This window comes from Arthrobacter sp. Hb9-2, assembly GCF_059091165.1.
Genome location: NZ_JBNHGJ010000029.1, coordinates 1 through 57,671 on the forward strand (window position 1 = coordinate 1; position 57,671 = coordinate 57,671).

At 59.1% G+C, this 57,671-nt stretch carries 49 protein-coding genes, 2 tRNA genes and 4 pseudogenes (1 of these 55 running past the window's edge); 26 read left to right on the top strand and 29 right to left on the bottom strand.

The features are described 5' to 3' along the window. Nucleotides 1-926 precede the first annotated feature (926 nt). Nucleotides 927-1,331 (top strand): hypothetical protein, encoded by a 405-nt coding sequence (locus AC5RV1_RS15595; protein WP_493995174.1) that lies wholly within the window; start codon nt 927-929, stop codon nt 1,329-1,331. Nucleotides 1,332-3,093: 1,762 nt separating this feature from the next. Further along, nucleotides 3,094-4,098 (top strand): hypothetical protein, encoded by a 1,005-nt coding sequence (locus AC5RV1_RS15600; protein WP_493995175.1) that lies wholly within the window; start codon nt 3,094-3,096, stop codon nt 4,096-4,098. A 199-nt stretch (nt 4,099-4,297) separates the two neighbouring features. Here the strand turns inward: AC5RV1_RS15600 and AC5RV1_RS15605 are convergent, their stop codons facing one another. The 3 genes from AC5RV1_RS15605 to AC5RV1_RS15615 all read right to left on the bottom strand — a co-directional run bounded on the left by AC5RV1_RS15605 (nt 4,298) and on the right by AC5RV1_RS15615 (nt 6,379). Next, nucleotides 4,298-4,522, bottom strand: coding sequence for an Lsr2 family DNA-binding protein (locus tag AC5RV1_RS15605; RefSeq protein ID WP_493995176.1), 225 nt, complete (start codon nt 4,520-4,522; stop codon nt 4,298-4,300). A gap of 282 nt (nt 4,523-4,804) precedes the next feature. Next, on the bottom strand, nt 4,805-4,966 hold the full coding sequence (locus AC5RV1_RS15610) for a hypothetical protein (RefSeq protein WP_493995177.1): 162 nt from the start codon (nt 4,964-4,966) through the stop codon (nt 4,805-4,807). Between the two features lie 225 nt (nt 4,967-5,191). Continuing rightward, nucleotides 5,192-6,379 (bottom strand): HNH endonuclease signature motif containing protein, encoded by a 1,188-nt coding sequence (locus AC5RV1_RS15615; RefSeq protein WP_493995178.1) that lies wholly within the window; start codon nt 6,377-6,379, stop codon nt 5,192-5,194. A gap of 98 nt (nt 6,380-6,477) precedes the next feature. Between AC5RV1_RS15615 and AC5RV1_RS15620 the strand changes: the two genes are divergently transcribed. Further along, on the top strand, nt 6,478-6,789 hold the full coding sequence (locus AC5RV1_RS15620) for a helix-turn-helix domain-containing protein (protein WP_493995179.1): 312 nt from the start codon (nt 6,478-6,480) through the stop codon (nt 6,787-6,789). A 320-nt stretch (nt 6,790-7,109) separates the two neighbouring features. On the opposite strand, the gene AC5RV1_RS15625 is transcribed toward AC5RV1_RS15620, so the two are convergent. From AC5RV1_RS15625 to AC5RV1_RS15700, 16 genes and pseudogenes are all read right to left on the bottom strand, one after another. Next, on the bottom strand, nt 7,110-7,853 hold the full coding sequence (locus AC5RV1_RS15625; protein ID WP_493995180.1) for an SDR family oxidoreductase: 744 nt from the start codon (nt 7,851-7,853) through the stop codon (nt 7,110-7,112). A 714-nt stretch (nt 7,854-8,567) separates the two neighbouring features. Beyond that, entirely contained in the window at nt 8,568-9,194 is a 627-nt protein-coding gene (locus tag AC5RV1_RS15630) for a flavoprotein (RefSeq protein ID WP_493995181.1), read from the bottom strand. A gap of 36 nt (nt 9,195-9,230) precedes the next feature. Further along, on the bottom strand, nt 9,231-10,499 hold the full coding sequence (locus AC5RV1_RS15635) for an ABC transporter permease (RefSeq protein ID WP_493995182.1): 1,269 nt from the start codon (nt 10,497-10,499) through the stop codon (nt 9,231-9,233). Next, nucleotides 10,496-11,200, bottom strand: a complete 705-nt coding sequence (locus tag AC5RV1_RS15640; RefSeq protein WP_493995183.1) for an ABC transporter ATP-binding protein — start codon at nt 11,198-11,200, stop codon at nt 10,496-10,498. The genes AC5RV1_RS15635 and AC5RV1_RS15640 overlap by 4 nt, the downstream gene beginning before the upstream one ends. A gap of 92 nt (nt 11,201-11,292) precedes the next feature. Beyond that, a complete protein-coding gene (locus tag AC5RV1_RS15645) occupies nt 11,293-13,167 on the bottom strand; it encodes a S41 family peptidase (protein ID WP_493995227.1) in 1,875 nt (624 codons plus the stop codon). Between the two features lie 249 nt (nt 13,168-13,416). Continuing rightward, a pseudogene (locus tag AC5RV1_RS15650) lies at nt 13,417-14,250 on the bottom strand (hypothetical protein); the annotation flags it as partial. Nucleotides 14,251-14,804: 554 nt separating this feature from the next. Beyond that, on the bottom strand, nt 14,805-15,467 hold the full coding sequence (locus tag AC5RV1_RS15655) for a GNAT family N-acetyltransferase (protein WP_493995184.1): 663 nt from the start codon (nt 15,465-15,467) through the stop codon (nt 14,805-14,807). Nucleotides 15,468-15,504: 37 nt separating this feature from the next. Next, nucleotides 15,505-18,042, bottom strand: a complete 2,538-nt coding sequence (gene lanKC / locus AC5RV1_RS15660) for a class III lanthionine synthetase LanKC (RefSeq protein WP_493995185.1) — start codon at nt 18,040-18,042, stop codon at nt 15,505-15,507. Further along, complete coding sequence (locus AC5RV1_RS15665) at nt 18,043-18,894, bottom strand: ABC transporter permease (protein WP_493995186.1); 852 nt, start codon at nt 18,892-18,894, stop codon at nt 18,043-18,045. Then, complete coding sequence (locus AC5RV1_RS15670; protein WP_493995187.1) at nt 18,866-19,750, bottom strand: ABC transporter ATP-binding protein; 885 nt, start codon at nt 19,748-19,750, stop codon at nt 18,866-18,868. The genes AC5RV1_RS15665 and AC5RV1_RS15670 overlap by 29 nt, the downstream gene beginning before the upstream one ends. Before the next feature lie 110 nt (nt 19,751-19,860). Continuing rightward, on the bottom strand, nt 19,861-20,931 hold the full coding sequence (locus AC5RV1_RS15675; RefSeq protein WP_493995228.1) for a thiamine pyrophosphate-dependent enzyme: 1,071 nt from the start codon (nt 20,929-20,931) through the stop codon (nt 19,861-19,863). A gap of 216 nt (nt 20,932-21,147) precedes the next feature. After that, nucleotides 21,148-21,522: pseudogene (locus AC5RV1_RS15680) on the bottom strand (thiamine pyrophosphate-binding protein); the annotation flags it as partial. Beyond that, a complete protein-coding gene (locus AC5RV1_RS15685) occupies nt 21,519-22,763 on the bottom strand; it encodes a beta-ketoacyl-[acyl-carrier-protein] synthase family protein (RefSeq protein WP_493995188.1) in 1,245 nt (414 codons plus the stop codon). The pseudogene AC5RV1_RS15680 and the gene AC5RV1_RS15685, both read right to left, overlap by 4 nt. Continuing rightward, nucleotides 22,753-25,422: an aldehyde dehydrogenase family protein gene (locus tag AC5RV1_RS15690; RefSeq protein ID WP_493995189.1), complete on the bottom strand. Its 2,670-nt coding sequence runs from the start codon at nt 25,420-25,422 to the stop codon at nt 22,753-22,755. The genes AC5RV1_RS15685 and AC5RV1_RS15690 overlap by 11 nt, the downstream gene beginning before the upstream one ends. Continuing rightward, nucleotides 25,419-26,093, bottom strand: coding sequence for a GNAT family N-acetyltransferase (locus AC5RV1_RS15695; protein ID WP_493995190.1), 675 nt, complete (start codon nt 26,091-26,093; stop codon nt 25,419-25,421). Before AC5RV1_RS15695 ends, AC5RV1_RS15690 begins: the two co-directional genes overlap by 4 nt. A 599-nt stretch (nt 26,094-26,692) precedes the next feature. Next, on the bottom strand, nt 26,693-26,920 hold the full coding sequence (locus tag AC5RV1_RS15700) for a helix-turn-helix domain-containing protein (protein ID WP_493995191.1): 228 nt from the start codon (nt 26,918-26,920) through the stop codon (nt 26,693-26,695). A 207-nt stretch (nt 26,921-27,127) separates the two neighbouring features. Here AC5RV1_RS15700 and AC5RV1_RS15705 point away from each other — a divergent pair, with 207 nt between their 5' ends. The 10 genes and pseudogenes from AC5RV1_RS15705 to AC5RV1_RS15750 all read left to right on the top strand — a co-directional run bounded on the left by AC5RV1_RS15705 (nt 27,128) and on the right by AC5RV1_RS15750 (nt 38,422). Further along, entirely contained in the window at nt 27,128-27,805 is a 678-nt protein-coding gene (locus AC5RV1_RS15705) for a Helicase associated domain protein (protein WP_493995192.1), read from the top strand. 226 nt (nt 27,806-28,031) lie between these two features. Further along, nucleotides 28,032-28,175 carry a hypothetical protein gene (locus AC5RV1_RS15710; protein ID WP_493995193.1) on the top strand — a complete coding sequence of 48 codons (144 nt, stop codon included), beginning with the start codon at nt 28,032-28,034 and terminating at the stop codon, nt 28,173-28,175. Nucleotides 28,176-28,476: 301 nt separating this feature from the next. Next, nucleotides 28,477-28,865, top strand: a pseudogene (locus AC5RV1_RS15715) (LexA family protein). 10 nt (nt 28,866-28,875) lie between these two features. After that, nucleotides 28,876-30,156 (top strand): Y-family DNA polymerase, encoded by a 1,281-nt coding sequence (locus AC5RV1_RS15720; RefSeq protein WP_493995194.1) that lies wholly within the window; start codon nt 28,876-28,878, stop codon nt 30,154-30,156. A gap of 33 nt (nt 30,157-30,189) precedes the next feature. Next, nucleotides 30,190-30,501: a hypothetical protein gene (locus AC5RV1_RS15725; RefSeq protein WP_493995195.1), complete on the top strand. Its 312-nt coding sequence runs from the start codon at nt 30,190-30,192 to the stop codon at nt 30,499-30,501. A 280-nt stretch (nt 30,502-30,781) separates the two neighbouring features. Beyond that, the gene (locus tag AC5RV1_RS15730) at nt 30,782-31,729 is read left to right on the top strand and encodes an ATP-dependent DNA ligase (RefSeq protein WP_493995196.1); all 948 of its coding nucleotides are present in this window, start codon (nt 30,782-30,784) and stop codon (nt 31,727-31,729) included. Nucleotides 31,730-32,041: 312 nt separating this feature from the next. Then, nucleotides 32,042-33,991 (top strand): type I restriction-modification system subunit M, encoded by a 1,950-nt coding sequence (locus tag AC5RV1_RS15735; RefSeq protein WP_493995197.1) that lies wholly within the window; start codon nt 32,042-32,044, stop codon nt 33,989-33,991. After that, nucleotides 33,988-35,106: a restriction endonuclease subunit S gene (locus AC5RV1_RS15740; protein WP_493995198.1), complete on the top strand. Its 1,119-nt coding sequence runs from the start codon at nt 33,988-33,990 to the stop codon at nt 35,104-35,106. Before AC5RV1_RS15735 ends, AC5RV1_RS15740 begins: the two co-directional genes overlap by 4 nt. Then, nucleotides 35,103-38,204, top strand: coding sequence for a type I restriction endonuclease subunit R (locus tag AC5RV1_RS15745; protein ID WP_493995199.1), 3,102 nt, complete (start codon nt 35,103-35,105; stop codon nt 38,202-38,204). The genes AC5RV1_RS15740 and AC5RV1_RS15745 overlap by 4 nt, the downstream gene beginning before the upstream one ends. A gap of 5 nt (nt 38,205-38,209) precedes the next feature. Continuing rightward, nucleotides 38,210-38,422 carry a helix-turn-helix domain-containing protein gene (locus tag AC5RV1_RS15750; RefSeq protein WP_493995229.1) on the top strand — a complete coding sequence of 71 codons (213 nt, stop codon included), beginning with the start codon at nt 38,210-38,212 and terminating at the stop codon, nt 38,420-38,422. 96 nt (nt 38,423-38,518) lie between these two features. On the opposite strand, the gene AC5RV1_RS15755 is transcribed toward AC5RV1_RS15750, so the two are convergent. Beyond that, entirely contained in the window at nt 38,519-39,082 is a 564-nt protein-coding gene (locus AC5RV1_RS15755; RefSeq protein ID WP_493995200.1) for a GNAT family N-acetyltransferase, read from the bottom strand. Between the two features lie 391 nt (nt 39,083-39,473). On the opposite strand from AC5RV1_RS15755, the gene AC5RV1_RS15760 reads away from it, so the two are divergent. Further along, a complete protein-coding gene (locus tag AC5RV1_RS15760; protein WP_493995201.1) occupies nt 39,474-39,584 on the top strand; it encodes a hypothetical protein in 111 nt (36 codons plus the stop codon). 80 nt (nt 39,585-39,664) lie between these two features. On the opposite strand, the gene AC5RV1_RS15765 is transcribed toward AC5RV1_RS15760, so the two are convergent. Both AC5RV1_RS15765 and AC5RV1_RS15770 read right to left on the bottom strand, forming a co-directional pair. Then, a complete protein-coding gene (locus AC5RV1_RS15765) occupies nt 39,665-41,050 on the bottom strand; it encodes a hypothetical protein (RefSeq protein ID WP_493995202.1) in 1,386 nt (461 codons plus the stop codon). A gap of 277 nt (nt 41,051-41,327) precedes the next feature. Next, a pseudogene (locus tag AC5RV1_RS15770) lies at nt 41,328-41,563 on the bottom strand (DUF2382 domain-containing protein); the annotation flags it as partial. Between the two features lie 368 nt (nt 41,564-41,931). Between AC5RV1_RS15770 and AC5RV1_RS15775 the strand changes: the two are divergent. Then, complete coding sequence (locus tag AC5RV1_RS15775; protein WP_493995203.1) at nt 41,932-42,816, top strand: hypothetical protein; 885 nt, start codon at nt 41,932-41,934, stop codon at nt 42,814-42,816. Here the strand turns inward: AC5RV1_RS15775 and AC5RV1_RS15780 are convergent. Beyond that, a complete protein-coding gene (locus tag AC5RV1_RS15780) occupies nt 42,813-43,409 on the bottom strand; it encodes a recombinase family protein (RefSeq protein WP_493995204.1) in 597 nt (198 codons plus the stop codon). The genes AC5RV1_RS15775 and AC5RV1_RS15780 overlap by 4 nt on opposite strands. Nucleotides 43,410-43,879: 470 nt before the next feature. On the opposite strand from AC5RV1_RS15780, the gene AC5RV1_RS15785 reads away from it, so the two are divergent. After that, on the top strand, nt 43,880-44,173 hold the full coding sequence (locus AC5RV1_RS15785) for a hypothetical protein (RefSeq protein WP_493995205.1): 294 nt from the start codon (nt 43,880-43,882) through the stop codon (nt 44,171-44,173). Beyond that, on the top strand, nt 44,174-44,662 hold the full coding sequence (locus tag AC5RV1_RS15790) for a hypothetical protein (RefSeq protein ID WP_493995206.1): 489 nt from the start codon (nt 44,174-44,176) through the stop codon (nt 44,660-44,662). It begins immediately after the preceding gene. 520 nt (nt 44,663-45,182) lie between these two features. Here the strand turns inward: AC5RV1_RS15790 and AC5RV1_RS15795 are convergent. Together AC5RV1_RS15795 and AC5RV1_RS15800 are read right to left on the bottom strand one after the other, a co-directional pair. Then, complete coding sequence (locus AC5RV1_RS15795) at nt 45,183-46,001, bottom strand: hypothetical protein (protein ID WP_493995207.1); 819 nt, start codon at nt 45,999-46,001, stop codon at nt 45,183-45,185. Nucleotides 46,002-46,058: 57 nt separating this feature from the next. Next, nucleotides 46,059-46,943, bottom strand: coding sequence for a hypothetical protein (locus tag AC5RV1_RS15800; protein WP_493995208.1), 885 nt, complete (start codon nt 46,941-46,943; stop codon nt 46,059-46,061). A gap of 338 nt (nt 46,944-47,281) precedes the next feature. Here AC5RV1_RS15800 and AC5RV1_RS15805 point away from each other — a divergent pair, with 338 nt between their 5' ends. After that, the gene (locus tag AC5RV1_RS15805; RefSeq protein WP_493995209.1) at nt 47,282-47,656 is read left to right on the top strand and encodes a transposase; all 375 of its coding nucleotides are present in this window, start codon (nt 47,282-47,284) and stop codon (nt 47,654-47,656) included. 144 nt (nt 47,657-47,800) lie between these two features. On the opposite strand, the gene AC5RV1_RS15810 is transcribed toward AC5RV1_RS15805, so the two are convergent. Beyond that, the gene (locus tag AC5RV1_RS15810) at nt 47,801-48,751 is read right to left on the bottom strand and encodes a uracil-DNA glycosylase (RefSeq protein WP_493995210.1); all 951 of its coding nucleotides are present in this window, start codon (nt 48,749-48,751) and stop codon (nt 47,801-47,803) included. 735 nt (nt 48,752-49,486) lie between these two features. Here AC5RV1_RS15810 and AC5RV1_RS15815 point away from each other — a divergent pair. The 8 genes from AC5RV1_RS15815 (at nt 49,487) to AC5RV1_RS15850 (ending at nt 54,534) form a co-directional block, all read left to right on the top strand. Continuing rightward, nucleotides 49,487-49,774: a hypothetical protein gene (locus tag AC5RV1_RS15815; RefSeq protein WP_493995211.1), complete on the top strand. Its 288-nt coding sequence runs from the start codon at nt 49,487-49,489 to the stop codon at nt 49,772-49,774. Nucleotides 49,775-49,777: 3 nt separating this feature from the next. Then, nucleotides 49,778-50,059, top strand: coding sequence for a hypothetical protein (locus AC5RV1_RS15820; protein ID WP_493995212.1), 282 nt, complete (start codon nt 49,778-49,780; stop codon nt 50,057-50,059). Between the two features lie 14 nt (nt 50,060-50,073). Beyond that, a complete protein-coding gene (locus tag AC5RV1_RS15825; protein WP_493995213.1) occupies nt 50,074-50,658 on the top strand; it encodes a hypothetical protein in 585 nt (194 codons plus the stop codon). Nucleotides 50,659-50,860: 202 nt separating this feature from the next. Beyond that, entirely contained in the window at nt 50,861-51,199 is a 339-nt protein-coding gene (locus AC5RV1_RS15830; protein ID WP_493995214.1) for a hypothetical protein, read from the top strand. Between the two features lie 143 nt (nt 51,200-51,342). Continuing rightward, complete coding sequence (locus AC5RV1_RS15835) at nt 51,343-51,777, top strand: hypothetical protein (protein ID WP_493995215.1); 435 nt, start codon at nt 51,343-51,345, stop codon at nt 51,775-51,777. A 159-nt stretch (nt 51,778-51,936) separates the two neighbouring features. Beyond that, nucleotides 51,937-52,239: a hypothetical protein gene (locus AC5RV1_RS15840; protein ID WP_493995216.1), complete on the top strand. Its 303-nt coding sequence runs from the start codon at nt 51,937-51,939 to the stop codon at nt 52,237-52,239. A 571-nt stretch (nt 52,240-52,810) separates the two neighbouring features. After that, nucleotides 52,811-53,719 (top strand): toll/interleukin-1 receptor domain-containing protein, encoded by a 909-nt coding sequence (locus tag AC5RV1_RS15845; RefSeq protein ID WP_493995217.1) that lies wholly within the window; start codon nt 52,811-52,813, stop codon nt 53,717-53,719. 308 nt (nt 53,720-54,027) lie between these two features. Then, nucleotides 54,028-54,534: a hypothetical protein gene (locus tag AC5RV1_RS15850; RefSeq protein ID WP_493995218.1), complete on the top strand. Its 507-nt coding sequence runs from the start codon at nt 54,028-54,030 to the stop codon at nt 54,532-54,534. A 988-nt stretch (nt 54,535-55,522) separates the two neighbouring features. Here AC5RV1_RS15850 and AC5RV1_RS15855 read toward each other — a convergent pair. The 3 genes from AC5RV1_RS15855 to AC5RV1_RS15865 all read right to left on the bottom strand — a co-directional run. Further along, nucleotides 55,523-55,596 (bottom strand) — tRNA-Met (locus AC5RV1_RS15855). A gap of 61 nt (nt 55,597-55,657) precedes the next feature. Then, a tRNA-Thr gene (locus tag AC5RV1_RS15860) sits at nt 55,658-55,729 on the bottom strand. Nucleotides 55,730-56,141: 412 nt separating this feature from the next. Continuing rightward, a protein-coding gene (locus AC5RV1_RS15865; RefSeq protein ID WP_493995219.1) for a DEAD/DEAH box helicase crosses the window boundary here: on the bottom strand, nt 56,142-57,671 show its 3' portion. The gene runs 663 nt beyond the window's last position; the window shows 1,530 of its 2,193 coding nt (coding positions 664-2,193); its start codon lies off the right edge, out of view; it ends in the stop codon at nt 56,142-56,144.

Sequence of the window (57,671 nt, forward strand, 5' to 3'; positions counted from 1 at the left end):
GCAGGGCCATCCCGGTAACGGAGGTTATGGTCCCTGCCTTCAGGGCAGGGCCATCCCGGTAACGGAGGTTATGGTCCCTGCCTTCAGGGCAGGGCCATCCCGGTAACGGAGGTTATGGTCCCTGCCTTCAGGGCAGGGCCAGTACCCGCCAGCTCCCCCATGAATCATCGATTCGCCTGTCAAGGCAAGCGGAGCGCCGCGCAGCCCGGAGGGCGGAGCAAGCTCCGCGTAACTCAGCAACTTTTCTTGCGGTGTGCACCCGTAATTGATGCCCGCGATCCAACACCCGAAAGGGAAACCATGACCGCCTACGTACCCCGGCCTGCCAAAGGAAAGAGGGTCGAGACCCTCCGGCAGGCTCGGACCTTTGATTGCAACAAGAAGCACTACGTGAAGCTGGGTCTTTGCGGCCCCTGTGCCGCCCAGGCAGCATGGGGCCACCAGTTGGGCTTTTCGAAGTCCAAGCCGCCCTGCCAGGAGTGCCGGCCTCTTGTCGCCCGATTCCCCGTCGGGGAAGCGAATCACTGGCGTTCACTGAGTCCCCGGCATGGGGCCAAGCTGTCCAGGCAGCTCCGCCCGGGAACAGGCCACTAGCGGCGACAGGCGCCGAAATTCTGACAACGGTAGGTTGCTTGGCGCCAGCAGGAGCGCCGACGACTGAGGACGTCAATGAAATTGCCCTGACTGCCGTTCGTGCAAAAGCCGGGAACCCTGATCCTATACGCCCCTTGGGACACCGTTTCTTGTTGGGCCGGACACCGCACGTGAGCCCAAACTCTTCAACAGCCAGCAGGCACAGTTTATGTGCACGGCCAAGGGACACTTTTCCAAATTGGAGTCTTCATGTCAGTTCCGCAAAGGCGCGATCAAGGTATCCGAGCCCTCTATTTGGATCGCCGCCGGGCCGCTGAGGCAAGCGTAATTCAGTGGACGGTTCAGACTTATCACGAAGCGATCAAGCAGTCAGCGCTCAAGGGTCCCGTGAAAACACCTTGCGTGCCATGGTCGACTACGCAGGCAGCCGCCAAACCGCCGTCGACCGGTTAATCATTTGCTTACTTACCGGGCTGAAGGCGGAGGCGACTGTTACGGCCCATTGGCAGAAGGCTCGTGCCGCCGGTCTTCTGAAGAAGAAGGCCAGATGGAATACAACTTCGATCCACACGTTCCGCATTCCGGGGATCCAATATCCGGAGGATGAGATATGGGGCGAACCTCTTGGCGGGTGGCATGTCTGGACTGCTGAAGAGATTGCCTGGTGGGAAGGTCTTGACTCCCAATTCGGGGTTGTCCCGCCGTGGCGGGACGGAAGGCCTTTGCCGCCATTTTGAAAACCTCATTCTAAATAAGGCGAGCCATAGCCGATAGCGGGTAGGCTGGCGAGCCTTATTATAGGGCCAGAGGAAGAGGATCAGGGCGCTGCACCGGGGTGCGCCCTGATAACAATCGTTCCCTTGACCAACGGCACGAAATCATTGGTCGGCCGTGTGGTCGCTTTGTGCGACCACTTTCCAGCAGCAGAGCATGGCCCCGGTTGCCCTCCCTGGGCAACCAAATTGTCCGATGCCTTGATCGGGGCCTCGACAAGTTAGGCGTCGAGGACCTGTACGGCTGAGGTTATTTATGAGTGGGCCTTAGGGCCCGTGGTCGCGAGCCTGTGAGAGGTGCAGGAGCCCTGTAGGCCCTGCACTCCATGATGTATAAATCATATTTATTCCTCCCAAACCCGTACGGTACCGGAGGCGCTATGACGGCCGGGCGGCAACTCGATGCCGAAGGGGGTCTACCCCCACCCCTTTCAGTGAAGTCGCCGTCTCGGCTCCCGGTTGATTTCAAAAAACCGGTGCGACCCGGGAAATCGCTCCGGGTACTTCCCTCTGTTCTCCCTGCTCCACCGGCGCACCAGCGCCGCACACAGGACGACCAGCGCCATGCCGACCACTGCCAGCACGATACCTGCTGTTACGGGGTCCATGATTCTCTTCCTCTCAACAGTTGTACCGGCTGACTCAATCGACAGGGCGGCTAATGACCTGCCCATCTATTTCGACGTGCTGGCTATTCGCATCCTGGTATGGATCATCCCTAACGATCCCGTTCGTCCCTGCAAAAAGGCTACGCCCGTCTGCAGCCTTATGGTTCGTGATTGAAGTACCGGTTGTCTTAGTTGCAAAGCGGGCCACGTTCATTCCCGGGAAGCTGGGTTGCGCGGTTGCCGGGCAAAGACCGCCGTCGCTTGGCGACGGGGCTGTAATAAATGGCGACACGGACATCGCGAGGATCCTGTACGTAAGCACACCTCAGGGGACAATGTGCGCCCTACGCAAGGGTTGGCGGGTCCATCATGAGTTCGCATCAAGCCCGCTCAAAATTGCCGCACACCCAATGGAAGAACGGCCCGGTGCCTGCTGGGAGGCCCTGTGCACCATTTTTTTGACGACGCCGCGTCACCTGAGGCGCGGAAGCCGTGTCAGATCCCGGGCAACATTTTTCCTGCCCGGAGCGCGTGAACTCAGGCCGGGAGGCGCGCCGGGCGCCGGAGGTGCAAGTGGTCTAAAACGCGGGAGTACATGGGAGAGCAGCGACATGGCTTTGCAAGAGGCGGCGGAGAAACCACCATGAGCCTTCCGCTTGCGCAAGAGGCAGGGGTGAAACCACCATGTGCCTTCCGCTTGCGCAAGAGGCAGGGGTGAAACCACCATGTGCCTTCCGCTTGCGCAAGAGGCAGGGGTGAATCCACAACGACCGGGAACCACGAAAAGATGTGCTGCAACCATCACCGAAGAGGTGACAAGAGACGCAGGTGATAAACCTGTGCGCAGGGACTCCGAATCGAGTACCTGCAGGGTGACAGGTTCGCATACAACACTGCGTCAATTTGCCTCTTCACATTGAGCGGCCCAAGCAGGATGATCGACGTTATCAAGTCGCTTTGCGCGGTGAGCACCGGACTCAACTGCCATCGTCATTATGAGGGAAATATGAACGCACTACCGGAAGGAAAAGAAGGCGAGAGGAAAGAAATTGATGGCTTTCCGATGGTCTTTAGGGGTGGCGTGTGGAAATTGGAGGAGGGTATAGAGCCGCCGACGGGTGACAAGCACCCTCGGGACGGAAATGATCCTGACCGCCGTGCCTGAAGAAACAAAGCCAATAAAGCCGACGCGTGACTGGGCGACGGCGACTGCAGAACTTCGTGCCGCCGCAAAATGGACCATCGCTTCGCTGGGGCTCATCGGAGCGACAATCTTCGGTGCTGGCCCCATCATCAAGGGCCTGCCGTTCTCGTGGCAGGACCCAGAAGATCAGATGCAGATGATCATCGCGATCGGATTGGCAGTGCTCGGCCTTAGTGGAATCATCGGGCTCATCTTTGTTGTAGGAATAACATTCATGCCTGTGATGGTGAGCCTCTCAACACTGGACAAAAAGACACTCCACCAACTGCGCGAAGAACGCCTCCTTCCTCCCAAGTACACAACACTGAAGGATTTCAGGGAGGCGCTCCGGAACATTGATGCGCTCATTGTTACTCTCCGCGAGCAACTCAATCTAGCCAGCCCCAGTCAAAAAGCGGCTGCTCAACAGGCGTACGATGACGCCATCAAATACCGAACAGCGCTCGGAGAATGGCAGAGCAGCATCCTGGATCGGGATGCTTACAACAGGGTGAGAAATAACTTTTTTCGGCCGTTTGGCTGGCGCGGGGGTCTTGTGGTGCTTATTGCGCTAGCAGTTGTGAGCTCAGTCGGTTTCTTGTTTGCACTTAGTCGCCCGGCCGACCCAGTAGGCGCAGCTTCCGAGGATCCGGCACCTCGGGGACAGGTTGCCTACCTCACACCGGGAAGGGATACAACAGCATGGGCGCGCATAACGGAGACAGCGGACATCGCAGGATGCCTCGACACCACCGCAAACAATTACCTGGTCCTCGTACTTGAGAAGAGTGACACAAGGCAGACCGTACAGACTTTACCGCGAGATAAGGACTGTGAAGTATGGAAATTTGAGGTCCTCGTCCCCGAGGTTGCATCCATACAGCCTGTTGCAGAACCCAAAGAGATCAGGATTACGTACTCGCCGGCACCGAAGCAGTAGCAGCCCTCGTGGCTTAGCCTTCAGTTTCGGTGCGTTTCATGAGTACCCCTCCGGTGCACTTAGGCGCGGACCTGATGGAAGGGATGTCCCCGTCTAAAGGTTGCATAAATTTTGGCGGCGTTCCGGTACTCATTGGAGTTTTCGACCCCCAAACCTTCTACGGGAATTATCACCTTCCGCTCTCAGCAACGAACAATTTTCAAGGGAGCGCTGCAGGGGGTCTCCTTGGCTCGTGTGCTGCTGCGTACTGGGCCAGCATCTCAACACCGATTCGGCCACGGTCACTGATCATGATGCCGTGTTCCGGTGCCCAGCCACGGACCTTCGCAAGTGCTGGAAGCACTGCCGCGGGAAGTAGGGCGGCGTCTGGCTGTGGTGCCGGTGCGCTGCTTACGGCCGACCTCGATGTACGGGCGGAGCACACACTGCAGCTCCTCCTTCTCGCCCCGTCGTTTCCCCTCGGACCCTCTTCGATACTGCGTCATCCTCATCGCCGACGGCCAGCACCGCTCGCGTCTTTGGGTACCTTGGAGAACCATGGCGATGCGCCACATAGCCCTGGCGCCAACTTCCAGCCAGCGCAGTTCCCGACTCTTTAGCAACGCCCGAACCAGCGGTATGCCGCCGTTCAGTTCTTCGGAACTTGGTCAATAGTGAGGAAGCGCAGTGTGGACTCGCTTTGCCGTGAGGCTCAGCCGGTTCACGCTCAGGAGTGGCGAGACGAGCTTTCTTCTTCTGGGAGGATTTCTTTTTGCCGTGCGACTTGTTCGCCCCCAGACTTTTTGCCGAGGGGTTCGTGCTGGCTTGGGATAACCGTTCCTGCGATCCCTGCCGCTGCGCCGATGAGCAGGGTCATCGAGATGCCCATCGAGGAATTGTGCACGCCGGGTAGGCAGACTCCGGGGAACCACGCAGAGCCACAGCCATTGGAATCGTTGAATGTTACCGGCGTTAGTCCAACTATGCATCCGACTACGAAAACGTTTGGACCACTGCAGATGAGGACGTTGGCAGCAGGGATCTCTTCACGCTTTTCCTGACTTGTAGCAGTAGTTACGCGCCTAACCTGCAAACCTACGGATGGAACTAGCTTCTACGTGTCGCGCCAGGTGACGTTATCCCGAATCTGCATGATCACCGTTTTGGTGACGCCATGTTCCCGGGCCAGACGTGCGATCGTTCCGCGTGGACCGGGAAGCTGCTCACGGATAGCTCTGGCTATTTCCCGCGTTAGCTTTGCGTTCGCATGGTTTTCGCCCCTCGGCACGGTACCGTGACGGAGCCTGTCCTGCCCAATGTTCTCCAAGGGGGTGGCCCAGCGAAGATTGTCGGGCCTGTTGTCTAGCGGGTTCCCGTTGTGGTGGGCAGCGTGCATCCCATCACCGCGTGGTGGACCGTTCCAGGCCTCGCAGACGAGGACGTGCACACCTCTCGGGTTTCCCTTTCCGCAGTGCACCACGGCGTACCCTGCGACTGTGACGTAAGGCTTCAGGATAGTTTTGTTCCGACCTCGGACCCGGCCCATCGAACTGACCCAGTACCCGTCGAACCGGGTTGGTCGCCACTCTTCCCCGTCAATTGCATCCTCCGGGTGGACAATCGCAGTGATCTCAGCGGCCCTAGCCCGGCGGGCCTGTGCCATGGCATCCTGCTCCAACTTGGCCAGCACGAACGGTGAGGGTGCGGTTGTTGCTGTGGCTCTCAACTTTCCCTCGGCGATCAAGCGCACGTACTGCCGGGTGCAGTCATACACTTCGGCGATCTGTTTATAGCTGACTCCCCGCTCGATCAAGAGACGCATGTCGGCTACTTCCGCATCGTTGAACCGCGCAAATGGGTTGTTAAACCCACGCGATGTGTTGTAGCGGCCGCGGGCCTTTCTGTCTGCCATGTTCTCTTCGTGCGTGCCTACTCTCAGATGCGCGATTTCGACGCACAGGCGGGTGTCACAGGAGTGCAGCAACAATTGATCCGGGGACAGCACCTCGCCATACTCTAAAACCCATGCCGCCCGGTGGGCTCCCATCGTCTTCCCGCCCAGCACAAACTTTCCATACCCCTTGTTCGATACGCCGGCAGTCCAAAGCAGGCACCCGCTGGCAGCCCGTGACGTCTTGGCATAGAACCGCGCTCGGTCGGACGCGCTCGTCTGAACTGTCGAGGGAAGTCCGACCGCGGGGGTCGCAGTCTCGTCGCCGTACGATTCTTTGCCCGACCTCGAGGAGGAAAGTGAAGCGGAACTAGTGTCGGCGGCCGCTGGCTCTTCCTTACCGGCTTCCATCGTTTGCACCACCCTGAATCAGTGCGCGAAGACACGATTGCCTTGCTTGTATCACTAGTAGAGCAGACAAGGGGGACAATATTGGTTGGCATTGAATTATGCCCACTCGCCCGCATCAGTCCTCTGAGGAGCAGACCCTCCGGTGGGCGGAACGCAGGGCACTGGTTGGGGCGCGGATAAGGGAGCTGCGACTTGAGCAGGCTCTCTCCCAGGAAGCGCTGGCCCTGGAGTCAGGGTTGAGCCGCAACATGATCATCGGGATCGAGTGGGGCAAGAAGAGCGTGGCTTACGAGCGGCTGTGGGATATCGCCGACGTGCTTGAAGTACCAGTGAACGCCCTACTCCGCCCGCCGGATTCGTCTGCGGAGAAGGTGCCATACCGGGGCGGCCGGCGACCTATGGGCCGGTAGCAGTGGAAACCGTTTGCAATGCCCGCACATGGCAACCCAGCTGACGCTTCCACCAGCGTGTCGCATCACAGTGGACGCCGAAATGGTGGATTTCCACAATGAGTTCATTGAAGTAAACGCCGAACGGCTTCGACGGCTTGCTCGCCGAGGGCTTCTGGGAAAAAGGCTTTCCCGATGCCGGAGGATCCGTTTCATGCTTGGTTGAGAAGAAACCCTAATATGTTCGGCTTATGAAACGCCTGAAACAACACCACTTTCAGTTGGTGTTGCGACGATCGTTGGAACGCCGGAGCATGCAATTTCCCAGGATCGACGACAAGTCATCGACAAAAATGTCGGGCTCCTCCAACAAACTCGATATGGCCAGACTCGATTTCAGCCGTCGCCATGTCAGCAACCGCAGCAGCGAACTCTTCGACGGAGTACAGCTTGCCAGCCAATTCCCGACGAGCTTGGATTGCGCCGGGAGTTGCACGCTCGAGCAGGGTCGTCATCATTGTTCCTTCGATTACATCCCCGGAAACGATGGCTAAGGTGATGCCGAGTTCCGCCAGGGCCGGTATACGCTCCCGCAGTGCGTCCTCACCCGCGCGCTTGCTACGTGCCACGAGCTCGTAATCCGCTGTTGTGGGAACTGAATTAATGAAGTGGGCCTGATGGCTTGTCACGAAGATAACTCTGGAACCGGCGGGCATCAGGGGCGCAGCTGCATCGAGCATGTCGATTTGCGCATCACGGTTGAGTTTTAGAGCGTAGTCATGGGGCTTGCCGGTTTCCATGCCGCCGGAAGCGTTCAGGACCAGAATATCCAGCGACCCGAAGTGATGGATGGCCGCAGCGGCCAGGACTCGGATGTCCTCTGGCGAAGTCAGGTCCCCACCCACCGCGACAGCTTGGCCCCCGGCTTCCTCGATGCTTTGGACGACACTGACGGCCCGGCGTACTTTCTGGCGGTAGTTCACGACCACCGCCGCGCCTTTTTTGGCCAGTTTCAAGGCAATTTCGGCGCCAATACCGCGGGAGGATCCGGTGACGATAGCAGTCCTGTTTTGCATACACTCCATCAATGCTTCCCATCAGTGATTAGGGGTGATGCTGGCGTGTTCACCCAGGCCCATCGCGCTCCGACGGGTTGTTCCTATCGAGAAGGTTTAGGTTAGGCGCCAACTCATGAATTCGAACTACTCAGCCCCGACTGGATCCGGTCGGGGCCTCCTTAGGTGGCTTTGCGGGCCAGAGGATGTAGGCGATGGGGACTAGCGGGGCGGCTGCAGCCACCACGGCCAGACGCCATATCCAATCAACGAGGGGCCCGGCCGATGAAGGTCCGCCGACCAGCGCGATGCATGCGGCAAGAACGCCGGTCGAGAGCCCGCAGGCGAACCACCAGAGCCCTGTTTCGCGCCACTCGTGGCGTACTCGTTCAGTGCCATAAAGCCGGGGTTTCCGCGGTTGGGGTTCCCCGTACCTGGCCGCAAACCGTCGGTCCGCCCAGCGCACCAGACGTTTGCCGTAAACAACGGAAAAGCCTAGATAGATCGCACCGAGACCGTGAGTCCAGTTTGGTTCTGCTCCTGCTCGGAGGTCCACCACTATGAAAATGAGAAGAGCAAGATCAACGAACGGCGAGGCCCCAAGAAGTATCGCACCGAGAGTACGTCGCCGCAGTACGTATCGTGCTGCGAGACCCAGGACAATGACTAGCCAAAAGGCGACTTCAGCGGAGATTATCGCAAATAGCATGGTCGTTTAGGGTCCTATCGATGTAAGGCAGAGGGCTAGTTTTGCTCGGCAACTGTATGTGGGGGCGGGAAAGCGGGTCTAGTCACGTTGACCCGGGCCACTTCCGATAGGACGGTTGGCAGTGATGCCATTGCCCCTGGGGAGTCAATGCCGGTGCTCGCCGCCGGGCGAGTGACCGTCCCAAGGACAAAGAACCCGCTGTCCCTCAGCCTCGCAATGTTAGCTAAAACTATCGGGTTTCGGGTGGCTTGCCCCGGCAGTGACGGTGCCACTACTACTGGGCACTCGGCGCTCTGCAAAATTGAGAGCATCAGGCTGTCGGCGATACCGGCCGCGAGCTTCGAAACACAATTGAGGGTCGCGGGCATGACCACAATGGTGTCGGCCCATTGGGCTGCGTCCTGGTGGGTAACGGTCGTGGCCAATTCCGGCCACTCAGGCCCAATAACAGGGTTTGAACTGACAAGTGTCAGGAAGTCTGGCGATACGAACTTTTTGGCGCTGTGGGTTATGACTACCCGGACATTGACATTCGGATACCAAGTCTTTATGGCGGAGATCCATTGTGGCGTGTGGGCCGCGCCGATGGATCCCGTGACCGCTACCAGAAGCTGATTTCTGGGCAGGCACAATTCTGAAGGACGTCTTTCAACTTCGTTCACAGCACTCCTTCCGGCTGTAGTTATCGCGGCCCGGCACTAGTGCTCTTCTCTCAAAGCATCCATAGGTTCCAGCCGTGAGGCTCTTGCTGCGGGAATCGCCGCGGCGAGAACCGTGGCCAAGACGACACCGATGACGATGGATGCCAGGCTTCCGAATTTGAACTCGAAAAGTACCAAACCAGGCAGGTTTAGTGCCGCAATGTCCATGAGGGCAGGACTCGCTGCGGAACCCACCAGCACTCCTGCTCCAACGGCCAAGACGCTACCAAGAATTCCCAGAATGGATGCCTCGAGGGCCACGGAGGTGAATACCTGCCCCTTGGACAGTCCCAGTGCACGGAATAGGCCAATACTTCTGGTGCGCTCCTGCACTGACATGAGCAGTGTGTTTACGATGCCGAACATTGCAGCACCGATAGCGACGGAAGCCAAGAGATTCAGCAGTAAAAGGACTCCGTTCACCACGGAGCGGTAATCGCCCACGGTCTGCGCCGCCGTTGCGGCAGAGAAGCCTTGCTCTTGCAGCGACTCCACCACGGCGGTTACGTCGTCGCTAACTACGAGGGCATACGGGTACCAGCGGGCGGTTCCCGGTTCGGCTCCGGTTGTCGAATAGTTCTGCAAGAGCGTGTCGAACGCCTGGTTGCCGAACGGCAGGTTGCCGCCGATCAGTGAGCGTTCCTGAATACCGTTCACTTGTGCCCGGATCTCGCGAACAGTCCCGGTAAGATCCAGCACCCCCACCACAACATCCTGACCTATTGCAGCCTCTGGATTTGAAAAACCGAGGGGCTCGACCGAGTACGAAGGGAGGATAAGTTGAGGTTCGCTTCCTGGGCCGTCGTCCAGTTGCTCGCCGGCAACCAAACTGACCTTCTTCCCGGGCCAGTACCCGTTATATACGAACCGATAGCGATCCCCATCGGTCTTCTGAATGTACTGCGGGTTGGTTTGCGTGCTCGTGATGACTCTGTCGTCACCGACAGCGGACTTGATGGTGGCTATATTTTCCTCGCTGAGAATCCCCGCACTCGTGCCGGCTACCGCTGACGTGAGGTTAGGGTCGTACTTGTCGAGGCGTTCGCTGAGAAGAGCGGTTGATGCTGTAGCTGTAACGTGGATGGTGTTTTCTGCCCCAAGAGAGGACGTTTGAGCCTCAAGGTAGCTGTTAACTCCCGAGCCGAGACCGCTCGTCACCGTGAAAGTGAAGGCACCTATAAACACGGCAATGACTGTCAGCAGCGCCCTGCCCTTACGACGGAAGGCGTTCTTCAACGAATACCGGACGAGGTCAAGGGTGTTCACTGCGCCGCCTCGTGCCCAGCCAAGGCAGCAGGTTGCATAATGGCCCCGTCTGCGATGGCAACCTCACGTCCGCATCTTGCTGCGAGGTCCGGGCTGTGTGTGACTATCACGAGGGCTACTTTGTCCTTGTCATTAAGTTCGAAGAGAAGGTCAGAAACCAGTGCACCGTTGGTGCTGTCCAGGCTGCCCGTAGGTTCGTCAGCGAAGATGACAGCCGGCCCATTTATGATGGCCCGGGCAATGGCCACCCTTTGCTTCTGGCCGCCTGATAAGCCGGACACACGGTCATCAATGCGGTCGGCGACGCCAAGGCGATCCAGCACTTCCGCGACTCGTTTCCTTCTATTCCTGGCTTTCGCTATCAGCAGCGGCATCTCCACGTTTTCCAGGACCGTGGAACCTGCTTCCAGGAAGAAGCTCTGGAACACAAATCCAAAGTCGCGGTTCCGTACTTTGTTGCGTTTTGATTCAGTGAGTTTGTTGAAGTCATCGCCGCGGTATAGGACTTTGCCGCTATCGGGCGTATCCAATCCGCCCAGCATGTGCAGAAGGGTTGACTTGCCTGATCCGCTGGCACCGACAATAGCCAGTGTTTCATGTTCGGCAATGCTAAGACTTACGCCTTTCAACGCTTGAAATGCAGCGCTTCCCGTGCCAAACGTCTTGCGGAGATCATGCACGGACAGAATGTCTGACTGCATTTCGTGAACCGAACCCTTTCATTTGCTGCATTTGATAGACAGGCTGCGGAGGTCAAACCCGAGCCGTCGGGCTTGACATGTCTCAGCGTACTTCACGGGATTGGGCCATGGTAATCATCCTCGGCTACCAGTCGGGCCGCGGATAAAAGATCTGCATTCGCCAGTGGTCGCTGGCATTCCGGGCTCCTGCTGATGGCAATATCAGGTTCGACGCCGCGGTTTTCGATTCCCGCATCTTTGGCAAAGTTTCTCAGCTCAAATTCAGGAACGGTCATTACCAGTCCTGCGCTGAGTTTATGGGTACGCGTGAAGCCCGTTCCAGCTCCGAAAGTTCGTGCACCGGCGAGGGTAAAATAGGGTGAGCGCGAAAGCGCAGCAGCGAGATTTTCGCCTCCAGAACCTGTCCGTTCATTGATGAGCACAATACCTTTGCGGGGACCGCCCAGCAGAATATTTCGTGCGTTGCCCCGAATCATGACTGAACTTCGACAGACCAAATTTTGAAGCAAGCCGGACAAGTAGTCGGCGTAAGGCCCTCCCTCGTTAGAACGGAGATCCACAATAATCGAGATGCCTTCATCCCAACCCCGACTCAGGCGTTCCACAGCCTTCACACCGGCAGTCGAAACATCGGGCAGGTGGACGTATTGTGCCGATCCGCGGGTCGCCTCGGATACGATCTCGCAGCAGTCCCGAATTTCGTCGGCATACCAACCGCTCAGTGTCACCGGAAAGGCGAGATCAACCCTTTGTTCCCCCGCTTCAGCCACTCTCAGGGTCACGTACGAGTGTCTGGACTCTGGCAACGGCACCGCATACGGATCCACCCCGGCCGGGATTGCAGAACCGTTAATGCCAGTGATGGGGCTTAGAGAATAGCCCGCACCGGAGAAGGAAGGTTCCTGTGTGACCCATCGTCGGGAACCATCAAAATACGACGTTTCTGCACCGAGCGCCCGATCATCGGCGAGGCTACACGTAGGAGCGCCGATCCCGGCCACGCTGGAGTGCGACACACCGAGTTCGCCGAGTAACTGGCGCAGGACCCTTGCAGTGTCGGCCAGCGTCTCAACTCTCTCAAGGCTTGTCCTGTACTTATCCAGGGATGCGCCGCGCCAGCGTTTGTCGCCTCCGTGCAACGCATAACTGCACACGATGTGGATGACTTCCCAGAAAAGTGCCGCCCGGTCCTTTTGCGTTCCCCAGGGCGCTCCGCCCGAATGCCTTTCAAACACCAACGCGTCGACCTGCAAGCGACCGTCGTCGAGTTCGAATGCAATTGTTGTAGCATCCCCCACAAACCTGCGTCCGGCACTAACAGAGAGCCCGGGCGTAGGCCATATCATGCGTGCAGTTGATCGGTTCACCGATGCGATCCCGCCAGCTGTGAGTGCCAACGCCGATGTGTTCTCTACCCCTCGCGCAAGAATCCTCACGTCCTTGGAAATGGGGCACTCACCGTCAACGGAGTCGAGTCGCACCGCACACAATACGGACTGCGACTGAAAGGGAGCCGCAGTTCCAACGAGTGGATTTGTGGGGCGCGACAGAAAGAACAGGTCGTTGCCGTCCCGACTTATGACCGGACTCTGAAGCTCTTGCCCATAGGGGTTGAGCTGTTCTCGCTCTCCGGTCTTGGTGTTCACCACGATAATACGCTTGGCGGAAAAGTCGTCCTGGTGAACCCACGTCACGAAAGGGCAGCCGGGATCGGCGTAAAGGTCGGAGACCTGCAGGGCCGCCTTCCGGTCCAGACGCCGGAAGGCGCCTCCGACTTCGCCCTCAGTGATCTCGAGGCTGAGTACTTCTGCTGCTGACGTTGCGAGGACGATCCCGTTTGAGTGAGAGGCCAATCCCTCGACCCGAAAGTCCAAAGGTTCTGTGGGAACAATTGGAACGCCGGTCCTCGTGTCGGGGTTCCATAGTTGCAGCCTGCTGGTGGCGTAGCGGCTGGAGGCGACATACACTTGGCCGTCCCCGTTCCAGCAGTAGGCTTGGACAGGTCCCGCAGTGGAAGGAAAGCTGTGGAGGAATGACCCGCGAGAGTCGTAAAAGTCCAGGCGGCCGGACGCTAGGACGCCCATGGCGCCTGTCGCGGAGCACCTGCTGAGCGCGTCCACCGGAGCGGGGGGTGCAGGCCTTTCGGATGAAAAGGACGTGCCTGTCCCCGGTGGAAGTCGGACTTCAAGAGGTTGCGGTACGCCCTTGGCTGAGTCGTAAGACCACAGGTCTCCATCAAGCTCAAAGACAAGACCATTCTGTCCGGCCCTGAGATCACGGAGTCCCCGAATCCCGAAATTCGTGTGTTTTGTGACGTCTCGAACGTGCGGTGATCGTGATCGGGAATAGATGTTGGTACACCCGTCTGGGTCATCCAAATACCATATCCGGCCGGCATATGCGACGGCGGAGCTTGGGTTGCCGTTGGGTGTGCTGACGCGGTTGAGGCCGGCGGTTCTCGTTCCCCCCCAGATGATCCCCGCTGCGCCTCCTCGGTAACCCGCAAATTCGGCAGAAGGAACGGTGGCAGCGGAACCGATGAGGTATCCGTCGGCCCAGCTTAGGGCCGTGAACGGCGCCCAACGCCACTCGTCTCGTAGTCCTGTCTGAATGTCCAGTTCGAAGGCGCTGTCTGCTGTCCATCCGGGAACGGTCGGATAGGTGACCAAGATGGACGTGCTTGAGGCCCAGCCGGAAATGTGCATCGGCGTGTTTTGCGAATGGAGGACCTTGGCTGTTCCCTCCCAACTGTCTTTCATGAGTAGTTGGTGCACTCCCCCGGAGTGCGCGCTGGCAACGATCATGTGGGTATCTTGACTTGCCGAGAGGCTCAGAATTTCGCCGGAACCGAAATCTATCGGTTCCGCCTCCCCGCCATCGAAAGGAACGCCCCAAGCCTTTCCTGAGATAATGACAGCAATCCGCGACGGGCCCGGCGAAGGGTGCGTGCAGTATGGCCGCTGTTGTGAATTTGTGGAAACTGCGCCGGCGTGTGTCTCCACAAGCTCCCTTCCGACGACTGTCCTGTCCTTGATGATTGATGTGCACATGCTGGTTTTCTGGAGTTGAGCCCGGCCCTTGGGGGGGCCGGGCTCAACCCTGCTATGTGTTGCTTAGCAGTTGAAGCTAGTGAAGCTCGCCATTACAAGATCGGAAGCCACCTCAACCGTTTCAACTTCGTGAATTTCGTTGATGTCCATGTTTGCACCCCCCTCCGCGTTTTTGGATATCGCTTTGTTGTGTACCGCTAGGACGAGAACAATTGGAACACTCCCCGCCCTGTGAGGTGACAACAAAACGAGCATAGTGGACCATTCCCTTAAATGCGAGAAACGGCGGGAAAATTAAGAATGACGCAAGGGCTGACAGAAATTGGGCGCGGCAGATTACATTCAACTTTTTGCCAGCCGCGCCCGCGATGTTCCATTACCGGCGACCGAAAGGGACAGTGCGGACAGAAGAGGAAAATGATTGCAGGAGACTATAGGGGCTCGACATCGCACAATTCGACGTGGTGGCCACGGTTATAAGACGTGAAGCCAGATTGTTCCTGCCTACTCGGCCCTCTTGCGCCCCACCGCATGAAGGCCCGGGCATATTAGTTTCACCAGGACTTGGGGACTCGCTCAGATTTGAGAATTCTTTGTAACGCGTTTGTGCTCCTCCGACGGTCATCCTCCGAAAAATGGGAGACTGGCAGAACCTTTCCAGCGGCGATTTGTGCCCGATACTCGGTTTCGAGGATGCTCCCGATCACCATCACTTCAAATTTCCCGTCAACGTAGAGGTGATCGCGAAGAATTCCTTCGATGGTTATGAACCCTGTCGTCATCATTCCCAAAACGTGGTGGTTATACCCGGCAGTCCTGAACTCAAGCCGGTGAGCCCTCATTTGGTCAAAGAGGAAGGCGAGAACCTGCTCCAGAGACAAGGCGCCGTATCCTGTTCCCACATGTTCAGGCGCGAGAGCAATTCCGACGAGGAAATTTCCGTCGTAGCTCAACTTTGACCAGCTCACGACCCCGATGAGTTCCTTGCTCTCGGTTTCAACAATTCGGGCATCACGGCCGGCGGCTGGGGATGGCGCCAGTTCTTCGGGAGTCGGATTATGTGTGACACCGCTGGCGAAGGTGCCGACCCTTCCGTCAAACCACTGCGAGATCTCTGGAAGGTCCGCGTCCCTAAACGGTCTCAACCTGACGTGGGTTTCAGTCATAATGTTGTTCTCCTTCATCAGCTGCAGGTCTTTCTGGATGGCGGTTGTCATGCTGGCAGCCATGCGTGCCGGGCGGATACGTGGCCTTTCAAAGTAAGTTTCCCCGTGCCAACGGCGGTTCCATGCCGAGGAAAGGCAGCGGGCCGTGACCGTGACCCGCAGCGTCCAGCGCGTAGACGGCCCCTGCGAGCCCCTCTTCAAGATCGCAGGAAAACCGGAGTTGGAGCTTGCCGGGGAAGGAGACACTCCCATCGACGAGCATGAAGTGTTGGCGGAGCGCCGTTGTATTGCGCCGCAGCAATTCGCCTGCAACAGCAGATAATTGCAGGCCGTCCCGTAAGTAGGCAACAGCGCCGCTTCGTCCGTGGAACAATCCTTGGGTCGCCCAGAGACCGTCAAGGCACGTGGCCTCCGTTCGCCTCAAGACTGCATCAGCATCCGCATTCGGACGATGGTGCTGCAGGGCACGCAATGCAAAACCAACGCCCAAGGAACCCGTCGCTAGGCTAGGCAGGAGCTTGCCGTTGCCGCCGTCAAGGAGGACGACTCCGCCTTCTACGTCCCGCAAGGACTTTAAGTCCTCGCGGGCAGAGTTCAGAGCCAGATCCAACCAAACCTCATTTCCGGTCCTCTCAAAAAGACGCACGAAGAACAGTGCGACACCACTGCATCCGAACATCAGTCCCTTGCCTTTGATCGCCTGAGACATATCAGCGTGGGCTACCCGGTGTCCGATTTCTGTCGCGGCATCGGTGCTTCCAAGAATCAGGCAGGCCAGGCCTATACCGGACAGGCCTGCGTACAGGTCCGGGTTGGTGATGCTCTTCGCTTGGGAGAGGGCTTGTTCAAGCACCTTATGAGCCGCCGAGGTTCTACCCAGGGCCTTAAGAACGAGCGCAGAACCTGCCGTACCTGAAAACAGTCCTGGCACATACCGGTCAGACGTTGAGGAAGCAGATTCGAGCCAGTCGACTAGGGGTCTAAGTTCCGGCTCCGGGACGTGACCGTTCAGTACCAGCAGTGCTCCTGCGGCTCCCTTGCCCAGGCTCCACGGCACCCCGCCGGGAGTAACAGGAAGCAACCACTCCGGGTTCTCTGGGGCGGCTAGTTTAAGAAGGGTGTTTCTGGCTTCGTTCAACAAGCTCTCAAGGGGTAGTTCGTCCGCCACTGGGACAATTTCTTCCCTGAAGTTGCTTCCTAGGGAAGCCACTGGTGAAGGGACAGCTACCGCAAGTGAAAGTTCTCGAAATGTATCAGAATCAAGGTTGAAGCGGCCTGTTGCTTCGGCTATGTCCCGCTGCAGCCTGTGCGTTGAAAACTCCCAGACCGCGTTGTTCGCGGTAAGGAACCACAAGTGCACGAGTGCGAGCCGGATCCGGTCAGCTTCGGCACCCGTCCTTCCATAAGTCCCGAATCCCTGAACGTAGGGGAAAGCGTCCGCGCCTTCGTCTCGCGCTGAGAATACGCTTTCAAAATCAACCAGCTTGACCGAGTCGTCGTTTTGAATGAGCAGATTTGCCGGATGCAGATCGCCGTACACCAGGTCCTGAGCATGAAAAGCGTCAAGGATACGGCCGATCTGAGCCACGATGCGCTTCACACGGCCGGCGTACCGTTCGAAGTCTTCCGGCAGCGCATTTGGCGTGGAGCCGGGGTGTATCGCCGCTAACCACTCAAGGGCGCGGCTACCGGGACAGTACTCCTCGACAAGGAAGACTCTGTCGGGAAACTCGTGCCACCCCAGTAAGTCAGGGATGCCGGGAACCCCGCGTAGGCGCTCAAGTGCCCACCGTTCCCGGGCCACACGTTCCGCACCGTCGGATCCGTTAGCGGTGAGCCCCGTTAGCCTGCGGCCCTCTTTGAGAATGATGGGACGGCCGTCCGTGCTGGTTGCACGGTACACTCCCCCGGCGTTTGAGTAGTGGAGGGACTTAAAGTTGCTGTAGGGCAGGATCCGGTCGGCGGTTCCCTCTTGTCGCCTGGCTAACTCGTGCTCAACGGCCAGCGGTGGTTGGACGCCCTCAGGCAGGCGAAACCTGAGCTCGCGCCTGTCCTGAATGATTGTTCCGTTCCCGGATTCGAAGGCATAAGCATCGTAACCGGTCGGCAGGCCGATCATGCGGCGGACGAAGGCACCGTAACGGACGTGGACGGGCGTATCTGCAATTTGAAGGTCCGTGAGGATCGTCGGAGCAGTCATGCCCTTTAACTTCGCGATCAGGATCTGGATAATCTCATCGGCTTGTTGCGTGCTGCCCGGGTAGATAGTGATGAATTTCCCGCTGCTGGCACGGTCTGCATACTTGGAGTTCATGCGCATGAAGACGGCGTCCGAAGGCACGTACTTGAAGGGCAGGCCTTGCTGGATGCATTCGTCTGCAACGACGCGGGCTGTTTCTTCGGCGTCCTCCCGGGAAGCCGAGATGTGCACTTTCCAGCCTTGGTCCGGGATCGGAACGCCGTCAGGTTTCATCCCAACCCATGGTGAACTCGTGGCGTGCTTCCTGTTCCATCCTGGAGGCAGTACACGCCTGTGAATGTCGTAGGATTTCGGAGGATCATCGGGGAAAAGCGGCGGCCGAAAGTATGCACTGTCCATGTGCATGTGCAGGAGCAAGTCGTTCATCTATTTGGCTCCGCTTACTGTCGTATTGAGGCGCCTCAGCCGGGACGTCGAGATCACCATTGCGAGTGTTACGAGGGCCAGCATCCAGCCGGTGCTGTACAGGCCATCCCCGGCCCACGACAGCGGAAGGTAGGTTCCGTCGGACAGCGTGCCGCGAAGCAGGTCCAGAACCGATGTGACCGGGTTGTACTGAACCACGGGCTGCAACCACGCGGGTAATGCTTCTTGCGTGACCATCATTGTCGACAGAAAAGCCGGCGGCGTGGTGACAATAACGGCCACTTGGGCGGACGACTCCGGGCTGGCCACGGATAATCCGATGGCAATACCTATAAGCGTTGAAGTAACGGAGACCATTGAAACGATCAGAACGGCAAGCACAGCGGATTCGACGTCCATTCCAGGCTGCCAACCCATGATTGCTGCGGTACTCATCAGCAGACCCGTCGCCAGAATGGTAATGAGGCACTCGGACACGGCACGGCCTAGGAAATAACTTGTCAGCGATATAGGGAGCACCTGATACCGCCGCAAGGTGCCGGATTGCCGCGCGAACGCCACGGACGATGCAGTAGTGGCTGACAAGAGAAGCACGGACTGGAGAACAACTCCGGGTAGTAGGAACCCGACGTAGCTCCCGCCCGGTACCTGAACGGATCCGCTAAGAAGTACAACGAGGAAAAGCAGGATAAGAACTGGTTGGACCGATGCTATGGCCAGCCGCTCAGGCGACCGCCACAGAACCAACAAGTCGGCTCGGGCGAACTCCAACGCATCCTGGACCAGAAATGCAGCGGCCTGTGAGCGGAGGTTCTGAGTGGGCTTAGGCACTGCGCACACCTTCTTTGCCACTGAGAGTGAGGAAAACCTGGTCAAGGGATGGTGCTTCCAGTAACAGCGACTGGAATTCGATGTCCTGCTGGGTGGCAGCTTGGAGGAGCAACTCCATGGTTGAGGATGTAGCGTCCGTAATTTGTACTTCCGACCCGATAATCCGGACGGTGCCGTCAGGCACCCCCCTTCTGACCAGCCAGTCTCGCAGCCCCATGAGCTGGGATGGCTGCGATGTCCCGGTTAGCGTCCGTGTTCCGCTCAAGCCGCGCAGGGTGTCCAACGACCCTTCGGCAATGATTTCCCCTGAGCGCAGGAAAACTGCCCTATCCGCCAGGATTGACGCTTCATGGAGGTATTGGGTTGTCAGCAGCACTGCCGTGCCGTTTTGCACCAGGTCCCGCAGGAGGGCCCACAACATATCGCGAGTTCGGACATCGAGCCCAGTGGTTGGCTCGTCGAGCAGCAGCACACTCGGTTGACCGGCGAGGGAAGCTGCAAGATCGAGTTTGCGTTTCATCCCACCGGAAAACCTGCTGCTAGGGATGCTGGCTGAGGCGACCAGGTCAAATGCTTCCAGCAAGTATTGGACCCGTTCCGCCCGTTCACGTCGAGGGACATGGTAAAGGGCGCACGAGAGGGCCAGCGTTTCGCGTGCCGTCAGTCTAGGCTCGAGGGTGAGTTCCTGCCTCACGACCCCCAGATGCTGGCGGGCAAGGCGTCCGCCAGCAGCAGTGAAGATATCGTGTCCGCTGATCCGTACCGTGCCATTGCCGGGGTGCAGCAGCCCGGAAGCCACCTGAACGAAGGTGCTTTTCCCGGCACCATTGGGCCCGAGCATGACTACGATTTCGCCTGCCTGGAGGGTGAGGCTCACATCATGCAATACGGGTTTCCGCCCGAAGGAGACGCTAATATCGTGCGCCTCCAAGGCCATGACAGTTCGGGGAATGCCAGCTTGTCGCCGCATTCCCCGTCTCGTGGGCGTCACTGGGCGTCCACTTCAGTGCTGTGCAGGACGGGAGGAATGTCGTCTGCTGTGCTGATGACCCTGAGCACGGTGACCTTGCGTTGCCGGGCACGTTCGAAGGCGAAACTAATCGCTGCGGCTATGTCATCTGTTCTGTTCACTGTTCGGCAGAACACACGGTCGCTGCCCGTCTCGACTCTGGCCAGCGCGCTGCCTTCAGCCTCGACGAAGCGCACATGGGCCCCTTCTTGCCGGGCCTGCCTGTCAAGCCATCCAAATCCGCCATCGTCAAAAATGACATAGATGAGCGACAACGCATGCCGGCTCAAAAAGGAAAGATCAGGCATAAAAGAGTCGAACGCGCCATCGCCTGCGACGCAGACGACGAGCTTGCCGGTATCAGCAGCGATGCCCGCTGCCGCGGCGACTCCGAAGCCAAGAGTCGTTTGCTCGGACGGGACGACAACCGCGGCACCTTCGGCCAGAGGAAAAAACGGAACCAGATAGCTCCATATATCGTGCAGGCCGTTCTCTTGCACAACCACAGCTTCGCCTGGCATTCTCCGTGCAAGTTCCGCCAGAGTCTCCGCGCAGCGGGACCCGGCCGCGGAGGAACCGGACTGACGTAACGATGCCTGCAGGGATGCAAGTTCTTCAGACCAGTCTGACGCGTTCGCCTCTACGTCGGTTTCCCATTGTGTTGTTATCTCCGGCAAGCTCTGCAGCGGGATGTCCAAATAGAATCCACCCCTGGAGAAATCCACGTCCTCAACCGAAATATTGATCTGGACCCACGGGACGTCAGCAGGGAGGCCCAGCACTGCGGTTTCCTCAAGCCTGCTGCCCAGGACGATCACCAGGTCTGCGGTAGCAATAAGCTCCGCCGTCGGCTGCATCATGTAGAGGCCGGACAGTCCGAGATAGCGGTGGTGCGACTCGGGGAACGATCCGCGGCCCGACGCGGTCGTCAAAACGGCGGCGTCAATACTTTCTGCGAGGGCCACATAGGCTGCAGTGCACCCAGCGGATCGGGCACCTCCGCCCAGCAGCAACAGCGTCCGCGAGGACGAACGGATGACGCTGGTCAAGGCACTGTCGGCCCCTCTGGCAGGGGGGTCCGCCGACGGTACAGTCAAGCTTCCGAGCCCGTCCGGGATCTCCACGAAAACAGGTCCCCGTGCTCCTGAAAGTGCCCGTGCGATTGCGGCCGTCACAGTTGCCTGGACGTCATTGATGGTTGGTACCCGGACGGCCCATTTGGATACCGGCTGCGCCATGGAAACCAGCGGGGCGTCTTGGAATGCCCTGGCAGCGAGCCGCTGAGTGGCTGTGCCGGAAGCCAAGACAACGACTGGTGCTGATGAACTCAGCGCCTCAAGCATCCCGGGAACGGCCGCCGCCACAGCAGGTCCCCGTCCGAGAACGCAAACGGCCACCTTCCCAGTGGCGAGTGCCGATCCCGTGGCCATGTGCACGGCCGTTCGCTGGGAACTGCACCAGAGGATGTCGATGCCATGCGACTCTAATGCCCTCGCTGCCTGCATGTCGTCGTCAGGAAGGCCAAAAACCCGCTCTACTCCAGCCCGCTTCAGCACCCGCACCGCCTCCGTCCAGGCTGTTGAAGCGGCCAAGGTGTTCGATGATGGCTCGCTGGCGATGATGAGGTCCGGGGTGGTCATGACACCGCTTTCAAGATGAGTGACGCGTTGTGCCCCCCGAAGCCGAACGAGTTCGATAAAACTGCCGTAAGTCTCGCTCGTCGCGCCCTATGCGGCACGAGATCAAAATCGGGGAAGTCAGAATTGTCGAGATTGATGGTCGGAGGGACGATCTGGTCACGCAGTGCCAAGACACAAAAGATAGCTTCAAGAGCGCCAGCAGCACCGAGAAGGTGACCCGTCATGGATTTCGTCGAGCTGATCGGAACGTTGAAGGCATGTTCCGAGAACACTTCTGAGATGGCCTTCAGTTCTGTTGCGTCGTTATAAGCCGTGCTGGTGCCGTGCGCGTTGATGTAATTGATGTCGGTCGGTGCGAGGTTCCCGTCAGCCAAGGCATCCATCATCGCGATTTTCGCGCCGAGACCCTCGGGATGCGGCGCCGTCGCATGGTGGGCGTCCGAGGAACACCCGTAGCCCGCAATCTCTGCCAACGCCACCGACTTACGCTTTTCGATGGAGCGTTCAGACTCCAGGAGCAGCGCCGCCGCCCCGGACGACATCACGAATCCAGACCGGTCCCTATCGAACGGACGGCTCGCCCGGGCGGGCTCGTCGTTCCTGTTACTGGCCAAGGCGCGTAAGTTGGCCGTCGATGCTATGTCCTGGCGGTTGAGTGAGTCGTCCGCACCCACAACGAGGACGGCGTCCGCGTACCCGTGTCTGATCATTCGAGTGGCTTCACCGATGCCGACGGTTCCTGTGGCGCAGGCGGCAGATATTCCGTGGGTGGTGCCCATTGCGCCGTACTGAACGCCCAAATAGGAGCTCAGTGCGTCGGCCCCACCGTATATGGTCACGTTCGGTGACACCGCCCGCGGCCCGCGCGCGTCCAGGATACGAGTGGCCTCGTGGACCGCTTCGGTCGTGCCGTAGCCCGTCGCGGCAAGTACGGCGAAACGACGCGGATCAAAGCCGATGGCCTGATTCGTTCCTGGTTCTATCTTCATGGCCTGCTGTGCAGCCGCGACCGAGTACCAGATGTACGGGCTCAAACGCCTGATGTCCACATGAGGGAGAAATTCCTTGGCATCGAAGCCCTTCACTTCTCCGCCAATGGTGACGCTGAGGTCTGTGCAGTCAACGTTCTGCAGGGTGGCTATTCCGCTTTCCCCGGCACAAATTTTCGTCCATGTTTCCTCAGCCGTGTTGCCGTTCGGCGTTACGGCCCCCAGTCCAGTTACGAACACCTTATGATTCATGAAGATCCTCCAATTGACCTGCTGTCCTAACGGTTTCCCTGAGAACCCATCGCTCGGCTACAACCTCGGTTACGTTCATCGGTCCCAAGATCCGTTTGCCCCCGTGAACGGTGAAACCGGACTCAGCACCGTACCCGCCAAAGGGCGCATACGAGGCAGTTGAACTCCCGAGAGACTGGTCGCTGGACACCATATAGTTGGCCGATAAGCGGCTGGCTTGATCCTCCTGGACCCCGTATAGGGTTACCCCGAGCGCGTTCTCCAGGTACTCGGACGACAGCAGAACGTCCATAACTTCATTGAGTGACCCGTACTTTGTAATGGTGAGAATAGGTGCAAAGTGTTCGACTGGTTTCACAAGATGAGGGTGGTCAAAGACGACGACGGCCGGGTCAAATGTCCTGTGTATGTAATTGACCGCTCCTCCGCGTGTGATCCGCTTCCCATGCTCAAGGAGGTATGAGATGGCCTCGAGCAAAACCGATTCCTTATGAATGCCTGGCAGCCTCCCCTTGGCGTGGTCCAGGTAGGCGGCAAGCTCGTCATCCACTGCCTGGTCGAATCGATCGCAAATGGATGAGTGAACGAAGACTATGTCAGGGGCCAGGCAGTCCTGGCCCCCATTGAACATGCGGGCCCGCACAACCTCCCGAGCAGCGACGCGGATATTCGCATGTTCGGTAATAACGGCAGGATTGTAGCCCTTGCCAAAGAACATGAAGAGATGCTGGCGGCTAAGCCGCCTGCACACGGACTCCGCGTTCTCCCTGCGCCCGGTGAACAGAACAACCGCTGGCTCTGCGGCACACTGCTGAACAAATTCGGCCTGATCCGTGGTCTCGACACTGACCTTACCGCCGGTGGCTTCATCAAAGATTGACACCAGAGTGTTGACGATGTTGGCGGTTCCCTTGGAAGGCCGCACGGAAACCTTCCTCGCCCAGAGGGAGGGGATAAGACAGTAAAGTGCGAAAGATTCCAGGATGGCGTTCGCCGGCATGAAGACAAAGACGGGCGGTTCCGCGGCGGGCTCATGGAGGGCTAGCTCCCCTGCCGCGTTTTGCAGGGTCGCCAGCAGCGCCGAGTATTCTTCGGCGATGGTCGCCGGATCAGTCCAACCAGATAAAGCTGCCCATAGGGCTTCCTTCTGTGAAATCGCTACTTTCAGCATGGCAGCTGCGGCGGGTGCCACGTCTGCTAGATCGCCTTTCCTTCCCGTTTGGAGGGCCTGCGCGAATGCGACAAGCTTCGAGTTGCTGATCTTGCCGCCCGCGTTCAGAGGCAGTTTTCTGAGCACTTCAATGTGGTCCGGTGCCTCGTGGTCGAAAAGGACTTCCGCGACCTTCCGACGCCAGTAGCTCCGGCTTCGGTACAGCGGGTCCTCCACCAGGAGCCAGTACCCGTCTGTTCTTGCTGCTTTGATAGGGACAAGGTGGCCGTCCACTCCCCTGGTTCTGAGTCGCCGCGCAAGTTCGGCAAGGTTGAATGTGTATCCCTTGCGCGATATCGCACCCGCACGTCCTGCAACATGAAGTCGCCCGTCACAGAGGTGCCCCAGATCGCCGGTATCGAACCAGCCTTCCGGATCGGTTTCGAGGCGTTCGAAGGCGACGCCGTCCGTTCGACGGACAAGGATCCTGCCAGGGGCACCTTCCTCCACGTCCCTGCCCCGGCCGTCCACGACGCGTACCCTATACGTACTGATCAGACGGAAGCCGGAGTCAACGGCATGTTCGTCGATGAAACCAACGTTCCCCAGTTGCGCCATTCCGTATCCGTCGATGAGTGATCTCCCGCTCATAGACGAGAAGTCCTTCTGCAGCGCCGCCGAAAGAGGCGAACCGCCGACACCCCAAACCCGCACCGAAGTCAAAGCTTGTGCCAGCTCGGTCTTCTTGGATACGGCACCGACCAGCGCCTGATACACGGGAGGACTGGCATCTACGGCGGTGACCCGATGGCGTGCAATGGTTCGAGCTGCCTCGCTGACGCGGGTGCGGCTTGCAAGCACAAGGTCAGCGCCCAGGACCATGCTGATAAGGACAACGCTGGCGCCGTACTGGCCGTTGAGCGGGAGAAGAGGCAGAAAAACGTCTTCAGACGCATATCCGAGCAACTCGGATGTGGCCCTGGAGTTCTCGCAGATTTCAGCTCCGGATTTCCAGACCACGGCTGGTGTACCGCTTTTGGTTCCCGAGGACAGGATCGCCAATGCCCGCTGTTGCGAAAACCAAGGGGAGAGTTGCACCGGCTCACGCACATTGGTCAATCCCAGGTCCATATCAACGCGGCTTATCGCCCGTAATTCGTCGGCAAGGTCGACAACTGCATGACCCGGAACGACGCGGCCTTTCCCGGTGCTGAGTATGTAGTCGACAGCCGGAAGTTCGGACTCATATCTGCCCAGCGCCTGCGCGTCATCAACCAGTACAACCTGCGCGTTCAAATTTGCGAGTGCCAGCAGGGCCAGGACAGAGCGGCCGGTGTCATCATTTTCCAGCACAACAACTTGGCCGCGGTCTGCCCCCTTCTTGAGCAATAGGCCCGACACCGCCCCGATGGCATGGGCCAACCGTTCGCCCGCAAGAGTGATGCCGTGCCACGACACGGACCGGGGCATGAAGGCAGCAGAATCCCCCACGAATTCTTCGCCGCTCACCGGGGCAGCCACGCTGCGTTCGGGGTTCCCGCCAGATAATGTTGTAGCGCCTCACGTCCTCTTGCTTTGTCGCTGTCGCTCACCCTTGGCTCGAAAGGCACTATGCCCTGCAGTTCGTGGTCTCTTGCCTGCGACAGGTACTCGGCCCTAAGAATCGACCACACAGTCAGATCGTGGTATTCGCCATCTAGGAAAAGCGCATCCCGCAGCACGCCTTCAATCGTCATCCGCCTACGGGTGAACGGCAGAATAGCGAAAGCGTTAACGGCTGCCGTCGTAAATTGAACCCGCCAAGCGTCGAGTGACTGGAATAAGTGATCTAGGAGTGCGATGAGCGCCTCGGCACCATATCCTTGTTGCCAGTCAGCGGGATCGCCTATAACGACACTGACCTCAAAAGAACGAGCGTGCCTCGCCTTTCGCCACATGACCGCGCCGACGGGACCAATATTGTTCGCATCAGTGATGAGGCAATCGACGTCACCGGCTTCTATTGCCCGACGAAGAGACCGTCCAGTATGCCGGCCTCGTGTTGCAGGAATTGAGACATCGCCAAACGGATTAGAATTCAGCCATTCCGCTACCTGTTCGTACTCTGTTGGCCCCGGCGTGCGCAGCAGGACACGCCTGCCCTTCAAATTTTCATCCCCCATGGCGACAATATAAACCATTGATTCGAATAATTCGCAAACTGCGTAGCAAAGGATGCCATTCGTGCCAAGTCAAGCGTCCAAGTTCACCAGCGTGATACCCCTAGCTATAGCCTTTATCCCGCCAGTAGTATGGAATTCGCCAGTTGGTCACGCGGAGTCAACGCATTCCCGCTATGTGATGTGCCAGCCTCGGCCCGGTCACCACGGTGCAGGTCTCACATGCGACGGAATTCCTGGCGCTGTGATGCTTTCTTCCGACGCTACGAGGGTGCGTCACGGGTCAAATAGGCGAGGAAACTGGCCGTGCTTATTCAGTGCCGATCATAAGGAAATACGTTCTTGCCGTTGCACCCAGGCCCTTCAACGCCCGCGGGCACGTGGCCTTTGCTGGACGTCTTGAATCTACGTCCGCTTCCCGTGAGCAAGCCGGGCAGACCGACCGGTACGTCTGGGCGGTCGAAAACTTGCAGTGCCGGTTGCGACTGGCGCCGTTGACCTGCGTCCCCCCAACGAAGGAGCACCAGGATCACTATTTCCCAGGACTGGCGGCGGGCAATCTGGATTGCGCTCGATCCGGCATGCCTGGAAACAACTTGTTTGCGCGACAGGTGGTATCCCTACCCTGCAGAGCCCGTTTCAGCGGGTAGTTCTTCGACAATGCCAGCTTCAACACGCGCAGCCGTGCGACGGTAGGCCTCGGTTATGTAGTCCTCGAAATCTTGTACACTGATCCGCCAGAGTCCCCGGGCACCTATCTGTAACCCCCGCAGTTCTCCGCTTTTCAGTAATGCCCGGACTTGAGGAAGGCCGACACTAAGTTCTTCAGCGACCTGTTCGATAGTCATAAAGCGGACTGCAGGCTTGTTCGGTGAGGGCATAGCCCAATCGTATGCGGGCAACGGCTTAGTGACTGAAGGATCGAGGTCTCGGTTCCGGTTCCGGATGAAAGTACCAAATATGCCACTGGTCATTTACGACCCAGTAGGGTGTGAGGATGTCTGATTGTTCGATGCAAAGCGCGGGGCTATTCCGGCGTCGAAAATTTGCTACCCGTGGCGGGTAATAAGCGGCAGGCGCCTGACCCTGAATGGCTTCAGATGTACCGGCAGGGCATCACGACTCCGAAAATCGCTGCGGCCGCTGGTGTGGCGGAAACTACCGTTCGCTATCACCTTGCTATCGCTGCCAGGCTGGAGCCTTCCATCAGGGACGAACACCGCAATGCCGTCCCCGCCTGTCCACGGATCACATCCGCGGGGCGGCAGAATCTGGCAGACATCCTCGACCTCTACAACGCAGAGGGCCGGCTCCCCACCACCGCGGGTTCCTCAGCCCGGGAACGGGCATTGGGCGTCTGGCTTCATCGCCGACGGCAAGAAGCGGCGCAGGGGGTCCTCTCCCCCATCTACAAGGAAGCCCTCGATGCCATCCCGGGGTGGCACTATCCATCGACGAAGAAGACCGATGACGAGGCGCGCTGGAAGCAGCGCCTGGCCGAGGTGGCCGACTACTTGGCTGGCGGTAACGACTGGCCCCGGCACAACAAAACCGACATTAAGGAAGAACGGGTCCTGGGCGTGTGGCTCCACGTCCAGCGCATAAACCACCGGGCGGGCCGGCTGGACTCAGCGAAAGAAGCCCAACTGAACGCTGTGATCCCCGGCTGGCGGCACGGCCGCACCAAAGGCCGCCGGCCCCGATCAGAGGCAAAGCACCACGCCACACCTTGAGCCAGGCCCTGGAAGGAAGCGGCTAAATCCTTAAATTCCGAAGGCCCCGATTCCTCCGGGGCCTTCTAACCAGTAGCCGAAGCATCTGGGGGTGGCGCCCACTCTATCAACACCGGGCCACCCGTTGTGTGAGGTGACGGAATTCGGGCTTCGTTCCCGGCCAAGAGGTGGTTCCGGGCCGCGTGTCTATGACTCCCAGCTGCGGTGCCCGCCTAGGGTCAAGGGCATGGAGAGGGAAAAATCCGGCGAGTTGGAAGGGCAGACGTCGGTCAACGACTTGCTCGACGAGCCGATCGGAGCCACTCCCATCCAGATGGCGCTGCCCATCCTCGTGCAGATGCGGCCAGGTGACTTCAGGCACCTGTCCTGAACCCACCCCGGCCGCTGACGGCACCAACTTTCCACACCCCCTGCCCAAGGAGGGCCGGGTCCCCCGGTGACACCCCTCGCCGCTCGGCCGGGCGGGTTGTGCCCACGGGGGTCAGGCGAAGCCCTCCGCACAGCTCAGAGCTGGGCGGTTTTTCTGTGCAACCCGCCTCGGTTTTTGTCTCCCGAGGAACCTGCCGGGCACGAATGTCCGGGCCCTGGAGTACACTGACTGACTCGAACATATATTCGATAAAGGGTGTGTTGTGGGCATTGTTGACGTTCCCCGTGTGATAAAGGCGGGAGTGTCGTTGTTGTCGGTGCTGGCCTCTCCAGTGCCGGTGGCTGCGGGGTTCCCGTCGCCGGCGCAGGACTACTTGGATGGCCGGATCGATCTGAACGCGCACCTGATCAAGGACATCACCAGCACCTATGTGGTGCGGGTGTCCGGGGAATCCATGGAAGGTGCCGGGATCAGTGATGGGGATGAATCGTGAACCGGGCACTGGAACCACATGACGGATGTGTGGTGGTTGCTGTCCTGGACGGGGAGCTGACGATCAAGCGGCTGCGGATCAGCCCGACAGGGATGCTGCTGCAGGCGGAAAACCCGGCATACCCGGAGATCGAGGTCCCGGCACTGTCTGACCTGACCATCTGGGGCGTAGCGACCAGGTGTTTACAGCATGTCTAAGCCTGCCCCCATGAGGCACATGCCGCAGATCGCGCACGTGGACGTGAACTGCTTCTATGCCTCCGCGGAGCGGGCGTTCGACCCTTCCCTGGAAGGCAAGCCCGTGATCGTGCTGTCCAACAATGACGGCTGCGCTGTCACCCGCTCCCCCGAGGCCAAAGCCCTCGGCATCGGCATGGGTGAGCCGTGGTTCAAGCTCGCCCCGCGGGCGAAGGAATGGGGTCTGGTGGCACTGTCCAGCAACTACGAGCTGTACGGGGACATCAGCGCCCGCGTGATGGAGCTGCTGGGCCGGTACTCGGCCTGGCTGGAGGTCTACAGCATCGACGAAGCCTTCCTCGGCGTCAAAGGCACCTCGGCCGAGCTGGCGACGATGGGCCGGTCCATGAAAGCGGCCGTCCGGCGGCACGTCGGGGTGCCGGTCTGTGTCGGGATCGCACCGACAAAGACGCTGGCGAAGCTAGCCAACAAATGGGCGAAGAACAACAAAGCCTTTGCCGGGGTGTGCCACTGGGATTCCGTCCCCGCCGCTGAGCGGGAGGCCCTGCTGGGCCGGCTGTCCGTCGAGGAAGTGTGGGGCATCGCCGGACGGCTCACCAAGCGGCTGAACGTGATGGGCATCTTCACCATCGCCGACCTGGTCCGGGCCGACCCGGTCGCGATCCGGGACAAGTTCTCGGTCGTGATGATGCGTACCGTCTTGGAACTGCAGGGAACCCCCTGCATCCCCATGGAAGAAGAACGGATCGGGCGGGATCAGCTGATCTTCTCCCGCTCGTTCGCCAAGCCCATCACCACGGCCGCGGGGATCCGGCAGGTCATGAGTGTGTATGGGCAACAGGCCTCGGCGCGGCTGGCCAAACACGGGCTGCAGGCCAAAGTCCTCACCGCGTTCGCCGGCACCTCCCACTTCAACCCCAACGACACCTCCTACCCCTCCGTCTGCATTCCACTGCCGATGCCCACCGCTGACCCGGTGATCCTGACCAAGGCAGGCCACGCGCTCCTGCCCCGTATTGTCGAGGGCGTCCGGTACGCCCGGGCAGGGATCATGGTCACCGACCTGCGCCCCACCGGCAACCAGGCACCCCTGTCACTGTTCGAGAACCCGCACGAAGAACGCCACATCGGCGCCCTGCTGGAAGACGTCACCCGCCGGTACGGGCGCGGCTCCATCGGCCTGGGCCACGGCGGGATCCGGGGCGGGCCGGACTGGACCATGAAACGCGACATGCTCTCCCCCAGATACACCACCCACTGGGACGAACTCCCCCTCGTCAAAGCCGCCTAACCACCACCCAGCACCACCAAGGAACGAACCCTCATGACCGTCACCACAGAATCCCCCACCCTTAACGCATCGGTGGACGTCCGCTTCACCGCCGCAGGCACTCCCCTGGCCGTCCGCTACGACGGGCGCGTCTGGGCTGTGACCGAAGAACCTGTCCACTGGTTTACCAGGGACCCATGGTGGAAAACCCGAAGGAACGTGCCCGTAGGAGTCGGGAACGTCGTAGACATCGAACACTGGCGGATACAGGTCCGCCACACGTCGGACTCGCCGCTGCGGACCTTTGAACTGCGCCGCGATCCCCTCTCCGAGAGGTGGCTGCTGGAATCCATCACCGAAGGTTGACGCCCACCCTCCAAGCAGGGCAGCTGCGGGCAGGGACCCAGCGCTTAAATTCCGAAGGCCCCGATTGCTCGGGGCCTTCTAACCAGCGGCCGAAGCCAACTGGGGATGTAGGCATCATCCTACCAACACGCATGGCCCCCTGCCCTTTGTAGTCGCGGGTACCCGCCAGCCCGGCTGTGCGTAGTCTGAGGCTATGGGACCGACAATCCAGTCTGGGGCGGGGCTGCCGACAGGCCTGGTACCTCCAGTACAAGTCGCACTCGCACGGGCCATCACCAAAATGCCACGCGGTGACGCAGCCCACGGAACTCTACTGTTTGAACCCAAATGGGACGGGTATAGATGTGTTGCAGTCAGGGATGACCACGGCGCCACACTATGGTCCCGGCAAGGGAAAGAATTGACCGGGTATTTCCCTGAACTCTGCTCAGCGGTCGCTGCGGCCGTCCCACCGGGATGCGTGATCGACGGCGAAGCCGTGATCTGGAGCCAGGGACGGCTGAACTTCGACGCCCTGCAGCAACGCCTGGGCGCAGGACCAAAAACCCTGCCCGGGCTGGTCACGGCAGCCCCTGCCAACTACGTTGCCTTCGATGCCCTGGCCGTGGCCGGGCACGACGCAAGGGATCTGCCGCTGAGCGACCGCAGAGCGCTCCTGGAAGAACTCGCCACGGGCTGGGAACCACCGTTGTCCCTCTCCCCCACCACCACCGACCGCAGTGTTGCCGAACAGTGGCTCGAAGACCTGCCCCATACCGGGATCGAAGGGCTGGTCATCAAGGGGACTAACCAGCCATACACGCCCGGCGTCCGTTCCTGGTTGAAGCTCAAGCACAGGGAAACCCTGGACATCATCTGCGGCGCAGTGATCGGCCCGACCATCCAACCCTCCGAGGTCGTCGCCGGTCTCATCCTGGACGGCGAGCTGCGAATCGTCGGGCGCTCCACACCACTGAAGACGAGGGAAAGCCGGGAACTGGCCCGTTGGCTGCAGCCCCCGAATGGTCAGCATCCTTGGCCAGCCATTGTGAAAGGCACGGCCCTGGACAGATTCAACCGGGACAAGAAACCCGTGGCGCTGACACTCGTGGAACCCGTGGTTCTGGAGGTCTCCGCCGACACCGCATGGTCCGGAAGGTCCTTCCGGCATCCACTGCGGCTACTCAGGGCTCGGCCGGAGCTATCCCCTGCAGACGTTGTCCTGCCGGACCGGCTTCAGGCTGGTTAGCGGTCCGTGCGGATGGTTATGAGGTTTTGGCCCTCTACCAGAAGCGCGCGTAGCGATTCTACCTGGCTTCTTCGTAGGTGTCCCCTCGGCCTCGATGTGGTTGTAGGTGCCGTCCGGGTTGGTAATGGTGCCGGTGAGTATCACCGCACGAGTCTATTCGCCCGCAGCCTCAGCGGGCTCGATGAGCTCCGGCCCGTTGTTGCGGACGCTGTTGACCAAGGGCGGACGATCCGTGCGAACGAGCGGGACCGGCGTCTCTTCCCAATGTAATGTTACTGATACAGCCGTAAGCGACATGAAAACTGGGTAGGCATGACAGTACCAACAGCGATTTCTGCAAGTTCTAGAACGACGGCGCGGATCGTCTGGGAAACTGCCGATAAGTTTCTTCGCGATGTGGTCGAGGAAGAAGATTACGGTGACTACATTCTGCCGTTCACGGTCCTACGGCGCTTGGAGTGCATGCTGGCCGGCTCCAAAAAAGAGGTCGTGCAGTTCGTCCAGTCGCTCGGTGAGTTACCTCCCCACTTCATTGATATCGCAGTCAAGGACCGGTTCGGCCTGAGCTTTTTCAACACCTCTCCGCTGGATCTGGCGACCATCGCATCTGTAGACGACAACGTTGATAAGTCGGTGTTGAACTACGTCTCAGGGTTTTCCGACAACGTCGCTGATATCTGGACCGCCTTCGAGTTCCCCAGGCGTGTTGCAACATTGGCCTCCGCGAACCGTTTGCACTCAGTCATAAAGCACTTTTCCACCCTCGACTTAAACCCCGGCCACTTCGCCGATACCGCAATGGGTGACATCTTCGAGGACGTCATGTACCGGGCCTTCAACAAAAAGGGCAAGGCCGCCGGTAATTTCTATACTCCGCGCGACGCGATTCGACTGATGGTAGACATCTTGTTTGCAGCTGACGAGGACTCCTTAGTCGGTGAGAATACTTTGCGTTCAATTTACGATCCGACGGCAGGATCCGGCGGCATGCTGCTCGTCGCACAAAGTGCCCTGCGAGACCTTAACCCAGACGTAAAGGTCACACTCTATGGGCAGGAACTTATGCCCTCTGCCTACGCGCTGGGTAAGGCGGATTTGCTCATCCAGGGCGGTCGTCCGGATGCCATTAAGCAGGGCAACACCCTCGTTACTGACCTCTACGAAGGACAGACTTTTGACTACGTGCTGTCGAACCCGCCATTCGGCAAGGACTGGTCTGCTGAAGAGGACCAAAAAGCTGTCCGCAAACAGGCGAAAGTTCCAGGCTCCCGATTCAGCCATGGTCTGCCTGGTACCAGCGACGGGCAGATGCTGTTCCTTGCACACTGCGCCTCGAAGCTGAGCCCCGGAGGAAAGACAGGCCACGGCGGACGCGCTGCCGTGGTATCGAACGCCTCGCCCCTTTTTGCTAGTGATCCTGGGCCCAATGCCATACGCGAGTGGCTGTTGCATGAGGATCTGATTGACGCCATCGTTGCTCTGCCTGTGAACATGTTTTACGGCACAGGCATCGCCACCTATGTCTGGTTCCTGGACGCGGAAAAAGAACCACACCGCAAGGGCAAGATCCAACTCATCGATGCTTCCGGGCATTGGGACCCGATAAAGCCCATGGGCGAGAAGCGCCGCGAGATGACCGAACCGAAACGCGAGGACATAGTGAAGGCCTACAAGGCCTTCACAGACTCCCCAATATCGCGCATCCTCGAACCAGGGGACTTCATGTTTCGCGACGTCCCGGTCTACCGGCAAGCCCGCCTCGCCACGCGTTATAGCGACCAGGCAGTGGACGCACTGCGAAGCCGACGCGACTTCACCGACGAGCATGTTCCATTGCTCAAATCACTGGATGGCACCAGCTGGAATGACCTTCCTGCGACCTTCCCGAAGGCAGCCAAGGCAGCGGGACTAAAGGCTCCCATCGGTCTTTTGGACGCCGTGATGAAAGCTATGGCTGCGCCTGACGAGACTGCGCCGCCTGCTACGGACCGTAAAGGGAATCCGGTGCTCGATAACGGCTGGAAGATGACCGAGCGTGTCTCGATGAACGAAGACATAACCGAGCATATGGAACGTGAAGTACTCCCGTTTGCGCCCGAAGCGCAATGGGACGATTCCAAGGCGAAGAAGGGCAACGAGATCCCGTTCACGCGTCTTTTCTACGTCCCAGAGGAACCCCGTCCCTTGGCTGAGATCGATGCCGAAGTGCAATCACTCATGAATGAGCTGTCCGAGATGTTCGCAGCGGTGAGGGACGAATGACCGAAACTGCCGAGGTTGCCCTCCAGTACCTCGTACGGTTTCGAAGCGGGCAAGATTACAAGCACGTTGTTGATGATGAGGGAACGGTTCCAGTAATCGGGTCAGGAGGACCCTTTGCGACTGCCTCCTCACACCTGTACGACGGTGAGTCAGTCTTGTTCGGCAGGAAGGGAACCATTGACAAGCCGCTGCACGTCAAAGGCCGGTTCTGGACCGTAGACACTATGTTCTATACGGAGCTGAGCGACGCTATCGACGGGAGATGGCTTTACTACTGGGCTACGACAATCCCTTATGGGCTGTATTCCACAGACACTGCAATCCCAAGCATGACGAGTTCAGCGCTCGGACGACTGAAGGTGCCCCTCTTCCCGACAGCTACCCAGCAACGCATAGCCGAATACTTGGATTGTGAAACCGGCAAAGTCGACGCGATGCTCCGCAAGCTTGGTAATTTAGCTGAGCGTCTCCGTTGGCGTCGGGCGACTGCCGGATCCAGGCTGTTTTCAATGGGCTTAGAGAACGTGAAGCTGAAGTGGCTCATGGACGAGGTGGACATTCGCGCAGGCGAGGCGAATAGAGAGCTGCCGCTGCTCTCCGTCTCCATTCACCATGGCGTTCAGTTACGAGAAGAATCCACGTCCAATCAGAGAGCGGGTGCCGACCTGGCTAGTTACAAGGTCGCACGGGCTGGCGACATCGTGTTGAACCGCATGCGCGCCTTCCAAGGGGGCCTCGGACAGGTGCATGTAGATGGGTTGGTAAGCCCTGACTATTCAGTACTGAGACCTCATAGCTGCCTCAGTCCTGCTTGGGCGGAACATGCTATGCGTTCCCCAGAGTTTATTGGCTATATGTCCCAAAGGCTGAGGGGGATCGGATCCGTGGATCAAGGCAACGTCCGCACCCCTCGCATTAATGTTCGTGATCTGCTGGATCTCGCGATCCCATTCACGCCCCCCGAAGAGCAATACGGCCTGACGAGCCACCTTGACGAGGTCATCGCTGAGATTGACGCCATGCTCGCCAAAGTCCTAAGGCTGAGAGAGCTACTCACCGAACACAAGTCCGCGCTCATCACTGACGTGATAACCGGCAAAAAGGAAATCGCATGAGCCATGCGCAGCTGATGGAGCTGGAGTTCGAGGACAATCTTTGCGCCGAGCTCTCCGAGCAAGACTGGGTCTACGAGGACGACGGAAAACCGGTTGACTGGGACGTCGCTCTGGCCTTAGTGCCCGGTGATGTGCTGCGCTGGCTGCACCTGCAGTACCCGGACGAGTATATAAAGGCTGTGCCCGATGACCTGGTCAACGGGGCGAAGGAAGCTGCGGAGCGTAAGCTCGTGGAGCACCTCACCAAGGAACTGGCCAAAACTACGAGGATGGATCCGACCACCGGCCACCCGATCGGTGGGCTGCTGGGCGTGCTGAGACGAGGCTTCAACTTCGCTCAAATAGGACGCCCCACGGCCAAATTCGGTCCCATGATGGCATTCCCGCCCGCAAACCCAAACCTGACCGAGGTCCTCGAAGCTTCCGATGCTGTGCGCCTGCGTATCCTGCGACAGGTGCGCTTCGACACCGGGACAAACGAGACCATCGATGTCGTGCTGTCGGCCAACGGGATACCGGTAGTGACGATGGAAATTAAGACCGACAACACCCAGACGGTTAACCATGCTATCCGTCAGTACAAGCAGGACCGCAAGCCGGGGAAGGCCCGCGCACTACTGGCCCCCGGACGTGCACTCGTTCACTTCGCCGTTTCCAACGACCTGGTCTACATGACTACGAAGCTCCAGGGGGAGGACACAGTCTTCCTGCCCTTCAACCAGGGTAATGAAGGGCACGAAGGCAACCCGCCGTCAGACGGGTCTTCCACGAACTACCTCTGGCGGTCCATCCTCGCCCGGCCGACCTTTATGCGCATCCTTAAGGACTTCGCACTCTGGGAACCGAGCAAGACTGGTAAAAAAGACGAGGGTCGACTCGTGTTTCCGCGCTTCCATCAGCTACGCGCCGTCGAGCGCGTGGTGGGCGACATCGAGACCCACGGTCCTGGCGGCCGCTACCTGATATGGCACTCCGCGGGCTCCGGCAAGACCAAGACCATCGCGTGGCTGAGCCACCGCCTAATTCGTCACATGAGCTTCGACGCCAAGTCGACCTTCGACTCCGTCATCGTCGTCACCGACCGCACGGTTCTTGACGAGAACATCCGCCACGACATGAACCTGGTCCAGTCCAGTCGAGGACTGGTCTTCACGGTCGGTGAAAAGTCCGGGGCGAAATCACCGCAGCTGAAGAAGGCGCTGCTGGAGGGTGACCACATCATCACCTGCACGTTGCAGACGTTCCCCGAGTTGATGAAGCTCATAGAGGACACAAGCGAACTTCGCGGTAGACGTTGGGCGGTCGTTGCGGACGAGGCGCATTCGTCGCAGTCCGGTTCGGGGGCGCGCAATCTCAAGGAACTGCTGGCCGACGTGGACCTCGACGACGACGAGGACATCAGCGCTGACGACTTGTTGCAGGTCAAAGACTCGGCCATCGCCGCGTCCAGCAACATCACGTTCATCGCCCTGACGGCTACTCCGAAGGCAAAGACGCTGCGACTGTTCGGGACTGAGCGCGACGGCCGTTGGGAAGCCTTCGATACCTACACGATGGCCCAAGCTATAGAAGAGGGCTTCATCCTTGACGTGCTGTCCAACTACTCAACGTACGACATGTTCCTCAGGGTCAAGAACGAGCTAGACGCCGAAACTGAGATCCAGGTCAACACGGGTGAAGCGGTGACCAATATCGTCCGCTACGCACGCCTGCACCCGACTGCGATCGCTCAGAAGGTAAGGGTTGTCGTGGAACACTTCCGCCGCAACGTTGCGCATATGCTCTCAGGCACAGCAAAGGCCATGGTTGTCACCAGCTCGCGCATCGAGGCTTATCACTGGTCCACGAAGATGAACGAGTACATCGCAAACCAGGGCTATTCCGACCTGCGCACCCTCGTCGCATTCTCAGGCACTCTCACACCCGACGGGACTGACGGGGTGACCGAAGCGGGATTGAACCAGCGCAGCGACACCGCCAAGTCATTCCGTGAAGAAGACGAGTATAGGGTTCTCATCGTTGCCAACAAGTTCCAAACGGGATTTGACGAGCCGCGTCTGATGGCGATGTATGTCGATAAGAAGCTTTCCGGGGTTGCAACTGTCCAAACGCTCTCGCGTCTTAACCGGACATACCCCGGCAAGCCGGCGCCGATGGTGGTGGACTTCCGAAACTCCCCTCAGAACGTCCAAGCTGACTTCAAGGTCTACTACTCGGATGCACATGTAAATGGAGACGTTGATCCCAATGCGCTGTACACCATTGCAGACCGGCTGGACACCGCCGACATCTACACCTTGGACGAGATGAACACGGTCGCGAAGGCTTACTTAGAAGACCAGGGCGGAGAAGCACTTCAGAAGTCACTCGGGCTGATCAAGAACCGCTGGAATGGGCAGTGGCAGCAAGCAAAGGTTAAGAAGGACAAACCCAAGCGTGAGTTACTTGAGGGCTTCCGGGCCGACGTGATCGGCTACCGAAATGCCTGGCAGTTCCTTAGTCAGATTGTCGACTACCAGGACCCGGACCTCCACCGTCGCGCCATTCTGACGACTCTTTTGGCTAGGAATCTGCATGTCGATGGCAGACAGCACGACGACAGCTACTTAGAGGGCGTGCAACTCTCCGGTGTGAAGTTCACCCCGTCGGCTATCAGCGAGGACCACTCGTTGACAGAGGGCGGCGACGGGGCGATAAGGCTGCCTGAGTTTGAGGGCGAACACAGGTCGGGGGGCTCGCCAATCCGGGGGCCACTCGACGAAGCGATCGACCGCGTCAACGAAATGTTCCAGTCCAAGGGCGTCGAGGTGAATTCAGCAAGCGTTTCTGGTTTCATCACCACCTACTGGGGGTTCCTGGACTCAAACACGGAGGCCGTATCGATGGCCAAGAATAACAGCGCAGCCCAGCTCAAAGCTTCCGAGAGCTTCGGCGGCGCGGTCGGGTTAGCGATGCTCAAGGCATGCCAGGAGTCGCAGGAAATCCAGTCGTATTTGGCAGATCCAGAATTTTTGGCGGAAATCACGAAGATCAGCGCTGATGCCTTGCACGCGGAGCACAACACCGCCCCCTCGTCAGACAATTCCTTGGAGCCATGAGAGCGATGAAGGAGAAGTCGCATACGGATGCAGGCCTCGCTGAAGCTATTCGAGAGGCTCGACATCAGCGAGGCTGGTCGCAGGAAACCCTCGCCGAACAGGCCGGGGTCTCGCGACCTACCATCGCTCGTGTAGAAGCGGGGAACGATATCTCAACCGCGACCCTTTCCAAGGTCGCAGAGGCACTTGGGCTCACGTTCAAGGTGGAATCTTTGTAGCAAGACAACCTTCGAGTATGGATTTGAGCCAGGCAACGAGGCCGGTGTTTCATCACAGGATCGTTTTGCAGCAACTGTATCGCTGGAGCGCGGCCGTCAATCAGGTTCCTGTTGACGGTCGATCACCCAGGGACGGTGATGCTCGCCTGGAACGAATCCTAAATCGGACGGCCGGAACCGCCCGACGGGAACACGCTGAATGTTTTCACCGATCGATTGGGCGAAACGCTCATTCAGCTTCCGCACGGCGACGTTGTCGTCGAGGGTGGCCATAGCGATGTTGCGTTGCGGCTGCCAGCGGCTGGCCGCGCTAAGGAGCGCGAGCCCCACCCCTCGTCGCCGCGCGCAGGGAACTACTGCAACTAGCTGAATGAACAGCGGGTCTGAATTAGTTCGACCCGCGAGCACACAACAAAAGCCGACAGGATAATCAGCGATCTCTGCCAGCAAGACGAGCTGCTGCCCAATCTTCGACACGTTGTACTCGACAGACTGAATGTAGGTTGACTCGCAGTCTGCCTGAATCCATCGCATCCATCGACCATCCTGCGCCGTCTTCTCCGCCTTGCGGATCAAGACCTCCGAAGATGGCAAAGCCTCTAGCCCTTGCTTCCATGCGCCGAACCCTGGTTCATGATACGGGGAGGAGGGATTGAACATATCCGAACACTATCAACGACGAATGCCCGCTCCGGGATCTGTCTGAGCGGGTAGCATCTGGTCACCTCTCAACTTGCGCCCGTAAGCCGGTCAATCACCGCGCCGACGGAGCCTGACGGTTCGTTCCACGTAGTTACTGGCCGAGGGCCGTGTACGTAAAACCCGCACTGTGACATGCACGATGATGGGGGGATCACTGCAACTATGTTCCCTATGACTGAGACGAAGATAGGCTACGCCCGCGTCTGAACGAACAATCAGAGATGGTTGCCGAGTTTAAGGCCGACCTGACCCGGATGCGCACCCGTGACGGAATAGCGGTAGGCCAGGCAAAGGGCGGCTGAAAGGCAAACAGCCCAAATTATCCAAGACCCAGCGCAAGCAGCTCCTGATGCTGCACGACGCCGGGGAGCACACGCAAGCTGTATTCGCGAAGCTGTTTCGCGTATCCCGGACCACGGTGTACCGCGAGCCCAACGGCACTCCGCCTGAAAACCAATGAGGCACTTATTGCTCCGAGCGCACCTTTGGATCGTAAACACCGGTGTCCTGAATTCATGACGCACCGCGAAGGGTGAGTGTTTACATCAGCCCTTTTTTCTTCAGTTCGCCTACAAAACTGTCAATCATCCTCACCAGCTTTCCGGAACCCATGTCGGGGTTCCAGTCTGCAACCAAGACATTTTCTTCAAACCCTCGCTTCAACTGCCTAGAAGAAGATATTGCTAGTACGGGACGCCCCGTCCGCCGGAGCATAGAGATACGCTTCTTAGCTTCCACCGGGTCGCGGGGTAACGCGATGACGTTAATTTTGCCGCTAAGACGTCGCACCGTGATCTGGTCACTAGGGCTTATGACCTTGCGAAAGTCCACTCCTCTTTCATGCAGGGCATCCGCAATTTGCTGTTTTAGAACATAAACCTCAGCGTCTCTTGAACTGCTAGAAGTTCCTTCGGTAGTTTCCACATATTCAAGTGCCGCTTCAAAAAGACGCTGACTTTCTCTAGTGCCCCATCGCAGACCTGCGTCCCGTGCGGTGCGAACTGGCGCCTTCCCGGTATCCTTTTCCGACACATTGGTGGGAACTTGCGCGTCCAAATCAACCGGCTCATTGTTCGGAACCTGCACCTGCACCTCAACCTGCTCATCCGAGGGAACCTGCACCTGCACCGCAACCTGCTCATCCGAGGGAACCTGCACCTGCACCGCAACCTGCTCATCCGAGGGAACCTGCACCTGCACCGCAACCTGCTCATCAACTGACGTATCTTCAGGTTCGTCGGACAGTTCCCGAATTACGAGCGACATAAAGTTTGAACACGCCTTTTTTTGAAGGTCAGACACTGCCTCGACTTCCAATTGCCGCAGGAGAACCATGGCAAACTCTTCCGAAATGGCGTTACCCTTATTTTCGGCTTTGGAGGGGAAAGCCCGTTCTGTAATCCACTCGTATCTTTCCCACCAGTTTTCTTGATGATCCTTTTCTTTCGTGTGCCGCAATTGCGCGAAGATGACAGCGGCGGTAATCGCGGCTGCGGAGAGAGCTGCGACACCTCCCACTGCTGGGCTCACAAAAAGCCTGCCTAAGTATGACTGCACCCGTTGCTCAGTTTGCTGAATGACGAAGGCCTTCATGGTTTGGTCGCCGATGCTAAATATAACGGCTGCGGATAAAATGAGGACGGCTCCCAGAGCGATGCTCACAACGATACTTATCCACTCCTTACCAAGGATTTCAAGGATCCCCCGGAGCTCGCTCCTTACGCGGTGTCCTTTGTCCATGGCAATTTCGGCCTTTAGCGATTTTGTTTTGTCCCTGATCCGAACTGCTTCAGTCTTCAGGGCATCCAATTGACGCTTCTTGTCAACGTCATCGCTGCCTGTCTGCTTAGTAGCGCTGCGAGCCAGAAGAGACTCCGCTTCATTCTCCAAGGTGGGTCCTCCAGCTTCGCGCTCCATGCTCAGCACCGCATTGTCCTTAGTATTAAACTAGATGCAGCGGTAATGCTGGGGCATATCCCGCCTTAGCCAGTTCAACTCCGTGGTCGGCGTCCCGTTGGCGGGGTTGTCCGGGCTGCCGCGGCTGGGTCGCCGCGGCAGCCCCGGCGGGGGCACGGTAGTGAGCCGTTGCGGGAAGACCACTAATCAGCTTTTGCATGGAAGGGAGCGGACCACAGGCAACATCAATGAACGGAAGGTATCCGGTCCGTTGCCTTGGCCTTAGCGGTTGGTGCGGTCGTCCGTCGTCGAGTTTGATGTTCTCCTTGCGGACTTCCTCGCCGACTGTGCGTTCGTCGGTCACGGTTTCCTTATCCAGGCGGACTCGTTCGTCGGGGACGGTTTTCCTTTTCCACGACGGGGCATTCCTCGTGGAGGATGAATTCGTGCTCTACCGCGCTGATGTCGGGACCGGGCATGGCCGGCGCCGCGGTTCTCTTCGGTGATGGTTTCGCGTTCGAGGCGAACCTCCGCAGCGCTCACTGATGCTCACTTCGCTGCCTCATCTATGGATCCGTTATTACGACGGGCTGAGCACTCGTCATGATTTCCGTGGCGTCCGCCTTCCCGGCGGTTCAGGGAGCCATTGCCGTCTCAGCAATATGTCTCACCTGGGCTTTCTCAACAACAGGGATAGTGGCCTTTGATGAGCTATCGGGCAAAGGTTTGGGGAGCAAAGGATATGCCAGGATTAGCATCGCTGACCGGAATTCGTGAGGTTGCGAGGACCTGGGTGCGACCCTACCGTGGAAGTCAGACACCCTCTTAAAAGGTCATATCTGACCTATTCCTGAGTATTCACCGCAAGAGACATAACGTCCTTCATTGGATGTGCCAGGTAGGCTCGCCACATGACCGATATGCCATCTCAGCCTGCAGTAGTAGCTGCGCAAAGTTTCATCTCCGGCACCATGAGTCCAGCTGAGGCTTTGCTCTTACATCTCGAAATTGGCAAGCGAATGCGCGTCCGGTACCAAGACGGTGAGGGAAACCACTTCCACATGGCCAGCAATGCCTCTTGGACAGGCGGGCTGACTGAAACGTTGGCGGGCTTGCTGTTTGCTGAGGCTCGCACGGCTGAGTGGGAGCCGACACATGGCGATTACCACCAAGCGGTTCTACATAAAACGGCTGCTGGAGGGGGCGTTGAGCTAAAAGAAGTAAGTGCTTGGCGGGAGAAGCCCATTAAAAATAGGAGAGGGTACGGACGAATTAGCGATGTCGATCTTTTCGTACCCAAAAATGGGCTGTTGAGCGGATATTGGCGGCAGTTTCAGCGCGACGCGCCCCCGACCTTCCATCACCTCTTGGCAACGCAGCATGAAGCCTTCGGTTGCCAGGTAAAGATGCGGCTGGATTGGCTCGATGTCCCCGATGACGGACATGATGCGCTTCACTGGTCTTATTTTGTCGAGCCGGGCACTTACGAGTTGGAGGACTTTATCGCGCAGCCTCGGTGGGTACCTCGACCTGTCGATCTCTTTCTCGTCGTCAAGTTTTCAGTCAACGATGAACGGATCACGGCCCGAGCCCGCCTTTTTGATCGCGTGTCTATCCAGGAGCAGATCCTTCTGAGTGTACAAAAGCGCCTTGACAGTGGCCGCCTGACGCTGGCGTTTGGCTCACAAAGATTTTCAGTCGGTGAATGCATGGCGTTGCCAAAGCGAGCGGGCGCAGACGTGTCCGACGCCTTTACTGCGCTGATCCAGCTGCCCGTGCTGGGTCCTTGGAACTAGCCAAAGTCAAGAGCGTTTCTCTTTGGTGCCTCGGCCACGGCTGCTGCCGGGATCCATCGGTAGAGGGTGGGCACAGAGACCCCTAGGGTGTCGGCGACCTCCCTGGGTGGTGTTCCCTGGTTGAGGAGCTTTCGGGCTGAACGGATCTTGGCATCCGTCATGATGCGTTTGCGGCCGCCGACCCGTCCTTGTTCGCGTGCGGCCTGCAGTCCGGCCTGCGTACGTTCGACCATGAGTTCCCGTTCCATCTGGGCCAGGGAAGCCACAACATTGAAAAAGAAGCCTCCGGAGGCCGTCGTGGTGTCGATCACATCGGTGAGGCTGACGAACCCTACGCCGCGGTCGTTCAGCCCGCCGGCGACGTCCAGGAGGTCCTTCACGCTCCAGCCCAGGCGGTCCAGTTTCCACCACCAAGGTGTCACCTTCGCGCAGGTTGTCCAGCGCCTGGTCGAGGCCCGGGCGTTGGGGCTTGGTGCCGCTGACATGTCTTTATAGATTTTGTCGCATCCGGTCTTCTGCAGGGCGTCGCACTGAAGCTCCAGGTTTTGGTCCCGGGTGGAAACCCGGGCGTAGCCGATGCGGTGCGTGACCATGCGGCGTTCTCTTCTCAAAACTCGGTTCGGTGTCTTAGTTCGCCTGTACCGATTCGAGAACCATTTGTGAGAACCGGGGCTGGGCCGCCGCTTTTTCTTCATTGCGCCAATTTTCCGCGGCAGGACTCGCGCCACTTCGATGGACGATCGGCCCCGGGATTCTCGATTCGACGCTTTCTCGGAATCCTTCGTTTTCGAGAATCGTTAATCAGGCATTAGGCCCCTGATCCAACCTCGGAGCAGGACCGGAGGACCACCCGCCGGACTACCTCCTCAACCGCATTGAGGGCGGAAAGCTGAGCGCTGTACGTGAGCTAACTTAAGCCGCTAGGCAGAGAGGTATGACCTGTCGAGGTCCTCTTGCCACCGTCCGGATCTGCACAAGAGCGGGTGGCGCGAAAGTCCTTCAACTGTGCTCGGCATAGCATAGTCTTGGCGCGATCGGGTGAACTCGTACCGAGGAGGGTTACATGGGAAAGCATAGAGGTGAGCCTCCCAACCCCTTCCTCGCTGTGCTCGGCGTCCTCTGTCTTCTGGTGGCTGGGGCTGGCCTCCTCCTTGAACGCTCGGAAGCTCTCGCTGGCGGCTTCCTTGTTGGGGGGATCTTCTTGTGTGTCGCCGGAGTGATGGCCCCACGCCTGGAGGGCGGTCAGAAGGTGGGCCTGACCGGAGCTGAGTTCAACCTTGCCAGGCTCCCAGAGATCATCGAGGCTGAGATCGAAGTAAAGACTGAACGATTGGCCGAGATCGAGGACGTGATCTAAATGAACGACCGACGAGTGCCAGGCGCCTCAATTGCTAACGGGCGTCGACGACCGGTGATGCTCAGCAGCGTCGCTGAAGGTAATTTCGCCAACCTTGAAGAGTCGGCGAAGAGGCCGCTGAGTGCCGGACTGCAGAGTCTTGCAGCAGGGTCGCTGGATGGCCAGCCCTTGGTGAAAGGACCCCTCGGTGAACAGGGATACAAGTATTTCGTGGCAGGCGGCTGGCGTGCCCTATACCGGGAGATGTCCCCGGATGAGCTAATAAATCAAGGCTTCGAGGAGCGTTTTGCACGGGAGGGAGGCATCTTCGTCGTGGATATCCTTCCTATCCTTCCTACCAACGACCGCCGTGTACCCGGTGCCCAGAAGGGCGAGTACGTCTGGGTCTGTCCGCGGGATAAGGCGGTGAAGCTTCGAGGAACCCGAAGGCCAGAATGTCCGAAGCACAAAGGCGAGATGATGGTTCCCCTCAAGGGCGCTGATCGTTAGGCGTCTTGCGTCGCAATTTCGCGAGCCAACGTCTACCTGTCTGGGCAGGCGCCTCATGGCCAGATTGCGAATCCACCTCGCGCACGAACTCCGCGATAGCAACGAGAAGAGACCCGTAGTATCGCGCGTTTGCGCCGCGACCCGGTAAAGACTAAGTGCCGCCACAAAAGCGACGATCACCGACATAACGGTGTAGGGCACGTGCATGGAGTCGAACCGGAGGCAGCAATGAGACCGGACGATTGCCACCAGAAACATGGAGCAGTATAGGTTTAGTCGTCCACGCTGCTCGTCGTGCGACGATTGCAATGATGGTGGCAGAAGGAACGGGCCGTCATGTGGCACCGCCGGTGCGACATTCAAGCGACAACAGAACGCCACCAATTATCGTCACAGTTCAAAACACCGGCTCGGTGCGAACACCACGATTCTCAGATCAACCTGCTCTTGAAATCCATCGTTATGTAGAAGGGCCAGGGCCGGGCGGTATAGGCAACATCGGGTGTCTCGCAGCAGGAGGTCACCCGACGCCCTCGGGGGATGCGCCGTTGAACCAGCGGAAGCAAACTGAGCAAAACGTGGAAGGTTCGGGGGCTTCGGTGAGCCTAACCGGAAATCCATAGGCGCTCAGGCGCTGGGGTTCTGTGTCATAGAGCTTCTTGGTGTCCTTTTCGCAGAAGTACTCGCCGCCCCACTGGTAGATACCGTGTATGGGATATTTCTGATGCGTCAGGTGACCCAGCTCTTGGATTATGCGTTCCAATTGCTCAGCATTCGCGTCAGTCCTTTGCTTAATGCTGAAAGTCATCCGTCCACCGGGCTGAATCGCAGAGCGCCTCAACTGAACCTGTCCACGACCATCGGAAGTCTCTAATGCGGCGCTTTTCACGATTCCCAGGATGACGTCTTGCTCTCTACCGGAATCCCGCCAACCTGACGTTGTTGCCTTGTGTCGGCTGCCGGCAAACATGTTGATGACCTCAAGTCCGGTAATCGGAGAAACACGGTCGGTCATTGCCGCAGGAATTTTCCAGGCGCCGAACCGCGGAGTCGTATTGAGATGGATTACAGCCAGGCTAAGCCCGGCAAGATCGAAGACCAACGACGGCTTTTCGTCAATCACAAAGTAGGTCCCAGGTTTCCTCCGCAGCTCAGCTGATTCGCATGCCGACGTCACTGTAGTGAACGCAGGCGCGCTGGTGCTGTAATGCTTGAGCGTCGTGCTGTGCCAAGCGTTCCGCCTAGCGGTGAGCAGATGGACATCGGATCTGCGAATGTAGGCCACCGGGGTGTCCAATAGGTGCGGGTCCTCGCGCAGCGATACAGGTTTGATCAGCATGGCCTTAGCCCCTCGGAAGGTTGGATTGTAACTTTTTTCGATGAAGCGTCTTGGCTGCTACTTGTGTGAAAAAGTGACGCTCTTTCCACCGAGTCCATCAATGCGGACTTCAAAGGTAGGTTCAGAAGCGTCGTTGAAATTCCAGCCACTTCTCAAAGTTGAGCTTTGTCCTGGTTCAAGTTTTGCATCCCAGTAGGGTTCCACTACGTCATCCTGAACGGAACGGACATCAAAGTCGCCATCCATAGCACTGTTGGCGACTAACTGGACGTCACTACGTCCCAAGATGGCCTCTTCGGACAAATTCTTGATGGTGACATCGAAGTAAAGGTTGTCAGCACCTTTCTCTTGTGTACCCCCAAGCGTCTTGATAGCGAAGTCCGCGTCCTTCCCAGGCTCGAATTCTTGAGGTTCTTGCACCGTGATCTCGAGCAAAACATAATCCCCACTACGTCGAGAATCTTCATATATCGCAGTTTGCCCATAAAAGCATTTGCCGAAGTTCTCATCGATGTTGCAAGTCGTGTCTTCAACTTTGGCTTGTGGTTCAATAGCTGTGACCCCAGGAGCAGGAGTCGGGGGCTCGGCTGATGTTGTCGTTGCTTTAATCGGAGCGGTCTGGGCTTGGGTTTCTACGACTAAGGACGGGGTCGGCGACGGAAGCGCCTCAGCACTGCTGTTTGAGCTACCCTCTCCCCCGAATGCACTGGCAATGAGCGATCCGACGACGAGAAGTGCGAGCAGGCCGCCACCCGCCCCGAGCAATTTCCACGGAGTCTCTGGTTTCGGACGCCGGAAGGTCAACTCCGAGCGCACTGTCCCCTGTTCCTGAGAGACGAACTCCCAGCCCTCTTTTTCTAATTTGGCTCTAGTCCTGGCCTCCAGGCCGCGAACCGTCTTGACGGATCTCGTCTCGTACTTCACACCTGTTGCTGTCGTCATGTTGCTCCCTCTTGGCCTGGACATCAAGCACTCTTCGAGAGCTTAGAGTGACGCGACCTTTACCCAAAACGCCGCCATCCATCGCTGCATTTCACAGCGGAACCACTCCCCCCGTCCACGGCCGGTCAGGGCTGTCTCAGTAACCGATCCTTGATGCCTACAAGCCCTACCTGCACCAGCGGCTGAGGGAGGGCCCGGCCAGCACCGCCGAGCTGCACCGGCAGATCACCGCAAGGGGTTACCGGGGCAGCTACGGCACGGTATCGGCCTACCTGCGCGTGCTCCACGCCGCCGGAATCGTCCCCACACCGGCGCCTGTGCCTCCGACAGTGCGGGAGGTGACCGGCTGGATTATGTCCGATCCCGAGGCCCTGAGCGTGGACAACCGGGCCAGGCTCGAGGCCGTGCTGGCCCGCTGCCCGGAGCTGGAGTCCGCCACCGGGCATGTCCGCGGCTTCGCCGACATCCTCATCAACCTGCGCGGCAACCGGCTCCGCGACTGGCTGGGCAGGATCTACATCGATACCCTGCCGGGCCTGCACGTCTTCGCCAACGGCATCGACCGCGACCGGGACGCCGTGACCGCCGGGCTGACCCTGCTCTACAGCTCCGGCGTCGTTGAAGGGCACATCAACCGGATCAAGATGCTCAAACGCCAGATGTTCGGCCGCGCCGGATTCCAGCTCCTCAGGCAAATAGTCCTGCTCTCCTGACCACAACTACAGCCGATTCACGAAATTGGAAGAGCCCGTTTTTGCGCATTTAATGGCACAAGATCCGGTGGGAGCGTGGAGGGAGGGTGCACCTCCGAGGGGCGATCGAGCATCCACGCGAGGCGTTGGATGCACTCGGCCCAGCTATAGGGCCCAGTCCACCTCGTCGCGCCCGCGCGAACGCAGGAACTGGTTCGCCTCTGAGAACGGTCGCGTGTCGGCGAAGCGAGGGTATCGAGTGCTCTCCTCGCGCCGCGGGTGCGTTGACCGAATGACGCGATGTTTGCTTTCGTTGATCCGGACTGTGTCTGCCAGCGCAATGGCGTCGTCGCCCCAGAGGAGGATGACCACCGGATCGATCTTCTCATTGACGACCTCCAACACGCCTCGTGTGAAGCCTCTCCAATAGTCGCTGTGTGAGCCTGGTGCATCCTCTCGCACGGTGAGCGCAGCATTCAGGAGAAGGACCCCACGCTGAGCCCACTGCGTTAGGTCGCCACCGCTCGGGCGGGTGAAGGACGCGGCGTTGTCGGATTCGAGGTTGCTGAAGACTCGGGCGAGCGAGTAGGGAGCCGACGTCCCGGGTTGCACCGAGAACGCGAGTCCGTCAGCCTGGCCTCGTGTGGGGTATGGGTCCTGCCCGAGTACGACGACTTTGACGCTATGGAGGGGGGTGAGCTCAAAGGCGCGGAAAACCCGTCGACGGTCGGGCAGTATCTCGCCGGGCTGCCACGTGGCGTATGCGCGCGTCAGGATCTCTTGCAGTTCGGAGTTCCCCAGCCCCTTCCTTGCCAAAGCGCCCGACCAGTCGCCGGGCAGAAGCGACCCACTGGTGACTGAACGGGGCGCCGCCTCAGCGCTCGTAACGGTCGGTTGGGTGGCGTTAGGCTCCGGAGCGAGCCCCCATCCTGAGCCGCCGGCAACTCGCCACACGATGAGCGAGCCGACAGTCCAGGCGACGAGGATACCGATGTCCCCGAGCGGGGGCTCCCCGGCGAGGACAGGAAGTATCACCATCATCACCCAGCCGATGAGCACTGTCGCGCCGAAAATCAGCATTGCTGCGCCGCCAAGACACCCGCGAGCACTCTCCATGTGTGCGCCTTTCTGAAGACATTGGCGCGCGGACATCACCGGGCCAATGGTCGATCATACCGAGGTCAAACAACTAGGAGCCGAAGCGCCTGTTTCGAGTGTCGCGGTCGGCCCGTCCATAGGGCGCACCTGCTTCACCAGCGCCTTGTCCAGGCGCAGGAACCCGCCCGCAGCGACGATCCATCACCGTTCACGAAATTTGTGCCAGAACCCTTCTTCGCTGCAAATCACAGGGCGCGGCTGAGTGATTGGACCCCCACGTTCTCGATTCGATGCTTTCTTGGAATCCTTCGTTTGCAAGAACTTTGAGACTTCTACTTAAAGAAGATTGGGGCAAGTATGCGACGGCCATTCTCAGGTAATTTTCGGCATGGAAGAACTTCACCGCGGCGGACTGACCCGAGGGGTGTTACCAGATTCAAGGATTACTGTTCACGGACCGCCTTAGGGGTCACCCGTGCCGGTCAGTGCCGGACGTCGCAAGTGGGTCTGCGGAGGAAACCAACTGCAGGGCGTTTCGACCGACGCCTAGACTTCGGGTATGTATACGGGGGGAATGCCGGTTGATGAGTGGACGCCCTTGCGTCAGATGCGCCGTACTCAGAAGTCTGACCCCCGCCGGTTATTGAGCACTTCGGCGAACGTCTGCGGCAAAGCAAGTTCGGTCACCAGCTGACCCGTGAGATGTACGCCATTCCTAACCGAAAGCCGCCGGCGGTTCGGCCGCGTGAGTTCGTGGGCGAGGCATTTTGGGCCTCACAGGCATGGGCCTACGAGGACGAGGGGCATACGGTCCTTTCAGATGACTTCTGCCGGCAGCAGCGCGATGACGCGCTGGAGAACTTCGACCTGAACATGGCCCTTTTTGCGACGCTCCGGCCCAAGGCCTTCGAGGCTGCCCTGGCCGCGACGCTGACCAAGAACAAACAACTGCGGGAGGTGACCGACCTGAAGACTCTCGACTGGGAGGAAGGCGCCTACGTGATGGTGCTGGACAGGTACCGGCAGGCCTATATCGGCTAGGCCGTGGATATCAGGGCAAGCATCCGCAGGCACTGGACCGCCAATAAGCAGTTCGACCGGCTCCTGTGGGGCCACAAGCACCAGTCGGTCCTCTCGGTCGATTCCTTCCGGGCTCTGGACACGACCAGGCTCTTTGCCGCGAAGACCATCGACGGGGACCGACTCGAGCGCAGGCTCGTGAAAAACTTCCCGCCGGACTACCTGCTCAACCGCATCGAGGGCGGAAAGTTGAGCGCTATATGTGGGGCATTCATCGCCACTGAGGTCAAAATAAAGCCGGCCTAGACATGTTGGATCTGATGCAGGCGCTTGCCGGCGGAGATCTAACCCGGGAGAGGGCTGGAAACCTGGTGCGGGCAGGACGTGCTGATGTGCTGATCGGTCAGCCGGAAGGGCACTGGCTTGAGGCAAAGAGCCAGCACTACGAGCTTGAGACGCCCAATGGCCAGGTCTCACTTGCCCAAGCCGTTTCACCCTTCTGCAACAGCGAAGACGGTGGAATCGTCGTGGTCGGCATGACGACAAAGAAGACAGCGGTAGAGGAGCAGATCCGCAAACTGAACCCGATGCCCGTGAGGGCCGGCATTGTCCACACGTATCACCGAGCGCTGAAAAAGCGGCTGTTTCCGCTGGTTCGAGACCTTCGAATAGACGCAGTTGCAAGCGGTCCTGGTTCAGAACTCATCTTGGTAGACATCCCACCCCAGCCCGAGGAACTGAAGCCCTTCCTGGTCTCCGGGGTGAAAATCGACGGAAAATTCGATGGAGCATTCATCAGCATCGTCCGGCGGAGAAGCGAAGGCTCAGTTCCCACTACTGCTCAAGAGATACATTCGACGTTGTTTGCCGGCCGCGCACTTCTGAGACGCGGCCAGCTCCCCTGATCGGCGTGTCCGGGGTGGCTGAATACGGCTCCAGGCTTAATGCCCCGGCACGCCGGCTCCGAGCCGCGGAACGCGATCTACAAGACGGTCGCCTAGGTCCTCAAGGAATTCCCCGGCCGCGGCCAGGACTCACCGGCCGCCAGGATCGGCATCGCCCACTGGGCAAAATGGTTCCCCGGCATTAGGCACCTACTTAGCGAAATTGTTCCTGAACCTCGAGGCCGACTTCGCCATCAAAGACGCGACTGGTCCGGAGCGCTGGGCAAGGCGGGGCATGCTCAATGGATACGACTTCACCCCGTGGCATTCCTTCGACGCGACAGCGGTCCTGGAGAACTCCAAGCTGCTCGCAGCGACCCCGCACTGGATGCGAAAGGGTGATCACACCGCGATGATCGGATCCCCCATGGATCGGGCCAGCATCGAGGTCCCGCCCACGGCGCCGGCCAAAACACACCTGGTCAAGGGCCGGCAGCTCGGTGCCGTGATCGGCAACGGCGGCGACGCGAAACTTCCCAAGCGGTTTCGCATCGAATGGTGAGTCGCTAACCGTTCTTGAGCTGGCCGGTCCATACTTCTGCCATGTCGGGAGAACCGGAGCATCCACACCGCCGCCGCGGCCTACGGCACCATCGACGTCGCTTGCCTAGCCGTCGAACCAATATCGAGGGGATCGGGATTGGGATGTCCTCCGTCCAGGAAGCGGAGACGGCTAAGGTCAAGCGCAGTAGTTTGTTGCGCGCCGAGATTTTCGCCTCATTCGGAGCAATCGGTGTCTTGCTGTACGTTGCGCTGCGCTTTCCGTTCGCCGTCTTTTACGGAAGGCTCGGCACCACACCTGAAGAGGTAGGGCTTGGTTATGTGCAGCTCCTCGCGCAACAATCCGCACTGGTGGCGGTGGTAGCGGGTCTCGCTGTCATGCTCAGTACAATTTCGGTGATGTTTGGCTTCACCATCCCCCTGATATTTGAGAGTGACGGCAAGGATTCACAGAGGCTCGTGCAGCCAGATCGGCAAGGGTTTAAAAGTCCGGAACAGATCGCGCTTTTCACGGATGCCGAATTTGCCCACGAAGTTCGGAGCTTCAGAGAAGCATTCGCCGATAGACCACGGTACTAACTGTTAGTTGATGGTGCACTGGCCGTCGTTTCCCGGCTCCGAGAGCTGAGCCGCAAAGAGGAACTAAGCCTCGCAGAGAACCGCGAGAGGCGTCGACTAAGTCGCCGATGGCCGTGGCCGGCGACGCGCGCAGGCTTTAGAACATTGGTACGTGGGTCATTGCGGTATCTCACATGGTCGTTCGTGGCCTGGTCGCTCGTCATCATGGTGGTGGTACTCCCTTGGGCGGCCGCGCTCAGCGCAGATGTTGCTGTGTCCCGTTGCCGGGAGATTGTTATCCCTTACGGCTTCGACCCTGGCCGGCCGGTCGAGCTGGTCGATGCCAATACCTCAATCCCGGAATTTCCTGAACGCGAGCTTTTGCTTCTGGGAGGGGACTCCAGCAAGTACGTCCTCTTTGACTGCAAAAGCGGCTCAGCACTTCGAGTGCCCACCTCCAATTACGTGGTCATCAACCGCTAACTCCGCCTGCCACCCGGCGCCACCTACTCTCGTAACTGTCGCCCCCCCAACACACCCCTGGCAGCGTTGCTTATGTGGTTACCCGGGTAAGAGCGAACGTAATTTCAAAGACCGTGTCCTGGCTGCCACCGCCAAGGACAAGAAGGAAATCAACGACCGGATGTCATCTGCCGGCGGAGGAAAAATCCTCGGCGCCATCCTGGTTCTCCTCGGACTCTGGGCCGTTGTCCGGATGATCTGGAACTTCTGATGAACGGCATCTACGGCCGTGCCGCCACCGAAGGAAAAATTCATGGAATGCAGCCCAAGCTCAGACGGGCTAAACGCCGACACTTGCTTGCTGTCCAGCCGCCGGAGCCCACCCCCTGACAGAACTCGCCGAACTGTTCAACTTCACACGCGCCATCATTTACCGCGAACTGCGGCGGGCCAACCAGCTGGACGACACGTCGCAGTGGTATCGCCTTGATACTACTGGGGTAGGACTTTGATTTTATCTTGCCTGGTAACCTTCTGGCCCGTCATGCTTCATCATTAGTAAGGAAACAAAAAACCGAGCACTGGGGGAATCTTGAAGGTATTTATCAGCTGGTCGAAAGATAGCTTAGCTATGGCTCAGCGTCTAGGCAAGGGAGAGGAATCAGTCCTCGAGCAGATTTTTCCGGGCCACCTTGACATTTTTCTAAGCAATGCCATTCGCGCCGGAGAAGACAGCATCCCTAGTATCGAAGCTGCGCTGAATGAGTGTGACTTCGCCATCGTGCTGGTCACGGAAACGAACAAGGAAGAACCTTGGTTACAGTATGAGCTGGGAGCTTTGAGGCGGCCGACCAAGAATGGAGAGCCCCGAATAGTGCCGATTCTTCTCCTTGGCGATCTTAAGACTGGCCAACTCCCTAGCACCTTCAGCGGGAAGCAGTGGCGAAACGGTAGCGAAGCCGCCGGGTTCCTCGAAGTCCTACTGTCTCTGCGCAGGGCGCTGAACGATTACAAAGCAAAGAACGGCTATGGGTCAGCGCCGTCCGAAAAGCATGTTCATGACCGCTTCGTCGAGCTGTGGCCCGAGATTGAAAAGCTAAACAAAGAGTTGATCTCGAAAGCCAAAGACGCCAAGGTCAAGGACCCACAGCTGCAACTATTGGAAGAAGTTGCAGCTGACATCGCTCAACTGAAGGTCAATCTGGGAACCAGTGCATTCCTTGCCGGCGCACGCGAGAAAGCCCGGAGGGCGGAGTTCCGCAAAGATGTAGCAAGCCTTGTTGGCGGTGAAGAAAACGTCGGAAAGTTTGAAGTAGCAGGCCAAGACCTGTATGCATTGCATATCAAGATCCCAGAAACGGATGAAGTTTCACGTTCCGTCCAAGAAGCCTTTACGAGGCACTTTTCGGGTGACGGAATCGATTTGCTAATTATCGACCCGTACTTTTTCGGGCCCCCAAATGCAGACGCGGATGCAGACTTCGAACAGGAATACGTCTAGCTGAATCCCTGTTCGGGTTCCGTGGCCCTGCACAGCATCCAGGCTGTGCAGGGCTTTCCTACATCCGCCACATGGGTCAGCGCCCGTAGTCAGATTCCTGCTGACGACCTTGTGCGTTTGCCCGCTGCTGGGTTGAGGTGGCGATGCCTGCATTGGTTTTGGTGGCGGGCTGCTGAGGGGATGCAACGCTCATCAGTCGTTGCATCTTTTCCAGCCAATGGGTCGATTCCAGTGGGAGGTTCGGGCTCTGCTTGTTCCTCCGGTTTTGCTGCGTCGGTCATGAGTCGGTCGATGCGGGCTGAGTTAGCTTGGGCGGCTTTGAGCGCTTCGGCATTCTTGAACGGTTCCGCCAGTCCCTTCTCTGCCTGCTCGACGCGGGAGAGAACTTCCTGGCGTCGTGCTTCGACCTCGGCGGCGAGCCGTGGCAGGGAAGAAAACCTGTTTTCGAATTGCCGAATAGTGCCGATTTCAGCGGACAGCATGCTCCTGCGGGCAACCTGGGTTGTGGCCTTGGGTACTCGTTCGATGCGCACTTCCGTGGTGGCCCGGTCGAGGTCCCGGGCAGGGACGAGCTTCGCGCGGAGTTCGTGGCCACCAAGATGGGCGATAATCCCGAGCTCGTCCTAGCCGTAGAGATTCATGGGCCGGTGACCGTGTTTTCCGGACCATGCCCGGATCGCTTCGGCGGCGTCTCCGCGGTTGTCGACGGTTTTGCCGTCGATGGTGGCTTTGAAGGCATCGGCGGTGGTGTCCAGGGTCCGCGCTGCGGCTGCTTGGATCAGGGGCAGGTCGCCGGTTGCTGCATCGGCTGCTGATTGTTCGCCGCGTTTTGGTGCGGGCTACAGCGACCATGTTGCGGTTGTAGGCCCGGTCGAGGCGGCTGCGGCGGGCCAGTTCCTGGTCCGCCGCAGCCTAGTCCGCTACCAGTGGGTTGCCGCTGATGATGGCTTTGGCTTGGGCGAAGTTCAGGGTGTTGTCCCGATGTCTTCGATTTCGTGGACGTCGAGGCGGCGCGCATGATCTGGTTGATGAACCGGGATTTACGTTCCAGCCTTGCCACAGGAAGGAGTCGAAGGATTGCTTCGTGACGACCTGGGAAATACGGAACTCGGGGTTTAGGTTGCCTTGGCGCACGATGCGGCCGTGGCGTTGTTCGACGTCGGAGGGCCGCCACGGGCGTCCATGTCTACCAGGTGCACGGCACGCTTTTGGATGTTCGATGGGATCCCTGACGGCCAAAGTGCCAGAAAGCCCATCGAAGACGAGATTTGTTCCTACCAAGGGAATACCAAGGGCCCGTACCAAAACCAAGCTCATCGAAGCTGATTTATGCAAAACTGCCCGACTGGCGAGACAACGAAAGAACCCCGCCGTTCCCCTTGTAAACACTGGGAACTACGAGGTTCTAGCTGGTGGCTCCGACCGGCGTCGATCCGGCGACCTTTCGATTTTCAGACGAAAGGTCCACTCCGAGCCGTTGCTGGTCGACACTAGTGACACCAGCAGGAGTCGAATCAGCGAGAGCACCACGATGTCTTGTGACCGCTCTATGCCCGCCAGAGGCCCCTTCACTGCCAACCCGGGGATTCGGTCGGCGTCAGGCAGTTGGGAGCCTCAGCGGCTGCAGTGGGGGCCTGTGAGCAGCATCGACAGCACGGGCGGTGCCAGGAGCAGCCATTTAACAGCCACCCCGCAGAGAATGTAGTGGTTTCTCAGGGAATCCAAGAGAGGACTCTTCAAGTAGCCTCGTATCTCCCAAGAGAAAAACCCCCGGAATCTTGGGGATTCCGGGGGCTGAGCCTGTAGCGGTGGGGAGGCTCGATCTCCCGACCTCACGATTATGAGTCGTGCGCTCTAACCAACTGAGCTACACCGCCACGAATGAGAAAAACCTGTGTCAAGCCGGTCAAAACCGCCTTGACACAGGCCCTCATTCAGAGCCCCCCACCGGAATCGATCCGGTGACCTCGTTCTTACCAAGAACGCGCTCTACCACTGAGCTAGGGGGGCAACGAGTAAATACTCTACCGGAAGATTCCACCACCAACAAATCGGCGTCCGGGCAGTTCAGGAAGGGCCGAAACAGTTGCCCAAACAGCCCTCCGACGGCCGGAAAATGCCGGAAAATCAACGGAAATGGGGCCATCTCACTCCTCAAGTATTCTCGGCTTCGCACCTTTCCCGAAGGGCCAGGAACAAGGATGTGTTGATCCCCACACTTCCCATGAATTTTTGTCCAGATATGCAGGCTTTGACGCCGTCGAAGTCCGCATACCTGCACAAAACTCACAGGCTTGGGCGTGCTGGAAGTGCCGGACGACACGGTGCCGCCCTCCGCCGTCGTCCGTAAAAGGCTTTTAAACGCCGGTGGGCCGGCTCGAAAGCCGGCCCACCGGGGGAACCTGTCAGACGAGCTGACTAGTTACCACTTGCCCTTGCGGTTGAAGTCGCGCTGTCCGCCCTCGTTGCCGTGGCGGGGCTTGCGGGAGCCGTCGCCGTGGCCGGCGAAGCGGGAATCGCTGGCCTGGCCGCGGGTGGCACCGCTGTCAGCACTGAAGGAACGCTCGCTGTACGAGCGGCCGCCGCGGTCCGCGGAGGAACGCTCGCCGTCGTTCTTGCGGAACTCCTTCTTGAACCCGCCGTTGCCCTTGAAGTTACCGCCACGGTCGCCGCTGCGGTTGCCCTGGTAGGCACCACGTTCGCCGGAGGGCTTGCGGCCGTTGTCCAGCTCGAGGTGGATCAGCTCGCCACCGATCCGGGTGCGGGACAGGGCACGCAGCTGCTCGGGGCTGAGGTCCGCCGGCAGCTCCACCAGGGAGTGGTCCGAACGGATATCGATGCCGCCGATCTGGGCCGAGGAGATGCCGCCCTCGTTGGCGATGGCGCCCACAATGGAGCCGGGCATAACGCGCTGGCGGCGTCCCACGGCGATCCGGTACGTGGCATTGCCCTCGGTGAGCGTGCGGGTGGGCCCGCGGGAGCCGAAGCCGTCCTTGGAGCGCTCGCGCTTCTGGAACTCGGGAGCTGCAGGCAGTTCCTTGACCAGCAGCGGCTGCCCGCCCTGCGCCATAACGGCGAGGGCCGCAGCGATTTCCGCAGCCGGAACGTTGTGCTCTTCCTCGTAGGAGGCGATGAGGTCGCGGAACGCGGAGACATCCTCGGACGCAAGCGTCTCGGTGATCTTCTCGGCGAACTTGCCCAGGCGAAGCGTGTTCACGGTTTCCGCGGTGGGCAGGTGCATCTGCTCCACCGGCTGGCGGGTTGCCTTCTCGATGGAACGCAGCAGGTACTTCTCCCGCGGCGTCATAAAGAGGATGGCGTCGCCGGAGCGGCCTGCGCGGCCGGTGCGGCCGATGCGGTGGACGTAGGACTCGGTGTCGTGCGGGATGTCGTAGTTGATGACGTGGCTGATGCGCTCCACGTCAAGGCCACGGGCGGCGACGTCGGTAGCAACGAGGATGTCGATGCGGCCTTCCTTCAGCGCGTCGACAGTGCGCTCACGCTGCTGCTGGGGAATGTCGCCGTTGATGGCAGCAGCCTGGAAACCGCGGGACTTCAGCTTGTCAGCCAGGTCCTCGGTGGCCATTTTGGTGCGCACGAAGGCGATAACGCCGTCGAACTCTTCCACCTCGAGGATGCGGGTCATGGCGTCGAGCTTGTGCGGGCCCATGACCTGCAGGTACCGCTGGCGCGTGTTGGCACCGGTGGTGGTCTTGGACTTGACGGAAATCTCGGCCGGGTTGTTCAGGTACTGCTTGGACATGCGGCGGATCTGGCTCGGCATGGTGGCCGAGAACAGGGCCACCTGGCGGTCCGACGGGGTCTGCTGGAAGATCTGCTCGACGTCTTCAGCGAAGCCCATGCGCAGCATCTCGTCAGCCTCGTCCAGCACCAAGTACTGGAGTTCGGACAGGTCCAGGGAACCCTTGGAGATATGGTCGATCACGCGGCC

Excerpts from the sequence above, each read along its gene's own strand:
- AC5RV1_RS15825 (WP_493995213.1), top strand. The coding sequence starts at position 50,074 with ATGCAGGCGCTTGCCGGCGGAGATCTAACCCGGGAGAGGGCTGGAAAC.
- AC5RV1_RS15835 (WP_493995215.1), top strand. The coding sequence starts at position 51,343 with ATGTCCTCCGTCCAGGAAGCGGAGACGGCTAAGGTCAAGCGCAGTAGT.
- AC5RV1_RS15610 (WP_493995177.1), bottom strand. The coding sequence starts at position 4,966 with ATGGGCATCTCGATGACCCTGCTCATCGGCGCAGCGGCAGGGATCGCA.
- AC5RV1_RS15640 (WP_493995183.1), bottom strand. The coding sequence starts at position 11,200 with ATGCAGTCAGACATTCTGTCCGTGCATGATCTCCGCAAGACGTTTGGC.
- AC5RV1_RS15780 (WP_493995204.1), bottom strand. The coding sequence starts at position 43,409 with ATGGTCACGCACCGCATCGGCTACGCCCGGGTTTCCACCCGGGACCAA.
- AC5RV1_RS15730 (WP_493995196.1), top strand. The coding sequence starts at position 30,782 with ATGCCACGCGGTGACGCAGCCCACGGAACTCTACTGTTTGAACCCAAA.
- AC5RV1_RS15720 (WP_493995194.1), top strand. The coding sequence starts at position 28,876 with ATGAGGCACATGCCGCAGATCGCGCACGTGGACGTGAACTGCTTCTAT.
- AC5RV1_RS15795 (WP_493995207.1), bottom strand. The coding sequence starts at position 46,001 with ATGCTGATCAAACCTGTATCGCTGCGCGAGGACCCGCACCTATTGGAC.
- lanKC (WP_493995185.1), bottom strand. The coding sequence starts at position 18,042 with ATGAACGACTTGCTCCTGCACATGCACATGGACAGTGCATACTTTCGG.
- AC5RV1_RS15625 (WP_493995180.1), bottom strand. The coding sequence starts at position 7,853 with ATGGAGTGTATGCAAAACAGGACTGCTATCGTCACCGGATCCTCCCGC.
- AC5RV1_RS15700 (WP_493995191.1), bottom strand. The coding sequence starts at position 26,920 with ATGACTATCGAACAGGTCGCTGAAGAACTTAGTGTCGGCCTTCCTCAA.
- AC5RV1_RS15615 (WP_493995178.1), bottom strand. The coding sequence starts at position 6,379 with ATGGAAGCCGGTAAGGAAGAGCCAGCGGCCGCCGACACTAGTTCCGCT.
- AC5RV1_RS15655 (WP_493995184.1), bottom strand. The coding sequence starts at position 15,467 with ATGACAACCGCCATCCAGAAAGACCTGCAGCTGATGAAGGAGAACAAC.
- AC5RV1_RS15760 (WP_493995201.1), top strand. The coding sequence starts at position 39,474 with ATGCTGCACGACGCCGGGGAGCACACGCAAGCTGTATTCGCGAAGCTG.
- AC5RV1_RS15685 (WP_493995188.1), bottom strand. The coding sequence starts at position 22,763 with ATGAATCATAAGGTGTTCGTAACTGGACTGGGGGCCGTAACGCCGAAC.
- AC5RV1_RS15755 (WP_493995200.1), bottom strand. The coding sequence starts at position 39,082 with ATGTTCAATCCCTCCTCCCCGTATCATGAACCAGGGTTCGGCGCATGG.
- AC5RV1_RS15695 (WP_493995190.1), bottom strand. The coding sequence starts at position 26,093 with ATGGTTTATATTGTCGCCATGGGGGATGAAAATTTGAAGGGCAGGCGT.
- AC5RV1_RS15790 (WP_493995206.1), top strand. The coding sequence starts at position 44,174 with ATGAACGACCGACGAGTGCCAGGCGCCTCAATTGCTAACGGGCGTCGA.
- AC5RV1_RS15775 (WP_493995203.1), top strand. The coding sequence starts at position 41,932 with ATGACCGATATGCCATCTCAGCCTGCAGTAGTAGCTGCGCAAAGTTTC.
- AC5RV1_RS15750 (WP_493995229.1), top strand. The coding sequence starts at position 38,210 with ATGAAGGAGAAGTCGCATACGGATGCAGGCCTCGCTGAAGCTATTCGA.
- AC5RV1_RS15710 (WP_493995193.1), top strand. The coding sequence starts at position 28,032 with ATGGAGAGGGAAAAATCCGGCGAGTTGGAAGGGCAGACGTCGGTCAAC.
- AC5RV1_RS15800 (WP_493995208.1), bottom strand. The coding sequence starts at position 46,943 with ATGACGACAGCAACAGGTGTGAAGTACGAGACGAGATCCGTCAAGACG.
- AC5RV1_RS15620 (WP_493995179.1), top strand. The coding sequence starts at position 6,478 with ATGCCCACTCGCCCGCATCAGTCCTCTGAGGAGCAGACCCTCCGGTGG.
- AC5RV1_RS15745 (WP_493995199.1), top strand. The coding sequence starts at position 35,103 with ATGAGCCATGCGCAGCTGATGGAGCTGGAGTTCGAGGACAATCTTTGC.
- AC5RV1_RS15740 (WP_493995198.1), top strand. The coding sequence starts at position 33,988 with ATGACCGAAACTGCCGAGGTTGCCCTCCAGTACCTCGTACGGTTTCGA.
- AC5RV1_RS15725 (WP_493995195.1), top strand. The coding sequence starts at position 30,190 with ATGACCGTCACCACAGAATCCCCCACCCTTAACGCATCGGTGGACGTC.
- AC5RV1_RS15735 (WP_493995197.1), top strand. The coding sequence starts at position 32,042 with ATGACAGTACCAACAGCGATTTCTGCAAGTTCTAGAACGACGGCGCGG.
- AC5RV1_RS15810 (WP_493995210.1), bottom strand. The coding sequence starts at position 48,751 with ATGGAGAGTGCTCGCGGGTGTCTTGGCGGCGCAGCAATGCTGATTTTC.
- AC5RV1_RS15785 (WP_493995205.1), top strand. The coding sequence starts at position 43,880 with ATGGGAAAGCATAGAGGTGAGCCTCCCAACCCCTTCCTCGCTGTGCTC.